This window comes from Zavarzinella formosa DSM 19928 (assembly GCF_000255705.1).
Taxonomy (GTDB): Bacteria; Planctomycetota; Planctomycetia; order Gemmatales; family Gemmataceae; genus Zavarzinella; species Zavarzinella formosa.
Genome location: NZ_JH636440.1, coordinates 212,464 through 268,490, shown reverse-complemented (window position 1 = coordinate 268,490; position 56,027 = coordinate 212,464). Strand labels below are relative to the sequence as shown.

The 56,027-nt window shown below is 58.8% G+C and carries 55 protein-coding genes and 2 riboswitches; of the genes, 21 read left to right on the top strand and 34 right to left on the bottom strand.

What is annotated here, in order from left to right:
- Positions 1-136: 136 nt before the first annotated feature.
- On the top strand, positions 137-1,567 hold the full coding sequence (locus BGIM_RS0111830) for an MBOAT family O-acyltransferase (protein WP_020469987.1): 1,431 nt from the start codon (positions 137-139) through the stop codon (positions 1,565-1,567).
- A 30-nt stretch (positions 1,568-1,597) separates the two neighbouring features.
- Here the strand turns inward: BGIM_RS0111830 and BGIM_RS0111825 are convergent, their stop codons facing one another.
- The 4 genes from BGIM_RS0111825 to BGIM_RS0111810 form a co-directional block, all read right to left on the bottom strand.
- Positions 1,598-2,569, bottom strand: a complete 972-nt coding sequence (locus BGIM_RS0111825; protein ID WP_029629965.1) for a DUF1464 family protein — start codon at positions 2,567-2,569, stop codon at positions 1,598-1,600.
- A gap of 10 nt (positions 2,570-2,579) precedes the next feature.
- On the bottom strand, positions 2,580-3,410 hold the full coding sequence (locus BGIM_RS0111820) for a DUF3472 domain-containing protein (RefSeq protein ID WP_238537609.1): 831 nt from the start codon (positions 3,408-3,410) through the stop codon (positions 2,580-2,582).
- A 64-nt stretch (positions 3,411-3,474) separates the two neighbouring features.
- A complete protein-coding gene (locus BGIM_RS49995) occupies positions 3,475-4,458 on the bottom strand; it encodes an RpnC/YadD family protein (RefSeq protein ID WP_020469984.1) in 984 nt (327 codons plus the stop codon).
- Entirely contained in the window at positions 4,458-5,375 is a 918-nt protein-coding gene (locus BGIM_RS0111810) for a dihydroorotate dehydrogenase (RefSeq protein ID WP_020469983.1), read from the bottom strand. Before BGIM_RS0111810 ends, BGIM_RS49995 begins: the two co-directional genes overlap by 1 nt.
- A 1,401-nt stretch (positions 5,376-6,776) precedes the next feature.
- On the opposite strand from BGIM_RS0111810, the gene BGIM_RS0111795 reads away from it, so the two are divergent.
- On the top strand, positions 6,777-7,589 hold the full coding sequence (locus BGIM_RS0111795; RefSeq protein WP_020469980.1) for a formylglycine-generating enzyme family protein: 813 nt from the start codon (positions 6,777-6,779) through the stop codon (positions 7,587-7,589).
- 55 nt (positions 7,590-7,644) lie between these two features.
- Here BGIM_RS0111795 and BGIM_RS57345 read toward each other — a convergent pair whose 3' ends face one another.
- The 10 genes from BGIM_RS57345 to BGIM_RS0111740 form a co-directional block, all read right to left on the bottom strand.
- Positions 7,645-8,490, bottom strand: coding sequence for a class I SAM-dependent methyltransferase (locus tag BGIM_RS57345; protein ID WP_052639777.1), 846 nt, complete (start codon positions 8,488-8,490; stop codon positions 7,645-7,647).
- Between the two features lie 2 nt (positions 8,491-8,492).
- Positions 8,493-9,479, bottom strand: a complete 987-nt coding sequence (locus tag BGIM_RS0111785; RefSeq protein ID WP_157368904.1) for a polysaccharide deacetylase family protein — start codon at positions 9,477-9,479, stop codon at positions 8,493-8,495.
- A 96-nt stretch (positions 9,480-9,575) separates the two neighbouring features.
- Entirely contained in the window at positions 9,576-10,784 is a 1,209-nt protein-coding gene (locus BGIM_RS0111780; RefSeq protein WP_020469977.1) for a molybdopterin-dependent oxidoreductase, read from the bottom strand.
- A gap of 109 nt (positions 10,785-10,893) precedes the next feature.
- On the bottom strand, positions 10,894-12,069 hold the full coding sequence (locus BGIM_RS57340) for a HupE/UreJ family protein (RefSeq protein WP_157368902.1): 1,176 nt from the start codon (positions 12,067-12,069) through the stop codon (positions 10,894-10,896).
- Positions 12,070-12,114: 45 nt separating this feature from the next.
- Complete coding sequence (locus tag BGIM_RS49975) at positions 12,115-13,233, bottom strand: DUF3500 domain-containing protein (RefSeq protein WP_157368900.1); 1,119 nt, start codon at positions 13,231-13,233, stop codon at positions 12,115-12,117.
- Between the two features lie 174 nt (positions 13,234-13,407).
- A complete protein-coding gene (locus BGIM_RS0111760) occupies positions 13,408-15,486 on the bottom strand; it encodes a M56 family metallopeptidase (RefSeq protein ID WP_020469974.1) in 2,079 nt (692 codons plus the stop codon).
- Positions 15,483-15,866, bottom strand: coding sequence for a BlaI/MecI/CopY family transcriptional regulator (locus tag BGIM_RS0111755; RefSeq protein ID WP_020469973.1), 384 nt, complete (start codon positions 15,864-15,866; stop codon positions 15,483-15,485). Before BGIM_RS0111755 ends, BGIM_RS0111760 begins: the two co-directional genes overlap by 4 nt.
- 125 nt (positions 15,867-15,991) lie before the next feature.
- A complete protein-coding gene (locus BGIM_RS0111750; protein WP_020469972.1) occupies positions 15,992-16,666 on the bottom strand; it encodes a Dph6-related ATP pyrophosphatase in 675 nt (224 codons plus the stop codon).
- On the bottom strand, positions 16,663-17,598 hold the full coding sequence (locus BGIM_RS0111745) for a cobalamin-binding protein (protein ID WP_020469971.1): 936 nt from the start codon (positions 17,596-17,598) through the stop codon (positions 16,663-16,665). Before BGIM_RS0111745 ends, BGIM_RS0111750 begins: the two co-directional genes overlap by 4 nt.
- Positions 17,599-17,616: 18 nt before the next feature.
- Complete coding sequence (locus BGIM_RS0111740) at positions 17,617-18,168, bottom strand: DUF6580 family putative transport protein (RefSeq protein ID WP_020469970.1); 552 nt, start codon at positions 18,166-18,168, stop codon at positions 17,617-17,619.
- A 123-nt stretch (positions 18,169-18,291) separates the two neighbouring features.
- Positions 18,292-18,494: riboswitch (cobalamin riboswitch) on the bottom strand.
- Between the two features lie 102 nt (positions 18,495-18,596).
- On the opposite strand from BGIM_RS0111740, the gene BGIM_RS0111735 reads away from it, so the two are divergent.
- A complete protein-coding gene (locus BGIM_RS0111735; RefSeq protein ID WP_020469969.1) occupies positions 18,597-18,986 on the top strand; it encodes a DUF5678 domain-containing protein in 390 nt (129 codons plus the stop codon).
- A gap of 140 nt (positions 18,987-19,126) precedes the next feature.
- On the opposite strand, the gene BGIM_RS0111730 is transcribed toward BGIM_RS0111735, so the two are convergent.
- The 7 genes from BGIM_RS0111730 to BGIM_RS49960 form a co-directional block, all read right to left on the bottom strand.
- Positions 19,127-19,576, bottom strand: a complete 450-nt coding sequence (locus BGIM_RS0111730; RefSeq protein ID WP_020469968.1) for a DUF488 domain-containing protein — start codon at positions 19,574-19,576, stop codon at positions 19,127-19,129.
- Positions 19,573-20,193, bottom strand: a complete 621-nt coding sequence (locus BGIM_RS59805; RefSeq protein ID WP_020469967.1) for a DUF488 domain-containing protein — start codon at positions 20,191-20,193, stop codon at positions 19,573-19,575. The genes BGIM_RS0111730 and BGIM_RS59805 overlap by 4 nt, the downstream gene beginning before the upstream one ends.
- Positions 20,193-20,915, bottom strand: a complete 723-nt coding sequence (locus tag BGIM_RS0111720) for a dual OB domain-containing protein (RefSeq protein WP_029629961.1) — start codon at positions 20,913-20,915, stop codon at positions 20,193-20,195. The genes BGIM_RS59805 and BGIM_RS0111720 overlap by 1 nt, the downstream gene beginning before the upstream one ends.
- Before the next feature lie 211 nt (positions 20,916-21,126).
- Complete coding sequence (locus BGIM_RS49965; RefSeq protein WP_020469965.1) at positions 21,127-21,849, bottom strand: DUF1349 domain-containing protein; 723 nt, start codon at positions 21,847-21,849, stop codon at positions 21,127-21,129.
- Positions 21,850-21,922: 73 nt separating this feature from the next.
- Complete coding sequence (locus BGIM_RS0111710) at positions 21,923-22,240, bottom strand: hypothetical protein (protein WP_020469964.1); 318 nt, start codon at positions 22,238-22,240, stop codon at positions 21,923-21,925.
- Between the two features lie 85 nt (positions 22,241-22,325).
- A complete protein-coding gene (locus BGIM_RS0111705; protein WP_020469963.1) occupies positions 22,326-23,864 on the bottom strand; it encodes a YifB family Mg chelatase-like AAA ATPase in 1,539 nt (512 codons plus the stop codon).
- Positions 23,865-23,972: 108 nt separating this feature from the next.
- The gene (locus tag BGIM_RS49960; protein WP_020469962.1) at positions 23,973-24,365 is read right to left on the bottom strand and encodes an SET domain-containing protein-lysine N-methyltransferase; all 393 of its coding nucleotides are present in this window, start codon (positions 24,363-24,365) and stop codon (positions 23,973-23,975) included.
- 254 nt (positions 24,366-24,619) lie between these two features.
- Between BGIM_RS49960 and ispD the strand changes: the two genes are divergently transcribed.
- Both ispD and BGIM_RS0111690 read left to right on the top strand, forming a co-directional pair.
- Positions 24,620-25,360 carry a 2-C-methyl-D-erythritol 4-phosphate cytidylyltransferase gene (ispD, locus tag BGIM_RS0111695; RefSeq protein WP_020469961.1) on the top strand — a complete coding sequence of 247 codons (741 nt, stop codon included), beginning with the start codon at positions 24,620-24,622 and terminating at the stop codon, positions 25,358-25,360.
- A 186-nt stretch (positions 25,361-25,546) separates the two neighbouring features.
- Positions 25,547-26,296 (top strand): metallophosphoesterase family protein, encoded by a 750-nt coding sequence (locus tag BGIM_RS0111690; RefSeq protein ID WP_020469960.1) that lies wholly within the window; start codon positions 25,547-25,549, stop codon positions 26,294-26,296.
- A 131-nt stretch (positions 26,297-26,427) separates the two neighbouring features.
- Here the strand turns inward: BGIM_RS0111690 and BGIM_RS0111685 are convergent, their stop codons facing one another.
- The 3 genes from BGIM_RS0111685 to BGIM_RS61280 are packed head-to-tail and all read right to left on the bottom strand — an operon-like array spanning position 26,428 to position 28,508.
- A complete protein-coding gene (locus tag BGIM_RS0111685) occupies positions 26,428-27,021 on the bottom strand; it encodes a TMEM175 family protein (protein ID WP_020469959.1) in 594 nt (197 codons plus the stop codon).
- Positions 27,022-27,576, bottom strand: a complete 555-nt coding sequence (locus BGIM_RS0111680) for a hypothetical protein (RefSeq protein WP_020469958.1) — start codon at positions 27,574-27,576, stop codon at positions 27,022-27,024.
- Entirely contained in the window at positions 27,573-28,508 is a 936-nt protein-coding gene (locus BGIM_RS61280) for an HNH endonuclease (RefSeq protein WP_020469957.1), read from the bottom strand. Before BGIM_RS61280 ends, BGIM_RS0111680 begins: the two co-directional genes overlap by 4 nt.
- Positions 28,509-28,782: 274 nt before the next feature.
- Between BGIM_RS61280 and BGIM_RS49955 the strand changes: the two genes are divergently transcribed.
- The 11 genes from BGIM_RS49955 to BGIM_RS0111615 all read left to right on the top strand — a co-directional run bounded on the left by BGIM_RS49955 (position 28,783) and on the right by BGIM_RS0111615 (position 39,503).
- Positions 28,783-30,093 (top strand): FG-GAP repeat domain-containing protein, encoded by a 1,311-nt coding sequence (locus BGIM_RS49955; protein ID WP_020469956.1) that lies wholly within the window; start codon positions 28,783-28,785, stop codon positions 30,091-30,093.
- Positions 30,090-31,442 (top strand): tetratricopeptide repeat protein, encoded by a 1,353-nt coding sequence (locus BGIM_RS0111665; protein WP_020469955.1) that lies wholly within the window; start codon positions 30,090-30,092, stop codon positions 31,440-31,442. Before BGIM_RS49955 ends, BGIM_RS0111665 begins: the two co-directional genes overlap by 4 nt.
- Before the next feature lie 114 nt (positions 31,443-31,556).
- On the top strand, positions 31,557-31,721 hold the full coding sequence (locus BGIM_RS62775) for a hypothetical protein (RefSeq protein WP_157368897.1): 165 nt from the start codon (positions 31,557-31,559) through the stop codon (positions 31,719-31,721).
- A 290-nt stretch (positions 31,722-32,011) separates the two neighbouring features.
- The gene (locus BGIM_RS0111655; protein WP_020469953.1) at positions 32,012-32,311 is read left to right on the top strand and encodes a hypothetical protein; all 300 of its coding nucleotides are present in this window, start codon (positions 32,012-32,014) and stop codon (positions 32,309-32,311) included.
- Positions 32,298-33,059, top strand: a complete 762-nt coding sequence (locus BGIM_RS0111650) for a coiled-coil domain-containing protein (RefSeq protein WP_020469952.1) — start codon at positions 32,298-32,300, stop codon at positions 33,057-33,059. Before BGIM_RS0111655 ends, BGIM_RS0111650 begins: the two co-directional genes overlap by 14 nt.
- Before the next feature lie 406 nt (positions 33,060-33,465).
- The gene (locus tag BGIM_RS57330; RefSeq protein ID WP_020469951.1) at positions 33,466-34,776 is read left to right on the top strand and encodes a hypothetical protein; all 1,311 of its coding nucleotides are present in this window, start codon (positions 33,466-33,468) and stop codon (positions 34,774-34,776) included.
- Between the two features lie 160 nt (positions 34,777-34,936).
- On the top strand, positions 34,937-36,481 hold the full coding sequence (gene glgA, locus BGIM_RS0111635) for a glycogen synthase GlgA (RefSeq protein ID WP_020469950.1): 1,545 nt from the start codon (positions 34,937-34,939) through the stop codon (positions 36,479-36,481).
- 2 nt (positions 36,482-36,483) lie between these two features.
- Positions 36,484-37,419: a galactose-1-phosphate uridylyltransferase gene (locus tag BGIM_RS0111630; RefSeq protein ID WP_020469949.1), complete on the top strand. Its 936-nt coding sequence runs from the start codon at positions 36,484-36,486 to the stop codon at positions 37,417-37,419.
- A gap of 42 nt (positions 37,420-37,461) precedes the next feature.
- The gene (locus tag BGIM_RS0111625; RefSeq protein ID WP_157368895.1) at positions 37,462-37,854 is read left to right on the top strand and encodes a hypothetical protein; all 393 of its coding nucleotides are present in this window, start codon (positions 37,462-37,464) and stop codon (positions 37,852-37,854) included.
- Positions 37,855-38,026: 172 nt separating this feature from the next.
- Positions 38,027-38,578, top strand: coding sequence for a hypothetical protein (locus tag BGIM_RS0111620; protein WP_020469947.1), 552 nt, complete (start codon positions 38,027-38,029; stop codon positions 38,576-38,578).
- A gap of 169 nt (positions 38,579-38,747) precedes the next feature.
- The gene (locus BGIM_RS0111615) at positions 38,748-39,503 is read left to right on the top strand and encodes a formylglycine-generating enzyme family protein (RefSeq protein ID WP_020469946.1); all 756 of its coding nucleotides are present in this window, start codon (positions 38,748-38,750) and stop codon (positions 39,501-39,503) included.
- Positions 39,504-39,679: 176 nt separating this feature from the next.
- Here the strand turns inward: BGIM_RS0111615 and BGIM_RS0111610 are convergent, their stop codons facing one another.
- From BGIM_RS0111610 to BGIM_RS0111595, 4 genes are all read right to left on the bottom strand, one after another.
- Positions 39,680-42,814: an AAA family ATPase gene (locus tag BGIM_RS0111610; protein WP_020469945.1), complete on the bottom strand. Its 3,135-nt coding sequence runs from the start codon at positions 42,812-42,814 to the stop codon at positions 39,680-39,682.
- A gap of 124 nt (positions 42,815-42,938) precedes the next feature.
- Complete coding sequence (locus BGIM_RS0111605; RefSeq protein WP_020469944.1) at positions 42,939-44,171, bottom strand: metallophosphoesterase family protein; 1,233 nt, start codon at positions 44,169-44,171, stop codon at positions 42,939-42,941.
- 202 nt (positions 44,172-44,373) lie between these two features.
- Positions 44,374-45,936, bottom strand: a complete 1,563-nt coding sequence (locus BGIM_RS0111600) for an N-acyl-D-amino-acid deacylase family protein (protein ID WP_020469943.1) — start codon at positions 45,934-45,936, stop codon at positions 44,374-44,376.
- An 18-nt stretch (positions 45,937-45,954) separates the two neighbouring features.
- Positions 45,955-46,248, bottom strand: a complete 294-nt coding sequence (locus BGIM_RS0111595) for an SWIM zinc finger family protein (protein ID WP_020469942.1) — start codon at positions 46,246-46,248, stop codon at positions 45,955-45,957.
- A 110-nt stretch (positions 46,249-46,358) separates the two neighbouring features.
- Here BGIM_RS0111595 and panD point away from each other — a divergent pair, with 110 nt between their 5' ends.
- Entirely contained in the window at positions 46,359-46,730 is a 372-nt protein-coding gene (gene panD, locus BGIM_RS0111590) for an aspartate 1-decarboxylase (protein WP_020469941.1), read from the top strand.
- 95 nt (positions 46,731-46,825) lie between these two features.
- Here panD and BGIM_RS0111585 read toward each other — a convergent pair whose 3' ends face one another.
- Positions 46,826-47,149, bottom strand: coding sequence for a hypothetical protein (locus tag BGIM_RS0111585; protein WP_157368894.1), 324 nt, complete (start codon positions 47,147-47,149; stop codon positions 46,826-46,828).
- A 117-nt stretch (positions 47,150-47,266) separates the two neighbouring features.
- A riboswitch (cobalamin riboswitch) is annotated at positions 47,267-47,470 on the top strand.
- A gap of 117 nt (positions 47,471-47,587) precedes the next feature.
- Between BGIM_RS0111585 and BGIM_RS62770 the strand changes: the two genes are divergently transcribed.
- Positions 47,588-48,391, top strand: a complete 804-nt coding sequence (locus BGIM_RS62770) for a DUF1559 family PulG-like putative transporter (protein ID WP_020469939.1) — start codon at positions 47,588-47,590, stop codon at positions 48,389-48,391.
- A 30-nt stretch (positions 48,392-48,421) separates the two neighbouring features.
- Here the strand turns inward: BGIM_RS62770 and BGIM_RS0111575 are convergent, their stop codons facing one another.
- The 4 genes from BGIM_RS0111575 to BGIM_RS0111560 form a co-directional block, all read right to left on the bottom strand.
- On the bottom strand, positions 48,422-49,231 hold the full coding sequence (locus BGIM_RS0111575) for an inositol monophosphatase family protein (RefSeq protein WP_020469938.1): 810 nt from the start codon (positions 49,229-49,231) through the stop codon (positions 48,422-48,424).
- A 192-nt stretch (positions 49,232-49,423) separates the two neighbouring features.
- Complete coding sequence (tpx, locus tag BGIM_RS0111570) at positions 49,424-49,945, bottom strand: thiol peroxidase (RefSeq protein WP_029629956.1); 522 nt, start codon at positions 49,943-49,945, stop codon at positions 49,424-49,426.
- A gap of 314 nt (positions 49,946-50,259) precedes the next feature.
- Positions 50,260-51,135, bottom strand: a complete 876-nt coding sequence (locus tag BGIM_RS0111565) for a deoxyribonuclease IV (RefSeq protein WP_020469936.1) — start codon at positions 51,133-51,135, stop codon at positions 50,260-50,262.
- Positions 51,136-51,138: 3 nt separating this feature from the next.
- The gene (locus BGIM_RS0111560) at positions 51,139-52,050 is read right to left on the bottom strand and encodes an acyloxyacyl hydrolase (RefSeq protein ID WP_029629955.1); all 912 of its coding nucleotides are present in this window, start codon (positions 52,048-52,050) and stop codon (positions 51,139-51,141) included.
- A gap of 104 nt (positions 52,051-52,154) precedes the next feature.
- On the opposite strand from BGIM_RS0111560, the gene dusB reads away from it, so the two are divergent.
- From dusB to BGIM_RS0111545, 3 genes are all read left to right on the top strand, one after another.
- Positions 52,155-53,267 (top strand): tRNA dihydrouridine synthase DusB, encoded by a 1,113-nt coding sequence (dusB, locus tag BGIM_RS0111555; RefSeq protein ID WP_020469935.1) that lies wholly within the window; start codon positions 52,155-52,157, stop codon positions 53,265-53,267.
- Positions 53,268-53,419: 152 nt separating this feature from the next.
- On the top strand, positions 53,420-53,932 hold the full coding sequence (locus BGIM_RS0111550; RefSeq protein WP_020469934.1) for a hypothetical protein: 513 nt from the start codon (positions 53,420-53,422) through the stop codon (positions 53,930-53,932).
- A gap of 49 nt (positions 53,933-53,981) precedes the next feature.
- The gene (locus BGIM_RS0111545) at positions 53,982-54,479 is read left to right on the top strand and encodes a hypothetical protein (RefSeq protein WP_020469933.1); all 498 of its coding nucleotides are present in this window, start codon (positions 53,982-53,984) and stop codon (positions 54,477-54,479) included.
- Positions 54,480-54,608: 129 nt separating this feature from the next.
- Here the strand turns inward: BGIM_RS0111545 and BGIM_RS0111540 are convergent.
- Positions 54,609-56,027 (bottom strand): WD40 repeat domain-containing protein (locus tag BGIM_RS0111540; protein WP_193788970.1); only part of this gene is annotated, 1,419 nt, incomplete at its 5' end.

Sequence of the window (56,027 nt, the reverse complement as noted above, 5' to 3'; positions counted from 1 at the left end):
CGGGAGCTTATCGGCATCCCCCACGTTGAATAACGGAATGGCCCTGATCGCCCCCGCCGGGTTCCCCGCTTGCCCTTGACCAAGTTTCGCATTTGCCGCACAATCGCCGGTTTCCGGGAGGTCATGGGCGACGGCGATGCTGTTTCACACGCAGGCGTATCTGATATTCTTCCTGATTGTCTGGGCCGTTTATTGGTTCAGTCCGTGGAAGGGGGGGCGGGTGTACTGGTTGCTCGGCGCCAGCATCTACTTCTACGCCACCTGGAACAAGTGGCTGGCCCTCCTCGTCTTTGGCACGGCCACCATTGATTATCTGCTGGCCCTCGGCATCGAGCGGGCCGGTTCTCGGCGGCGCGGGCGGGCGTTGGTGGGGGTGAGTCTGGCCGTCAATCTCGGGGTGCTGTGTTACTTCAAATACCGGGGGTTCTTCCTCGATTCTCTGCGGGAAGGGCTGGCGGCCGTCGGCGTCACCACGTCCATCCCGCATCTGGAAATGCTCGTTCCCTTCGGCATCTCGTTTTACACGTTCGAGGCCATCAGCTACACCATCGACGTGTACGCCGGCCGGGTCCGGGCCGAGCGGAACCTGCCGAATTTTTTGCTGTTTATTTTGTTCTTCCCCCACTTGGTCGCCGGGCCGATCGTGCGGGCGAAAGACTTTTTGACGCAAGTGAAACGGCCGAAACGGTGGAGTTGGCCGCGGGCGTTTGTCGGGCTGCAACTCATCGTGCTGGGGCTGTTCAAGAAGCTGGCCATCGCCGATTGCATGGCCATTTACAGCGACCCGGTTTTCGACCCGAAACAGAACATCGACGCGCTAAGCAGCGGGTCGGTCTGGCTCGGGGTGATCGCGTTTGCCATCCGCATTTACTGCGACTTCTCCGGCTATTCGGACATGGCCCTAGGCTCGGCCCACCTGCTCGGGTACAAGCTCACGGTCAATTTTCGCATGCCGTATCTGTCGGCGAATGTCTCCGAGTTCTGGCGCCGCTGGCATATCTCGCTGTCCTCGTGGCTGCGCGATTATCTGTTCATCCCGCTCGGCGGCAGTCGCGGCACTCGCTGGCAAACCGCCCGCAATTTGCTCATCACCATGACGCTCGGCGGGCTGTGGCACGGGGCCTGTTTCTCGTTCATCATCTGGGGATTGTTGCACGGAATCTTCCTGATCGTCCACCGGGTCTTCCGCGATTGGATATCGGACAAGCCCCGGCTGGACGCCTTGTTGCGCACATCGGCCGGGTATTTCGTCCGCATGGGGCTGACGCTCTTTTGCGTGTTGATTTCGTGGGTGTTCTTTCAAGACTCGCTCAGCCGGGCGATGCTGGTGCTTCGCAAGATGTTTGTCCCGGTGGCGGGAAGCGCCCTGCCGCTTGAGCCGTTGCGGCTCTGGGTGACGGTGGGCCTGTTGGTGATCGCCCATATGGCGACGGCGTGGGGTTTGTGGAAACGGGCCGTCGGCCGAATGCCCCCGGTCATCATCGGCACGGCCTGTTCTGTAGCGTTTATCCTGGCCCAAATGCTGGCGCCGGAAACGTCGAAGCCGTTTGTGTATTTTCAGTTTTAAGCAGGAGTTTCAAGTTACAAGTTTCAAGTTTCAAGTTGGGCGATATCGAAGCCAGTCCAGCACACTGCCGGTGGCGTGGCGAAGTTGAAGACGTTCCATCAGCGGGGAATCGGTCGCCAGTCCCTCGGCGATGATCGCGGCGCCCTGGGCAGCGGTTTTTACCCACGCGCCCGGCAGAGAGGGGAGCGGGATGATCGCGGGAAACTCCGGGAAGAGTTTTCGCAGGCGTGGAAGCATCGCCGGGTCGTCGGCCCGTTTGCCGGAAACCACAACCGTCTCGAACGGGGTCACGGCATAAAGCCCCATCAGCGATTGGCGAAGGGATTCATCCTCCGCGATGGTGGAATTGGTGTCCCGCACGCCACCGGTGAAGAGGTCTTGTTTGCGCAGCGGAGAGAGCCAGTAGGCGGCCTCGCCGTCCCAGGCTCCGCCGCTTTGACCGCCGATGGGTCCGGCGCTGCCGCCGATGCCGTGGATGATCTGGCCGTCATGCACCACGATCAGGGCGGTGAAGGCCGAACCGAGTTCCAGCAGCAGAAAACGGCCGCTGCCACCGATTTGCCGGATGGCCAGCGAGGCGACGGCGAGTTTGTCGGCGGTTCCCAGATCGATGCGGTTGAACTTGCGATGATCCGGCACCGTGGGAAGGTGGATGACGCCGGGGAGAAAGACGACCGGCAACGCGGAATCGCGGAAGGCCCGCAACATCGCCGAGAACCCAAGGACGCCTTGCGACGTGCCCCGTTCATCCGGCCGCACCAGTGTCATTTGGTTGAGATGGTCGTCGGTGAGATCGGCGTTCCGGACCAACGGGACGCCGTAGCCGGATGGCCCCGCGATCAGGTCGAACGGGCCGCGTTCCCGCAACCAATCGACGGGGGCCGAGGGGCTGGCCCGGAGTTCGGCGGGCGAAAAGCGAATTTGTTCCGCGACTTGGCCGTCGTCGAGGACCAGCATATCCAGGCTGCTCGTCCCCGGATCACACCCCGCGACGCGTGCCATGAATCGGCCCTTACTTCGGCATCGCCGGCGGTTCCTTGCCGGCCGGGCGCTCCATCGTCTTGCCGAGCGGCGTGTCCTTGTTTTCCAAGTCGCCGCCGGTGCCGAGGAAGAAGACATTGTCCTTCACCCCGGCGTTGATGTTCAACACCGGGTTGGCGTCGGCCGTGAATTTGGCCTTGGCCAGCGACACCCATTTGCCGTCTTTATCCTTGATCCAGCCGTTGTTAAACCGGGCCATCCGTTCGTGCGTCGTCGAGATTTTGTTTCGCTTGAAGTCTTCCACAAAAGAGTAATAACCCTGAAGGAGGGCTCCCTTCGTGATGGTCGAAAACGTGACGAGGTGAATCCACTCCTTCTTCTCCGGGTTGAAGAAGTAGCCCGCGTAGGCCGTGCGGGTGTCGCTCTCCTTGGTCGCCCGGACGAGGAACTTGTAGGTTTCGCCCACCTTCCAGTCGTAGTCGTAGAAGGATTGCCCGCCGGTCCCCTCGCCGCCGAATCGCTTCACCCGGACGGCGTCATCCTTGTGGAGCATCTTCACCCGGTCTTCGTCCTTCACCGTGGCGGGGTCGTTCCCGGCCGTCGGGTCCCACACGGAGAAGATGACGACTTTTTTTTCCTTGCCCTGTTCTTGGATGCCGAAGTATCCCTTCGACCAGCCGCAGACCATGAAGTACGTCCCCTCGGCCGACTTGTCGACGGTGACTTCGTTATAAAACTCCGTCCCCGCCGGGGCCGGGTAGCCGAGGTGAACCGACCGGCAGGCGATGCCCTTCAGCTTTTCGTCGGTCAGCCCGAACGGGGCGATGATGGCGGTGATGACCAGGGGAAGCAGAAACTTCACGATAAAACTACCTTTGGTTGATGGAAACAAAGAAACGAGCGGGGCGGGAAAATCCAACCATCTCTCAAGACGGAACGGCAACGATGGCCCGGAGTTCGTCAAGGGTGGCTCCGTCCAGCACGGCGGAGGTCACTTTTTCCAAGACGGAGGCGTCGGCATTGGCCAATTCATTCTCGGTGAATTGCTTTCCGGCTTCCCCGAACGTCTTTGTCAGAAGCATAGAAACCAATCGCAGGGATTCCTGCCGTCCTTCCTGCAAGCCCTGTTGCAAGCCTTGCTGCAAGCCCGCTTGCATTCCCCTTTCCATGGCATTGCGTTCATATCGGGAGATCAATGGCACTGTTCTCTCCTTTTCCAAAACTGCAATATTGGTTTCGAGCCGTCTCTCCAACTCTTCCGGCAATTCCAAGAGCCAGTCGATCAGGTTGACGAGTTGCCGGCATTCCTCACGCTCGTAACCCTTATCATACAGCAGCCGGATAAGCCGCCATTTCCAATCATAGCGTTCGTCGTCGTGCTTGTCGGTGAGCAGGCATTGCAAATGAGCGAGAACCACCAAGCCGATGGGGTTGTCCATCGCCTCCAGTTCCGCGAGACGGTCCCGCCAGTCCCAGAGTTTCACTGTCTGGAAGTCGTAGAACAGTCGGGTGGTGGCCATTTGCCATCGGTAGCCGGTTGGCCGCCAGTCCGGCGAGGAGTCCCCGAGGATGGCGATGGCCACCGGGGATTGGCCGTGGAGATCCCTTATCCGGTAGTGGTATGTCAGCATTCGCTCGGGGAGGGAATTGTCCGGTTGGTTTTGCACCTCAATGTGGATGTACAACCACAGGTCGCCCGGCATGTCCCGGCGTTTGACACGGTAGAGCCGGTCGGCGACCTTCCTGCCTTTTTCCGCTTCACGGATGATCTTCTGAAGTTCCGTCTCCAAGTTCTCGGGCGGGACGGACCAGTCGATCAGGGCGTGGACCTCCGGGCAAAAATACTCCAGAAACCGCGACAGGAAAATGTCGAGGGCTTCCTTCCAAGCCGTATCCAGCTCTCGGGCCATCAGGCTTGCCTCTTCAGGGTGCCCACGATCTCCCGCACGGAACCGGCCCCGAGGCTGGCAACGGCCGCCGGCAGCCCGTCGACGATGCGAACGCTGGCGGTCGGGTCGTAGAAGTTGGCGGTGCCGATCTGGATGGCCGAGGCCCCGGTGACGAGGAACTCCATCACGTCGTCCAGGGTGGCGATGCCGCCGACCGCGATGATCGGCAGGATGTTCGCCTTGGCAACCTGCCAGACGATCCGCAACACCAGCGGCTTGATGGCCGGGCCGCTCAGGCCGCCGGTGATGTTCCCCAAGACGGGCTTTTGCCGCCGCCAGTCGACGGCCATGCCGAGGAAGGTGTTCGCCAGCGACACGGCATCGGCCCCGCCATCGGCCGCCGCCTTGGCGATGGGGACGATGTTGGCAATGTTCGGCGTCAACTTGGCAATCAGCGGATGCGGGCATACCGCCCGGCAGCGGTCAACGATTCGTTTGGTGATCGCGGGGTCGGTGGCGAAGTCGGTCCCGCCGCTGACATTCGGGCAGGAAAGATTTAATTCAACGCCTGCCATGCCTTTTGCTTGTCCCATCTTCTGAGCGAGTTCGACAAAGTCGTCCTCTGTCTTGCCGGCCACATTGCCGATGATGGCCGTCGGCAGACTCGTGAGATAGGGAAGATGGTGTTCGAGGAAGTGATCGATGCCGTCGTTGTCGAGGCCGATGGCGTTCAGCAGACCGCTTGGGGTTTCGACCGTTCTGGGAGGCAGATTACCGGGGCGGGAAGCGGAGGTTACAGTCTTGGGAACGATGCCTCCCAATTGCTGAAAATCTACCAGATCGGCCATTTCCCGGGCGTATCCAAACGTGCCGGAAGCGACCAACACCGGGTTGCGAAAGTCCAGTCGGCCCAATCGGACCTTGAGATCAATATCCATATGGCCAAATTACGGCCAACAGACTTATTCAGCAACCGAGCCGGATGAAGAATGCCGACCAACATGAGCGACATGCCGCGAAATCGCACAGGCTCATGTCGCGTTTCGCAACATGGCATGGCAGAACAGGTCGATGGCGGCACACATGCCCTTCAGCCATGTCCTCATTTTTGATTGCAGGCTCGGAAAACCACGGCTTTTTTGAGAGCCGGACATTGCGGCAAAAGATTTTGTTTGACATGGCACACCTGTTGCTTCCTAATACTGGCGTGATTCGGATGCGAGTCCCGGATCACAAGGTTGGTCAAAAAAACCAATCTTACTCCCTCCAAACAGGGCACGAGAGCTGATCGGTTGCGAGTCCCGATCAGACCAACTCTCGTGCCCTCATCTCTTTTAAACAACCTTGTTTTCACCAATCAACGCCATGTTTCGCCGTGAGCGAACAAGAAATAACGTCGGCCAATATTAACAAAAAAGCGATCAATCTCTTTGCGGTGACTGAACGCCTTTTGCATTGTCTCTTGGCGTAATTTGTTCTTTTTGGCGTAATATGCGCGAAAGGTTTGGGTTATACCCAATCGCCTTGATCACTGACGAGAGGTTAAAGTCCCGAAGGCTCCCCTCCAACTCCCCCCTTGGCAAGCATTGGTTTCTACGCCTCAAGTTAGTTCTTTGGAATGCTTGGCGAACAAGGGAAGTGCTTTTTCAGCAGGGCGTTGGGACTGTCAGGGCCGTCGCGTGGCAGCCAAGCGACCGATTGTTGCAACACCCAGAGGCCCACGAGGAGGGCCGGGATGGTCACCGGGCAGGAGGCTTTGGTCTGGCGCCCGATAGGGCCATCAGCAGTTTTTTGAACGACTCCGAGGCCTCGTCGATGCGGCGTTCCAGCGCCTGCACCTCCGTCAGGGCCGCCGGGCCTTCTTTTCGGCCGATTCACCGGCTCTTGCCCATCGACAAAACCAGCCAGATGAATCACGGCGTCGCATGGGGCCAGCAAATTCCGAAGTCTCTGTGAGATGGTCGGGTAGTCCAACCACACACAACTCGAATTCTTCCTCGAAAACGACTTCGTGACCGTGCGTTCTGGCCCGGTCGGCCATCAACTCCCGGCAACTTTTGAGATCGCGAGTCGTCGAGTTGACAAACACCCTCGGCATCCGGCAGGCATCCGAAATACGGCCGTTCGGAGTCCGGGAACGGCCAGCCATCATCATCGTGAGGCCCGGCGGTTTGGTCAATCGGCGATTGAAGAGAGCGACGAAGCGCTTTGATTCACGCCTGTTGACGAGCCGGGCGGGGCGCGGGGAATGGTTGAAGTTTGCGATGGCCTTGGGCATGCGAATCAGCGACAATTCCCAATGAAATTCGAACACAACATTCTTGACGATGGAGTCGCCGATGAGCCGATTGTTGTTGCTCTTGTTGTTCCCCGCCGTCGCCATCGCCGAGCCGAAAGCCGGTGAGGAACGCGAGTTTGAAATTGCCAAGGGCGTGAAGATGAAGTTTTGCTGGATACCGGCCGGCAAGGCGACACTGGGATCGCCCGAGGACGAAGCAGGCCGGCACTTTTTGGAGAAGGAACACGTGCTGGAGACCAAGGGATTCTGGCTCGGAAAATACGAGGTCACCCAAGGGGAGTGGAATGGCTTGATGGGCGAACCAAAGCCGCCCGTCAAGCCGCCCGAACCCAAGGATGCCCCTCCGAAAATCGAGCTTCCTTCCAAGATCGCCGTGGGACCGGCGTTGCCGATAGACGAAATCAGTTGGAAGGACTGCCAGAAATTCATCGAAAAATGCGGAGTGAAGGGCATGAAGGTTCGGCTGCCGAACGAAGACGAATGGGAATATGCCTGTCGGGGAGGGAAGGGCAACAAGAATGCGTTTTATTGGGGCGGCGAGTTGAACGGGGACAAGGCGAACTGCAACGCGGAACACCCATACGGCACGAAGACAAAAGGGATGTCCCCGGGCAAGGTTATGCCGGTGGGAAGTTTTGAAAAGATCGCTCCGCACCCTTGGGGCCTTTGCGACATGCACGGGAACGTGTCTGAATGGTGCGACAATTTTTACGACGAAAAAAGTCAAACCCGGTCGATGCGAGGCGGGCATTATTTTAACGATCCCGAGCTATGCCGGGCCGCCTGCCGCAATGCACTCGAGCCGGCGAGGAGATTTTGGGGAAGTGGCTTTCGGCTTGCGCTGATTCCGTGACTGGCATGGCACGAAGAACCTGTCCGGCCCGCATGTCGATCAATGCGATTTGGTATCAGTTGGCCTTCCGGTACATCCCAATGTAACCAGTGGCAAGAAAGTTCGCGCCGGGGACGCGGGCCAATCCCTCGAAGGGGCGGTTCACCAAGTGGCACAGACGCGGGGCCACCAGCGTGGCCGGGCGGCAGGCGGGCTGCACGTTGTAATGCCGCGCATCGGCCTTCTCCATTCCGGCGGCCTCGCAGGCTTGGTCCAGTTCGCCGGGGGTGAGATACAGTCGGCGAAATTCTTCCTGTTGTTCCAGCTTAAGGTTTTTCCGGTACGGCCGGAATTGGATGGCCTTTCGCAACGGGTACAAACCCGCAAGAACCAATCGGCCCCAGTTCCGGCGCTTGGGGATTGTCAGCAAAGCCACACCCCCCGGCCGGAGCATTCGGCTAACCCCGCGCAAGGTTTGCGTGAGTTGGTCTCGTGTCAGATATTCCAACACGCCCATCGCGATGATCGTGTCGAAACTGGCGTCCGCAAAGTCCGGGGTGGTCGCCAGCCCGACTTGCAGGTCAGCGTTGCCGCCGATCACCAAGTCGCCGATGTTCGCGCGGGCGGCGTCGATCATTTGCGGGGAGAAGTCGGTCCCGGTGTAATGGCCCCCCATCGCCACCAGACTGCGGGCAATCGGGGCGGTGCCGCAACCCAGATCAAGCACGTCGCCGGGGCCGGTGCCGACCGTCCGCAGCAGTTCGATCACCCGACGGGCGCGGATGAGGAACGACCACGTTTCGACCGTGACCTTGGGAGAGGAGTTGTCGTACAGGCTTGCCCAAACTCCCTGTTCCGCCAGACGACTGAAATGGGTATGGACGTGTTCAGCCGGGCGAGTGGGGGTGGCGGTCGCGTTCATATTCACCATCCGATCATGTTCAGTTGAAACTGGGAAAAGCCCTCGTCCGCGCCCACGTTGACGCGGCGAAGTTCAAACAAGTCCGCATTGGCGCCGTTCAAACCGGGCACGGTCGCCAGCCCGCAGCGGTAGCCGGTCTCGGCCAGCAACCGCTTCGTGTCATCTGTAAAATCGCCCCGCGTGCCGTTCGGGTAGGCGAACAAGTCGGCGCTCCCGAGCCGGTCCCGCAGGATGTCCCGCGAGCGGGTTAACTCTTCGCGTTGCGCCTCGGGCGAACATCTCGACAAAATCGGGTGCGTGTGCGTGTGGGAGCCGAAGCTTATCAGGCCGCCACGCGACAGATGGCCGATCTCATCCCAACCCATCGTCGCCAGCGGCGAATCCGGCGACACTTCGGGGCAGCCGCCCAACTGCCGGAACAATTCCCGGAGGTGTTCTTCCTTCCGGTCGTTGTCAATCTGCTTCAACCGCTTGCAAATCGCCCGGTGGGCGGATGATCGGCGTTCCGGCGTCGTCAACGGCCAGTCTGTTCCCTCGAAGGTGACAGAAGAGACCGGGGTATTCGCAATCGTTTGAAAAAGCCGGTCGGTCCACGGGGGCTGATGCGTCCCGACGAGGCCGGTCACCACGAAGACCGTGGAGTGAATCTGATGGCGTTCCATGATCGGATACGCCGTCGTGGCGACATTGCGGAAACCGTCGTCGAATGTCACGACGGCCGTGTGTTCCGGCAAAGGCCGGTGAGCCGTGAGACGATCCACCACCTCCGTCAACGGGAGGACGGCATATTCATCCGCAAGGAACCGCATCTGCTGTTCAAAAGAACCGGCGTCGAGCTGACACCAGTTGAAGAACGGCAACGGCTCGCGCGTGACGCCGTGATACATCACCACGGCCACGGAAGCCCGCGTCCGGCGGGCCATCCGGCGATGGCCCAGGAGCCGATGGGAGACGGAACGTCCCTTTCGTAACAGGTGATTGAACATCATGCGGCGCAGCCGAAAAGTCTCCCGATGTTGGGTGGTGGAATGGGAATAACCGATTTGCAAAGTTTGGGCAAGACGAGTTGAAGAGGGATGCCCGTCTCAGGCCACCGTGAACAACTTGCATGGAATCATGTTCTTGCCCGACTGTTGGTTGGGGCGAGGCTCTGGCTGGGCGAAACCGTTTTTGTCCACGGTTCGCACCCGCAATTCGTATTTGCCCGGTTTCAACCCGGTCAGCGTCAGCGTCCAGTGGGCGACGCTGAACCGCAGGGGCCATTCCCTCGGCTTGCCCTCCTTGGTGAAGCCCCACACATCCTTTGGCGAAACGCCTTCCGGCAGGCCACCCCAGTCGGCCGGCAACGGGTCGATGGCGCCGGGCTTCCACTCGGCCTTGGCCCAAGCCGGATCACCCTCGGCCAGTTTGCCCCCCGTGCGGGTGTCGGGGCGAAGCCAATATTCGACCCGCTCCAGCCCCGGCCAGCCAACCATCGCGGTCCCGCGCACAATGACCGGCTTGTCGGCCGAAAATGTCTGTTCCTTCGAGTCATCGAGATGGGCGGACGTTTTCAGATACGATTCGGGGTCGTTGTTCTTCTCGGCATAGGTATCGTTGGCTTCGTGGTTGTTGGTCAGGATGATTTTGTGAATCCACTTGATCGACTTGAACCCGTGCGCCCACGGCACCACCATCCGCACCGGGCCGCCGCGTTCCAGCGAGATCGGCGACCCGTTCAACTTGTATGCCAGAAACGGTGGCAGCTCCCCCGGCGGCGTGTCGAGAACCTGGCTCATCGCCAGCGACGACTTGAAGATTTGCTCCGGCTTGTCGTTGTGGAAGCCCCAATAGAACAGCCGCCGGGTGTTGGCGAGTTTGCCGCAAAGCTTCAACACATCGCGGAGGGGAACGCCCTTCCACAATCCCTGCCCGAGCGGCCGGGGAATATTGTTGCACTGCATCGCCTTCAAGAACCGGACGCCGTGTGTCTCGCCGAGCTTGAGCAAGGCGGGCAAGTCAAGGGTGACCGGCTTGTCGATGGTCGCCTTGTCCTCGGCGACGATTTCCAGTTTCCATGTTTCCGGGGTAAGCCGGGCCTTGGCCAGAGCCTCTCCCTTCAACGTGTGCGGCACCGGACTTCCCCGGCTGACATCCGTGAAGTCTTTGCCCGGCGTCAAAAACGGCCTGGCCGGAACTTCACCGGCCGCCGCGCGGGGAATCTCATCCCCCCGAATCCGCTCGACGGCCGCCCCGGCCACCAATCCGGCCACGCCCAAACGAATCGCCTCCCGACGGTCGAGCGGATCGGCCATGTGATGTCTCCCGGAAGTTGAAGCAAGCGGCGAGGATCGGGGCGACCCGATTCTAACCTCCGGTCGGAGCCGAGTCATTTGCGAATCGGAAAATGATGCCGTCCAAAGTTCAGGACTGGCCCGCCAAGGCCATGCAAAGGAAGTACACGCCCGCCACCAAAATCCCGGTGGAGCCATAGCGTTGAATCGCCATTGAACGACTCGCTTGCGGGGTAACTTCTCGCTGTGAGCGACGTATCGCCGCCAGAAGAACGAACAATGGCAACAGCACCGTCAGGTGTCCCGTCTCGACGCCGACGCTGAAACCGAAGATGGCCGAAAGAACCGTCTCTCGCGGCATCTGGTGCATGAGATCAAGCAGGCCGCCGGCAAAACCCAAGCCGTGGAACAGGCCGAAGAAGAAAGCCGCCGCCAGCCGGCCTCGCCCTTGGGAATAACCCAGGATGTTTTGCACCGCCACGAAAACGATGCTGGCGGCGATCAGAGGCTCGACAACCCGTTCGGGCAAGTGAACGAGGTCGAGGGCCGCCAGCGTCAGGGTGAGGGAGTGCGCGAGCGTAAAGGCGGTCACCACCTTCACCAATTCCCAAAAAGTGGCCGCCGCGAGCGCCAGGGCGGCGACGAACAACAAATGATCGTATCCGGTGAGGATGTGGTGAACGCCGTGGATGAAGTAAGATTTCATCACCGCCAAGCCGCCCGTCTCGCCCGCCCATTGATTGGATTCGGCCGGTGATGACCCGGCATCATCCAAGGCAAAATCGAGTTGATAGGACGACTGGTTGAGGTTCCGATTCTGGTCGATGATGCGGACGCCCGGATCGCGCGGCATCAGGCAATTCACAAGGTAGACGGCAATGGCACTGTGATGGCGGTTCTCAAGAGCCAGTCGATGAGCGGAGGCGCCGGGCGGCATGTCCGCCTCGAATTCGATGACAATGTCCCCCCGCCCCTTGATCACCTCTTCAACCGTCGGGAACGACAAAGAGATCGGTCGAAGTGTCAGCGGGTTACCGTCCATCGTCGTCGCCAAATCAAGACGGACCCGCTCGGCATAGGCATGTTGCTCGGCTTCCGAAATCATCTGATCGCCATCGGTGTCGATGCCGGCCAGTACTTTCTTCGCCACCTCGGCGCCGGCGACCATGCGGATTTCCAAAACGACGCGGTCGCGTTTCACGGCAACGGTCGTGGCTTGCAGATATTCATCCAGTTGGTGTGCGTAAGCGGGCGACGCGAGCCAAGGAAGAATGACGAGAAGCAGAATGGCAATCCGGATATTCATTTCGTCAACGCCCACCGTCTTATCGCGTCGCGGCACATTGTGCTGTCATGGCTTGATCGAACCCGCCCCGTATTCATCTTCAGGGTTGCGATAGACCGTGTGTATGTGGTCGTTACCACCTTGCGGAGCGTATTCGATGATCGCGTTTGGCCCCTGCACCCGGAAGTAGGCGGCCTTGCCTTGATCGACCGGCCCGCTCCAGGCGAAATAGGTCTCGCCAATCTTCTCCTTGATGGCCGTCATCCGGGCGGCGGCCGTGTCGGCCTCGACGATGTTGACCCATGTCCCGATCACTTCCAAGAGCAACGCCTGCTGCTCGGCGGTTAGCGCGGAGCCTTTGATCCCTTTCGCCTCAATCGTCTTGCCGTCTCGTCCCGGCCCGAGCAGCAATTCCCCGGTCGGGCGTTCCCCGATGACGGCTTGCGGCCGCTGCTTCTCGTCCAGGGCGGCCACCAGTTTGAAGGCAGTGTCCTGCTCTTTGCCGAGCGGTCGCACATCCATTTCGCCGCGTTTGAACAATCCCGGTTGCGCCCCGGTGTGGGTCGGGGTCAGCACAAATTTCTTGCCGACAATGGTGACGTTGACCCCGAGATGATGGCCGCCGAACTGAACCATCCACGGCTTGGTTTCCGACGGGACGCCGAAGATCGCCAAGAAATACAGATCGGTACCGAACATCGGCCCCTTGGGAGCGGCTTTCCCGCCTTTGTCCTTGCCGCCGTCTTTGCCACCCCTCTCGGTCAATTTCTGATCGCCATCCATGATGTCGATCACTTTTTGGTATCCCTCTTTGCTGAGGACGGCCGCAACCACGGCCATCGCCTTGGCCCGCTGCTCCTTGGAGAGGTCGCCGAGCTTGATGCCGTTGCGCTGAACGATGGTCACCGGCAAGTTCGACCAAGTGGATTTCTTCGTGCTGTCGAACTCGAACACCGCTTTCTCGCGGAGTTTCGGGTCCAGCCCGTCGAGGAACGAATTGGCGGCATCCACCGCCCGGCGGGCGGGGTTGACGGCCTTCCCGGCCGGGTCGTCGGCGACAGCCACTGATTCCGGCCGGGATGATTGGAGGGCGTAGAGAGCCACGCCGAGGAAGGTGGCGCCAATGATCAAGGCCAACGTCTTGCGACGCGAGTGAGAAGGGGTTTCTTGAACGGTCTCGCTCATCGGGTTGTCTCCTGACGGTGATGACTTCAAAATTGCCGCAAACGGCGCGTTGACGTGCAATCCCATCATAAGGAGGCCCAAGTGAGAAATCACTGAACAACCGGCGCCGGCCATGAAATTGTCAATCTTCATCGCCAGCAAGGGCAGGCGCCGGAAGTTGGGGCAAGCGAGTGTTTACTTCGATTGCCCGATCAGTTGAAGCAGTTCCCGGACACCTTCTTTGGCCGTGAGCGAGATGGTCGTCACGCGATCGTTGGGGCGTTCGACGCTTGATTGTTGGAAGCTCAGGCGGCCCATCACCACGGACATTTGGCGGTCCAGCGGGTCTTCCTCTTTCTTGTCTTTCGATTTTGCCAGGTCGTCCTTAAACAACGCCGACATCACATCCGTGAGTTTGCGGTAGTCTTCGTCCGTCGCCTTGGAGGCGATGCGAATTTGCATTTCCATCGGGTCGCCCCATTGAAAGCCAAGCGTCATGGGGCCGGTGATTTTTCCGGCGATTCTGCCGAGGATCGCTAGCAATTCCTTTTCGCGGGCCTCGCTGGTGTCCGGCGTCGGCTCCATCAGTTTGGCCAGTTGTTGGCCGGAGGCCGTCATCACGAACATGGCACTGTTCAAATTCCGGCCCTGATTGAGTGATTTCCAATCCTCCGCCCAAGCCGGGGCCGGCCGGGGTACCTTCTTCGCGTCGATGAGCTTCTTGATGTTCTCCTCGGATTCCAACACCAGCGTCCGGTCGTCCGGCATGTACAGCCAGAGCGGCTTGTTGCCATCAGACAATCCGGGAACGGTCAGGGTGGCCTCGAAGTAATCAGCGCCGACACGGGAATGGACCTTGAAAGACTTTGAAAACGCCTCGACAAGTTTTCGCCAGTCGTAAGCCTTTTTCATCCGAATAAAGCTGAGCGAATTCATGATCGAGCGGTTGGGCCGGGGCTTGCTTTTGTCGTAAACGAACGAGACTTGGCCGCCGAGTTGCTCCACGTCCCCGATCTCGAAGACCAGTGATTTGTCCTTCCCGGACAACAGGCTTCCCGCCAGTGTGTTCAACATGGCGATCTGACTCTTGAGGCCCGGCGATTGGGCCAGGTCGGCGACATTGACGGCGTACACGCCGACATGATCCGGGCTTCCCCCGACAGTCAGATAGGTGTGATCAAGGGTGGCCGGTGATTTCTCGGCGAACTTCACCGGCGTGATCGGATCGGCAAAGAGGGGTTGTTTGCCCCCTTGCACGCTCAGGCCTGCGACACTGAGCAGACCGACGCCCAACAGGGCGGGCCATCGTCGGGTCGATTGTCGGCGATCATCCATGACACGCAACATCGCAATTCTCCGAAACAAGGTTTTGGGACGCCCTAACAGCGTTGGCAACATGCCAACGGGCCGGGCATCGGCTTTCAACGCCAGCGAGGCCAGACACCGCCAATACGACTCCCGGCCGGCCAGATGATTTGCCGCGAAGGCATCGGCCGCCAATTCCTGACACAACTCCTGCCGCCGCCCCAGCCAGCGGAGCAGCGGATGGTAGCCGTGAACGGCAAGGGTCAGCCGGACCAGCCAGCGGGTCAGAAAATCCCGGCGAACAATGTGGGCCATTTCGTGCAGCAAGGCCGCCCGCAACTCATCCGGGGTCCACATTCGCCACCGGGGGGACAACAACACGCACGGGCGCCGGATGCCCGCCGTGGCCGCGCTGTCAATCGCGGCGGATTCCCGCAGCGACACCGGAACTCTTGCTCCGATCTGCTCGCGGATCTCCCGTAACAGGCTCAGCGGAAGCTCATCCTCAATCGGCCGGCTGTCGGCGATGATTCGCCGCAGTTCCCGGCTCTCCCGCACAAGCCGGATCAGGCCGAGCGTTGCCAGCCCCGCAAAGCCCCACGCCAGCCACGCGCCCAATCGAAAGGAAGGTTCTTCGATGGCCGGCGCCCGGACGGCCAGCTTGCGCAAGATCCGGCTGATATCAATCCCCGCAGGCGCCGGGTTTTCAACGGGAGCGGCTTCGTCTTCATCAATCAACTCATTCACATTTCTCGATGCGAACGCAGGCGAAGACGGCGCCTCCCCGACCGGCCACGCCGGCCAGGGCAGCAAGGCCAGAATCGTCAGCCCCCATGTGGCGGCGACGGTCCACATCAACACACTGCAGGCCACGCCCGGCGAGCGTCGAAAAGACAGGAGCAACCCGCCGAGCAACGGGAAGGTCAATTGAATCGCCAGCACAAGGATGGCTTGGCCGAGGTCGTTCATTGGCCGGGCTCCTTTAACAGCGATTCCAGCAATTCCCGCTCCTTGGCCGTCAGCTTTCGGCCGTCGAGCAAGCGGACAAACAGCGCCTCCCGTGATCCGCCAAAGACCCGCGTGACCAAGTCCGTGAGCAGCCGCCCCGAGACATCTTCATGGCTGCGGGCCGCGACATAGCGAAAGGGGCGTTCGTCATTCACTTGCTTCAAAAACCCCTTGTCCTCCAGCGTGCGGACCAGGTTGGCGACGGTGGGATACGTGAGATCCCGCCCGGTTTCGGCAAGCAAATCCCGAGCCTCTTGGGCGGTCAGTTCTTGCCTCGCCCAGAAGACGTGCATGACTTCCAGTTCCCGCTCGGTCAGGTCTTTGGTGGCTGGTCGTGGCATTCGTCCCTCCCCTCCCTGTGTTTTGAATAACCAAATTTGATTAGCCAAATATGCCAAAGTGGCCGGATTCGGTCAAGAGAAGTTTGTGATCAAAACAAACGAGCGAAGAAGATGACCCGGCAAGATTATTTGGAGGAACAAACATCCGCAAACCAGAATCCGTCGCGTTCCACTGTCTCGCCCGTGCGGACCGGGATCGGATGTCGGAACATGGGGCCGGTGTGGCAGAAGGTGTGGAACTCGCCGTTTTCGCCGCAGGGGTCGACGCCGGGGGGAAGGTCGGCCAGCAAGGATTCTTCGAACTCGCGGCCGACGAAGCGGGGATCGAGCTGTCTGGGATCGACACACACAATCGTTGCCCGCAGGCCGCTGGCGATCATCGTGCGGGCCAGTGTGGACGTGTCGCGGGGTGTGCCCCAGACGGGAAAGATCGGCGTGAGGCCGGTCCCGGCGAGTTGGCGTTCACGGTAAGCCCGGATTTCCGTCAGGTGCAAGTCGCCGAACACCATCGCTTCGATGCCTTCGGCCACCGCCCGCGCAACAACGGCCCGCATTCGTTGTTCGTAAACCTCGTTGGAACAGGGCCACGGCAGCGGCACCGCCCACAACGGCGCCCCGAGTGCGGCGGCCTGCGCCTCGACCAACTCCATGCGGACGCCGTGCATTGCCACCCGGTTGAAGGCTTCGTTGAAGGTCGTCACCAAGCCGACAATTTCAAATTCCGCTTGCTGGCGAATCAGATGCGCGGCCCAGGCGCAATCCTTGCCGGAACTCCAAGAAAGCAAGGCTTTCGGCTTCATGCCCCGGCCCCCGTTTCCAGCGGCGTCAGTCGGCGGCCCGGTGCCAGCCCCGGCGGCAGCGGGTGGATATCCGGGTGCAGGAGATGGGCGAGGATTTCCAGGCTTTCCACCAGTCGCGGGCCGGGCCGGCTGAAATAGGCGTTGCCATCGACGACGAACACCCGGCCTTCGCGCACACAAGCGAGCGAGTCGAAACCGGGGAGGTTTCGCAAGATCGGCAGGTCTTGAAGCGTTCGTTCCGTGGAAAATCCGCAACAGGCGACGACCAACACCTCGGGGTTGTAAGCGGTAATATCATTCCACTCAATCGTGCGGGAGGCTTGCCCTTCCAGACCGATGCCTTCGACGCCACCGGCCAACCGCACCAGTTCCGGCGACCAGTGGCCCGAGCAAAACGGCGGGTCGATCCATTCGAGCAGAACCATCCTCGGCCGATGCGTGACGGCCCGTGTGCGCTCCGTCACCACATCGACGCGGGCTTGCAACGCGGCGATCACCTCATCGGCTTTGCGCTCGATGCCGACCGCCCGGCCCACTAGCCGGATGCAGTCGAACACCTCGGCCAGCCGCATCGGCTCCAGGTTGACCACCTTCGGCCGGCCGGGGAGCGAACAAGCGGCTGCGTTGACTTCCTCCTCGGCGACGGCGCACACATCGCACAGGGCTTGTGTCACCAGCAAGTCCGGCCGGAGTCGTTCCAACACCGGCATGTCGAGGGAGTACAACGCCTTGCGGGTCTTCAATCGTTCGCGGACCAGCGCGTCAATCTCCCGGCTGGCGGCATCATGCGGAATCAGCGTTCGCGTCACCTTCGGCAACCCGGCGACGAACGGCGGATAATCGCATTCATGGGTGACGCCGACAAGCTGTTCGCCCAGTCCGAGTTCGCAGACAATCTCGGTGGCGCTGGGCAACAGGGAAACGATTCGCATGGACGGGAACTCCGGATATCAGACGGCCGCCGGTTGGGGGATCGGCTCGCGAAGCGCCGGGAAGCCGCGTTCGAGCAGCGCCCAGCCGCCGAACAGGATCGCGACGAACAGCCCGTCGCCCAGCAGCGTGAACTTGAAATACGGAATCGCCGCGACATAACAGGCGATCAATCCTTCCAGCGTGTGCGGGTCGAACACCCACCAACTGCCGAGGTTGGTGATGATGAAAAATTGAACCGACCCGATCAGGGTGACGGCGGCCGTCGAAAGGACCGACCGGCGCGACCGCAGCCAGCGCCCGAGCAGGACATTCACGGCGAAACTGGCGTAAACCACGGGAATCAGGACGTGCAGGCCGATGAAGAGATCGCCGATGAACAACGCCCCCATTGGCAGCAGAAACGCCAGTCGCCGGTCGGCGAAACAGGCGCCGCCAAAAAGGGCCAGCGCCCCGACCGGCGTGAAGTTCCACGGGTGGGGGATGACGCGGAGGAGAACGGTGGCGATCACCGTCAGCGTCAGGAAACAGAGTCGCCACCCCGGAGAGGGGATCGGCCGGTCGGCTGGCATGTCAAGCGCTCCTGTTCGCCGGTTCGGGCGAACGGGCGCCGCGAAGCATCAGGGGCCGACGGACAGCGTCTCCGCACGCGCGAAAACCAACAAGCCTGCCTGTCGGCGGCCTGGGTTCGAGGCGCCGTCAACACTCGGCAGGCAGGTCTTCTGGCTCACGGTTCCAAACAAGCCCCCGGCCGCCTTCCCGCGACTCTCGCCGCAGTGGCCCATCAACCCGGAGACTCTGACCGAACACAGCAGCGGCCCTGCGCCGGATTCCCACCGGCTTCCCTTTTCAGCGTTGACGCAAGAAGTGTCCACGCACCTGCGGAGTGACTGTAACCTAGGGTCGGCCACGAGGAACGGCCAGCCGGGTTTGAACGGGGTTGGGAATGGGGTATTATGACAACATGGTCAGACGATTGTGAAATCAGGAAGGTGAAGTGATGAGTGCCGCCACCGATCCCGTGTTTGAAGTGCATCTGCCCGATGAGCTACTGCCCAAACCCGGCGTGATAAGCATTCCGAGCATCCGTATTCCCGGAACATCACCCGTGATTGAGGTGAGGCAGCCCGAACCGCCACCGATCAAAACGGAGAACTCGATGCCCGAACTATCCCGGATCAAATTCGAGCGGGAGCAGCAAGCATTCCTCCGCTTGCTGCCGCAATTATTGGAATCATACCAAGGGCAATACGTCGCGATCCACGATGAACAGGTTGTGGACAACGGCCCTGTTCGGCTCGATGTGGCCTATCGTGTTCAACAACGACTCGGCAAAGGGGATATCTACGTTGGGTTTGTGAGCGAGAAGCCGGATGTTCAATTAGAGTGAGATAAGCAAAAAAAATGTCATTCGACAGATCGCACTCCGGTGATCTGTTAAGTATATCTCAAAATTAATTGCCTGCTCTGCTCGTTGTTTTTGGAATATATTTTTGCTAGTCAACAACAATGAATCTGGCTGAAAATATGTCAGACAATATGGACTACTTCTACATTTCCCCATTTTTCGGCTAGATATTCCGCAACTAGCCTACGGTGGCAATGATGGGGCTTGTCCTCGCTGCACAACAGGCAGGCACCATCGAATAATTCTTTTCTTGTCGATTCTTCGATTTGGCGTCTTTTCATAAGATCAAGAAATTTTGGTTCGTATACCGCCCAGTCACCTTTTTCCCTTTTATAAGCAGTAAGAATGTCTTGAGTGGGCGCAAGATCGGGGAGATGAATATACTCAATGTCCGCGATGGATTTCAGAAAAAATTCAAGATCGTCCTTTTTTGCGAAGCCAGCGAGTTGAGAGCTATTATTGAGCCTGACGTCAAGGACACGGGACACGCCTGCATTCTTGAGTTTTGTGAAAAATCGCTCGGCTGATTTTTTGGTAAATCCAATGGTAAACAGTTTGATAGATTCGGTCATATGGAGTCCTCCACGGAGTCTTCAGGTTGCAATGAAAACGCAATCCGTTCCCCTTGGATGTCGTAGGCGTTCTCGATCAGCTCATCACGGGACCGGAAAAGATCTTCGGCTTGCATACCGCAAAGTTGCAACAATCGGGTTTCGGCATCTTCTTGGAATTCTAACTCGTCTTCTCCCAAGATATGAATGACAGGGCCAGCATCATTTCGAAGGTGGCGTGTTACAAGAATGGTGCGGTGACAGGCAAGAGGATCTTTCTCAGCGCAGAGAAGTGCCACTCGAAAAGATTTAATTCCTCGGCGAATTCTATCCAATCCTTGTTTGAACATTGGAAGTTTTGCAATCAGGTCGTATCTGGCTTTTCCATTCACATAACATTCGGGCTCAGTCCTCCTCGCACCTAATTCCAGCCCCAGAAACACGTAATGAATTTGTGCTGTTCGCAGCGACTTGGCGAGATTATTTTGATTAAAATGAGGGCTGAACCGACTATAGGGCCTGGATCTTACATCTGCAATAGCAGTGATATTTTGTGACTGAATCAGCGACAGGAACTTCTCCGACGAATATGTGGAGTGTCCTATTGTAAACAATCGAGCTTCGCCCGAAATTTTCATCACTCCTGTTCCTCGAATATAGTCGCCACAACTTTGTAGTGATAATTGTCGAGATTTCCCGCCAAACTCAAGCAAATTAGCAGATTGTTTGAGCAAGGAAGGCGAGCCTCCAATGTGGGCTGCCCAAGGCCGGGAATTTGATCTCTATACCTTTCACCGATTACAGGGTCGGTAAGACCCAAGTCATATGTGACGCCCTTGTAATCAAATCGACACCGCCGCTTTCGTTTTGTTATTCCATTCCACTGATCTGACCAGAACCGAAGCAGGAAGTTTTGTGGACGGATAATATACAGCGATTGATCTGGAGGATTTTCCTTGAGATACTCGTGAAACACACGGTCGGGCTGCATCTTCGGCTGGAGCCAGAGATTTTCTGGCGATTCTATGAGCAAATTTAGGGATGATAATTTGTATTCAGAATTAACGTTTTTCCACCGGTCAGTATTGGATATTCTCCAGTTCTCGGGCTGACAGGGATCTATAGATTTATCGATCAAAGGAACATCGACAAAATCCATGACCTTAATTTGATTTCCATTGTCGCAAATGCGCTCATTTGGCCAAAGTTCTCCCTCGCCGTGAGTACTAATAGGTCGTAGCCAAGAACCGAATTTGTACGTGTTTTCGTCAACAGACAAGATCTCACGGCCAGCGATACACCGGCCGCTTCCTTTCTTTGCTGAATTGGCTAAAACTAACATCCGTCTGTAAATGGCCATTTGGGGCGTCCGTGAATTGTCAGTGGTCGAATGAATTGGGAATGCAACTTATATTAAGGCCTTTTTAAACTAAAATTTACGATTTTCTAATTTCTTTGCAACCTTAGCAAAAGATCGATTCTAAAATATTGCTTTAATTATACGAATTATCGGTTTTGACGCAAGAGAACTTTTAGGTCTTGTTTAAGGAAAGCGGCCATCCCGAAAATCCTCACTTCTTCACCCCTTTCACCACCTTCAAATCAAAAAACTCAAAGGCGGCGTCTCGTTCGGGGGCTTCTTTGTTGCCGCCGTTTTTGGCGATGAGGCCGACTCGTTTGGGGTGGCCGTCGCCCCAGGTGGATTCGCCTCCAGGGGTCCATTTGTCGCCGTCGGGGCTCCAGTCGAAGGCGTATTTGTTGCCGCGTTTGGTCAGGCGCAGCCAGTATTTTTTCAGGCCGGAGTCGTTGGCCTGCGGGATGATGTGCGTCGGCTCGCCGGCGGTTTCGACCACCGCGATGAAGCGCTGGCCCGATCCCTTGGCCCAGTCGAATTCGTAGTTCCATTTCAGATAGTTATCGTCGTCGGTGTAAACAATCAGGCCGGCTTGTTGATAACTGGTGTCCGGTTCAAAGCCGTTGACGCAGGTGGTGGTGACCCAATCGGCCTCCTTGGCGAACGGAATCTCAATCAAGTGGATGTTCTTTGCCTGCGTTCCCTCGCTGACGGCATCTTCCTTTTCCTTGCCGTGGATGCTGCCTCGCTGTGTGGTGATGACCAGCGAACCGGGAACCTTCTTCAGCGACACATGCGTCGGGTCGGGCCGGATGACTTTCCAGTCCAGCGTCAGTTTGCCGTCGAAATCATCATGCACCGGGGCCAGCCCCTTGGGGGCCGGGGCGGCGATGGTGACGGCGCATAACACGCCGACGAACAACAGGCTTAGCGGTTTCATCAGAATCACTCCGGGAGAGGCCGCGTTCGGCGGCGGATCAGAAACACAATCACCTCACCCACAACCGCCGCCTTCAGAGGGCTCCGCCATGAAACCGCCCGAAATGGCTGGCGAGTTGGAACGACATCAGCGAGAAGCCGAGCGCCAGGGGAATGACATGGCCCCATCGCCGTAATTCAAACCGGCCGACGCGGACGATCAACAGATACGCCACCGCCAGATTTCCCAGCCCCCAGAGAGTGTTCACGACGGCCGACGACAACCCCTCCCCCGGCGGCGAGGCAAACGGACTTTGAAACGGGCTTCCTGAAACACCCGCCACCAAATGGGGAATCGTGTTCGCAAGGAAAGCCCCGCCGATGAAATAAGCAACCACGTGATACCAGCGCATCAACCACTCCCAAGACAGGCAAACAGAGGGTGAAACCATTGTCAGCGGGCATCGCATCCAACGCCGAAGCGAAGAAACCGGACGTTTACTTCACCCATAACCGCCGGTCAAGACTGCGATAGCCAATCGCCTCGCCGACGTGTTCGGCTTGGATTTTCTCGCTTCCCGCCAGGTCGGCGATGGTACGGGCGACGCGCAAAATGCGGTCGTGAGCGCGGGCGGAGAGGCCGAGTTCTTCCATCGCGGTTTTCAGCAACTCCCGGCCATCGGCCTCCAGCGGGCAGAACTGGCGAATCTGTTTCGCCCCCATCCGGCTGTTGACCATCGAGCGGCTTTTGAAGCGGCCGGCTTGGGCCTCGCGGGCTTGGTTGACGCTATCTCGCATCACCTTGCTGGAAGTGCCGTCGGCGTTGGCCGAAAGTTCGTTGAACGGCACCGCCGGGACTTCGATGTGCAGGTCGATCCGATCCAACATCGGACCACTGATGCGCCCCATATATTTTTCCACCGCCATCGGGGCGCATTTGCAAACGTGTTTGGCATCACCCATGTAACCACAAGGACAAGGATTCATGGCGGCGATCAACACAAACCGGGCGGGAAATGTCACCGTATGCAAGGCCCGCGAGATGGTGACGGAACCTTCCTCCAGCGGTTGCCGCATCACTTCCAAGGCCCGGCGGTTAAACTCGGGCAACTCATCAAGGAACAAAATCCCGTGATTCGCCAAAGAGATTTCCCCCGGTTGGGGGATGCTGCCTCCACCCACCATCCCGGCATCGCTGATCGTGTGGTGGGGTGAGCGAAAGGGCCGGGTGGCCAGCAGGGATTCGCCGGGTTTGAGGTAGCCGAGCGAACTGTAGATGCGGGTGGTCTCCAGCGATTCCTCGGGCGTCAACGGCGGCAAGATCGTGGCCATGCGCCGGGCGAGCATGGTTTTGCCGCTGCCGGGGGAGCCGATCATAATCACGTTGTGCGAACCGGCGGCGGCGACGATCAATGCCCGTTTGGCGTATTCCTGCCCGCGAACATCGGCGAAGTCCACTTCGTAAGTGTTCAGTTGGGAGGCCAGTTCCTCCGTGGAGACCGTCACCGGGTCGCGGGTAAGTTGCCCGGATAACAGGCTGACGGCTTCGCCGAGCGTTTCGACGCCGAAGACTTCAAGTTCGGAAACGACAGCCGCTTCGCGGGTGTTCGCCCGTGGTAGCAGGAGCTTCTTCAACCCCTGATCGCGGGCCGCCATCGCCACCGACAACGCCCCCTTGATCGGCCGCACGCCGCCATCAAGGGCCAGTTCGCCGACGATGGCCCATTCCGAGAGTTCGTCCGGCCGGACGCGAAGCTGGCCGGTGCCGGCGAGCATGCCGAGGGCGATGGGAAGGTCAAAGGCCCCGGCGTCTTTGCGGAGGTCGGCGGGCGCCAGATTGATGATGGTCCGGCCCGTCGGCAGGGCGAACCGCAGATTGGCCATCGCCCGCTCGATGCGGTGGACGCTCTCGCGCACCGCCAACTCCGGCAGGCCGACAAGGATGGTCTTCGGCATCCCCGGAGCGGCGTCCACCTCCACCTCGACGGGCAACGCATCAATGCCGAGGAGCGTGTACGACCGAAGCTGGGCAAGCATGAGGGGAAACCGGGTGCGAGGAACGGCGGTCAGACAAGGGCCGATTATCCTCCGCCCGGCGCGCAGAAGCAAGAATGACCGCCGCTTTTCCCGAAAACGAAGGGGCGGTCACTCCGGGGTGGCGAAGTCGTAGTCTTCCTTGCCCCAGTCGTAGTTGATGAAAATTTGCTCCCCCTCGGCGATGTCGCGGGCGGCCTTGAACACGATGTCCTTGGTTTTCTTTCTCGCCTTGAAGGTCGCGTTCCATTCGGGGGAATGGTTGTAAAGAGAGCCAAATCCGAAGGCGATGGCCACGATTTCTTCGCCTTTGCCGTCCCAGTAAAAGACGTAGCGGGCGAGGGCATGGTCGCGGGTGGCTTCCTCGATTTTTTCATTCACGGTCAGCACGGGGCAGACCTCGATCACTTCTCCCTTGCGGAAAGGCCGCCCGGCGAAGACCCCCCGCCCCATCGTGCGGGTGTTTCGGACATAAAGGGCCGCGGACGGATGCTGAATGCTCATGTCAACCGGAAAGGGTGAAAGGATGCAAACCCGGCCGGCCAGACATTGAAGCCAATGGCAAGGCCGGTCGGGAATGTCATGCCAGAGTCTTAAGAGAGGGTGGTCTGGTCAAGGATAGTTTGTAGACGATAAGATCGTCGCCGCCGAGAGGATTTTTTCGGGATTTCCCGACGAGGCCGACTCCGAAAAGCCTGTTGGCGGCCGCGCAATCATCATGTAGGACATTCGGACGCTGTTTTTGGAAGGGGTTCCGCATGGCATCTGTGGCCGTCATTTTGCCCGCCGCCGGGAAGTCGTCCCGGTTCGGGGGGCGAGAGAAGAAGCCGTTCACTTCGCTGGACGGCCGGGCGGTCTGGCTCCGCACGGCCGAGTTGTTTGTCAACCGGCCGGATGTCAAACAGGTGTTGCTGGTCATCTCCCCGGAGGACCGGGAGATGGTGGTCAGCCGCTTCGGGGCGACGCTGATGTTCATGGACATCACCCTCGTCGATGGGGGGGCCGAGCGGTTTGAGTCGGTCGCCAACGCGCTGGCGAAACTTCGGCCGGGGATTGATCTGGTCGCCGTCCATGATGCCGTGCGACCCTGCACGCCGCCAGCGGTCATTGATGCGGTGTTTGCGATGGCTGAGCAAGAAGGGGCCGCATTGCCGGGGGTGGCCGTGGCGGACACCCTCAAACGGGTTGATGACACAATGGCCGTGCGGGAGACCGTCCCCCGACAGGGGCTTTGGCAGGCGCAGACGCCACAAGTGTTTCGCCGAAGCTGGCTGGAGGACGCCTACGCCCGACGAAGTTCGCTCGGGGCCGCCATCACGGACGATGCCCAACTGGTGGAAGCCGCCGGACATCCGGTGCGAATGGTGGCGGGTTCGCCGTTTAATTTGAAGATCACGACGGCCGACGATTTGAGGCTGGCCGAGATGTTCCTGAACAAACGGGAAGCCGAAACGGCGAAGAAACCGAGCCGGCCGTTCGACGATGACCGGTTTGAATAGGCCGGGAACGGCGGCACAACCTGTCCGGGAATCCGGGCATCGGGCGCCAATATCCGACCGGACACTTGACAGCGCTTCTCTTTAAGCGGTAGATTGTGACAATGGGGTGAAGCGTATCCGCATTGGGTTGCTCGAACCCGGCGGTCAAAGTCCATCCCCAACCGCACTTTCCCAGGATGTCCCGGCGTGAAGGCGATCATCAGCGATATTCACGGTAATCTTGAAGCCCTCCGCGCGGTGATGGACGACATCAGCAAGCAGAACGTGGACGAGGGAATCTATTGCCTCGGGGATGTGATCGGGTACGGCCCCAATCCCCGCGAGTGCATCGACCTCGTCATGGATTGCAAACTCGTCCTTCTCGGCAACCACGACCAAGGAGCGCTGTTCGACCCGGACGGGTTCAACCCGGCGGCCGAGCGGGCGATCATGTGGACCCGCGACCAGCTCGAACAACCCACGGAAGCCCGGCAAATCCGCGAAAAGCGCTGGGAATTCCTCGCCGACCGGCCGCGATCCTTCAAGGAAAACGGCAACCTGTACGTTCACGGCTCGGCCCGCAACCCGCTCAACGAATATGTCTTCCCCGAGGACATCTACAACCAGCGGAAGATGGAAAAGATCTTCACGCTGGTGGACCGTTATTGTTTCCAAGGCCACACCCACGTGCCGGGCGTCTTCACCGAGGGCTTGCAGTTCCTGACGCCCGATGACGTGTCGATGGCCTACAAGCTCGACGGCAAAAAGACGCTTTGCAATGTCGGCTCCGTCGGCCAGCCCCGCGACCTCGATCCCCGCGCGTGCTACGTCCTTTACGACGGCGAAACGATCCGCTACCGCCGGGTGGCTTACGATTTCGACGTGACCGTCCGAAAAATCTACGAAATCCCCGATTTGGATAATTTCCTCGGCGACCGCCTCCGCGAAGGCCGGTAGGCCAGGAAGCGAAGACGAACCGCAAAGACGCAAAGGTCACACCAAGATTCACAAAGAAAGCCACTGAAGAAATCTCTCTTCTGGCTTCTGTGTGAATCTTGGTGTGACCTTTGCGTCTTTGTGGTTAATGCTTACTCTTCACCCGGCTGATGATGGGTCAGCGCCTTGCCGATGCGGGGGTCGGGGATGAGCCACATCACCGCCACCAGACAATAAGGGATGCAGGCCAGCCACGGGTTCCAAAAAGCCATCGCGATTCCGATGATGTAAAACACCACGGAAATTTTCCCCTTGATGTCATTCCCGATGGCGGCCGCCAGCACGGAATCTTCCCCGTGGTGGCCGATCAGCGCCCGAACCAAAATGAAGTAAGCCATCCCGGACATCAGCAGCACCCCGCCATAGACAGCCACCGGCCAGGTGGAAAAGTGGCTCTCCCCCATCCAGTTGGTGGCGAACGACACCAGCGACAGCCAGAACAGCAGGTGCAGGTTCGCCCACAGGACGGCCCCGTTGACCTGTTTGACCGCTTGAAACAAATGGTGGTGATTATTCCAATAAATTCCGACGTGAACAAAGCTGAGGATATAGGCCAGAAACGTCGGCAGCATCGGAATCAACGCCGTTGAGTCCTCCCCCTTGGGGGCCTTGAGTTCCAGCACCATGATGGTGATGCAAATGGCGATCACGCCATCGCTGAAGGCTTCCAGCCGTCCCTTGGTCATTCACGAATCTCCGGTTGTTTTCGCCGATCGGGAGAGGGGCACCACATGGATGAACACGGATGAAAAGGGAATTTCCAATGTCCGGCCATCGCTCAGAAACACTCGGTGAAAATACAGGCTCCCGTGCGGAGAGGCGAGATCAATTTCGTCATAAAGCCAATGCACGCGATGTTTTGAGAAGGGCCATTGGCTTGGGGAAGGCGACTTGCGAACGCGATCCCAGAGTTGATAAATCAACACGACAACGTCACCCTGGTGATTGACGGACAATATCTCCATCGCCGGTGAAAACCGGAAAGGGCTGAGAAACTCCTTCGCCTGCTCATCCGCAAGCAACCCTGCATCATGCAGGCAGAGATCGGCCAGTTTGCCAGCCTCCGGCGGCAGTTGGCTTCGGATTTTATCCAGTGTCTCGCCATATTCCCGGATGGCCGATTCCCAATCCTCATCTGCCTTGTTGCTCACAGAAGGATCTGGCGAGTTGAATCGCAAGTAGAGTTCTGGGGTAAAGAATCGCATGGTGAGATTGAACTGTTGAAGAGAGGTTTTAATCAAGATGGGCTCAAATCTGGCGATTGTTTGGTTTTCAGAAATCCGCGGACTTCCTCTATGCTGTATGCCGGAGTTCTCTGATGCAGAACGGCATGACAATTTGGACACACAGGTCGTAAGTCTTCAACAGGATCAACCTCGTACTCGGCGCCAATCTCTGACAATGGCCTCAAGTGATGCACATGGATAAATCCTTCGGCCACCTTGCCATACACCGCTCCAAACGAGAAATCGCAAATAACGCAAGCCGTGCCATATCGAGCAATGCAAAGTCGCCGGGCAATAGGGTTGCGTTCGTAGGCATTGATCGTGATCTGATACTTGGCGCCTTCTGGAAGCGGTCGATTGAAATCTATTTCGTCAGCGAGCAGACTAGCTCGTTGGCTTGTCAGTTCGTCAATGAAATAGCCAGGCCGTGGAAGCGAAATTCCAAGCACCCTTTCGATATATTCCAAAGCGGCTGGCGAAAAACTTTTCCTGAAAGGCGACACCCGCTTGAATGATGCGGCCGCTTGGATGTAAGCATCATGAGCGTGGCGAATGGTTGGGGAAAGCGAAGCAATTTTGTCCGATCTTACGAAGCAGACCCCCGAATGTACCGGCACCGCCCGATAGACGGGTTGGTTTGAAAAACTGAATTCAATTTCTTTGTCTAGAACTGCCTCCAACGGCAAACTTAGCAGAAAACGTACTCCTTCTGAGGAAAGGGTCAATGTTTCAACTTGCCCGACATTCAGTCTCAAACTGTCAGGATTCATCGTGACTTCCCAGCACGATTCTCCGGCATTGTGCGCCGCTTGGATTGAGGCCGCCAAATTTCTGGCAATGGCCTGTGAGACATCGGGTTCCGGCCAGAGTGATTGAAAAATCGTTGCCGCGCTTCGTTCATCGTGTCGATCAATCGCCGGGTTGAAGGTATTCACCGAAGATGCCACGTCCGTTCCTCGCTTGTTGCCACTCGAGGCAGTTGATGGGTCGCAAGTTGACGTGGATTTTCCCCTGAGTTCTTCCTTAATCAAGCGATTTTTGTGAGACAACCAGAAAAATTAACTCGAACTCGCATTTGCAAGCTCGATGGCATTGTCATTTCTTGCCAGGCATCTGCATTACGCAGACTGCTTTCCGTGAGCATACGCTCTCAAAATTCCCCGGCCCGTCGAATGTTTCCAAGCCATATACCATCCCTGCCCCCTCCGGAGGTGCGTGTCGATGGCGTTTTCCCGGCTCACGGCTGTTCTTGCGGGGGTGGCCGTTCTCCTGCCTGTTGGCTTTTATGCCGTCCTCGGACGGATCAAGCCCGGCCGGGAAGTGTCGCCGCCGGTCATTCCGGCGACGGTCTCGTTTGAGCCGTCGACGTTGCCGTTTCAGAAAAGCAGCCTTGGCAAAGCCCCCGTCGGCCGGCCGCTCATCACCAATGTGCAAATCTTTGACCTGGACCGGGATGGCAAGCCGGATGTGCTGGTCTGCGATGCGGTCCTGCAACGGGTCATCTGGCATCGTCAGACGGCGCCGGGAGTCTTCGAGGAACACATTCTCGGAGACACGGACATTTCCTCCCCCTGCCATGTGGAAGTGACCGACCTGAACGGGGACGGCCACCTAGATATCGTCGTCGCCGGACTGGGGAGTGTTTTTCCCACCGATGAAGCCGTTGGTTCGGTGGTGTGGCTGGAGAGCGACGGCAAACAAAATTTCAAAACCCATGTGCTGATGACCGGGCTGCGCCGGGTGGCCGACGTGCGGGCCGGCGACCTGAACGGGGACGGCAAGCCGGATCTGGTCGTCGCGGAGTTTGGCTATTTGCAGGGGAGCATTCGCTGGCTCGAAAACAAAGGCAACGGCCAGTTCCGGGATCATGAGCTTTGGGCCGTGCCGGGGTGCATCCATTGCCCGATTCTGGACCTCAACGGGGATGGCAAGCCGGATATCGTCGCCCTCGTTTCACAAGACGACGAGGAAGTGGTGGTGTTTGAAAACAAGGGGAATGGCGAATTCAAACGCCGATCTCTCTATCGGCCGGATAACTTCGATCTGGGGAGTTCCGGCCTGTTTGTGGCCGACCTCGACCAGGACGGCAAGCCGGATTTGTTGCTCACCACCGGGGACAATCTGGAGATTTACTACCCGGCCCCGCAGCCGTGGCATGGGTGTGTCTGGCTTCGCAACCGCGGGGATGGCACGTTCGAGCCGAAACAGATCGGCCATTTGCCGGGAACCTATGCCGCCGGGGTCGGCGATTTGGATGGCGACGGGGATTTGGATGTGGTTCTGGTCGGCATGTTCAACGACTGGCACAACCCGGCGGCCGCGAGCGTCGTGTGGCTGGAGAACGACGGCAAGCAGAACTTCACCACCCGGCAAATCGACACCCGGCCAAGTCATCTGGCCACGGTGGCGGTCGGCGACTTGAACGGCGACGGCCGGGCCGACATCGTCGCCGGGAGTTTGCATCTGCAAGGCCCGTTTAATCGCTTGGGCCGCGTCACCCTCTGGCTCAGTCAACCGGAGGGGAAGCGATGAACCTTCGCCGAATTCTGCTGGCCGTCATCGTGCTGGAACTGGCGATTGGCGGTTTCAAACTCTGGTCGCGGCATCAGGCACCGAAAGGGGTGGCCGTCAACGGTGAGATGGTCAATCCCGTGACGGCCGCCGATCTGACGGAAATGGCCGAAAAGGCCCGAACGCCCGAGGAATGGCGAACACTTGGCGAATCGCTCATGGCCGCCGGGTATTACGCCGAATCCGAAATGGCCCATCGCACGGCCTGCGATATGGCCCCCGCCAACCCGACGTATCGCTTCCAGTGGGCCTTTGCCTTGGAACGCCTGGCCCTGTTGAACGAGGCGAACGAACAATATCGTCAGGCGATCTCGCTGAAATACGCGAAGCCGGATGCGGCCCGGTATTACATCGGCCGGAACTTCCTACGCATGGAAAAAGTCCCCGAAGCGGTGGGTGCTTACGAAGAAGGGCGGGGACTTCCCGCCTGCCAATATGAACTCGCCCGCCTCGCTAACCGGGCCGGTGATCTCGCGAAAGCGAACGAACTGCTCGATGGTTTGCTGAGGACACACGGCCAGTTCATCGAGCCGAATTTGTTGCGTTATCGCATGGCCGCCGACCGGGGGGACAAGCGGGAGATGTTCCGGTGGGCGGATCGCGTGCGTCATGCCAAGGGGCGGTTGCCCAACCCGTTTGAAGATGATTTCACCCGAGTCACCGACCGGACCATTGTTCTTGGCGACACCGCGCGTTGGAAGACGGCCGCGAAGTTGATGCAGGAAGAAAAGACGGAGGAGGCCGAGCGGTTGATCCGGCAAACGCTGGAACTCGAATGGCAGTTCGACGGCGCCGACCTGTTGGCCGAACTGGAACAGAAAAAGGGCAACCATGCCGAGGCCATTCGGATTTTGGAAGATGCCCTCGCCCGCAACGGGCCATCGGGCCAATTGCTTGGCCGCTTGGGGTACACATGGATGATTGCCGGGCAACCGGCGAAAGCGATGCCATATTGGAAGCGGGCGCTGCCGATGTTTCCCCCCTCCGACCGGGACGTTCTCGCCCAGGCGGCGGCCGAAACCGCCGTTTCCTTTGGCGACCGGGAAACCGCCCGGATGTTCGAGACGGAGGTCATCTTCGCCACCGGGTTGAAGCGGCTGACCGACAGCCGGTTCCGCGAGGCAGCCGCTTCCTTTGAGGAGGTGGCGAAACGGGAACCCGCCAATGCGGAGGCATGGTTTCAATTGGGGGAGGCCCGTCGTCTGGGTGGCAATATCGCCGGGGCCATCGCTGCTTATCAGAAGTGTTTGGAGACATCCCCCGGTCACGGCCGGGCGGCCGACACGCTTGAATATCTAGACGGCAAATGAATCGCCTGGTTGTGCCGATTGTCCGGATTCCCCTTCCCCTCCGAGTTCCCGGTTCCGGGGCCACCCCTTCACTTGGTAGTGTGGAATCAAATGCCCGGTTTCGGAGGCCGTTTTATGCCGCGAATGGTTGCCCTTGTGCAAATCGCCGATCTGGACGGAGATGGCCGACGAGATGTGCTGGTTTGCGATGCGGTTCTGCCACGGATCATCTGGCATCGTCAGACGGCTCCCAGAGTCTTCGAGGAACACATTCTCGGTGGTTTCACCTTCTTCGGGTGAAACGGAATCGAACGCGGCACTGGTCAGTTTGCCGGTGGTGCGGCAGGCAGCTGAAGAGGGAAAAATCTTGGAAAAAATTTTGACAAGCGGTTTCAGGTCGGTTACCCTGCCGCCGTAGGCTCGCATAACCAAGTTGGCCGCAACCACCCAAGAACAGACGGAAGCAATTCTGTCCGCCTCTGCGCCCTTGCTCGACCTGCCATCAGGGACGCCTCATGAATCCTGTCGGAGAAACCCACCGGAATTCGGTCGAAGAAACTCACCGGTATCGGTCGCGACTTTGCATTTTCATGTCTGCGTTCTCCCTTGTTTGCGCCATCATTTCGTTCATCGTTGTTTTGACCGTTAGCGAACCCAACAGACAGATCTCAGCCCTGTTCTGCCTGATTTTCTTCCTCTCTCTCTTTTTTCCATACTTCGGCTACTTGTCGAAACTCCAAACGTGCAAAGTGGCAAACCACGCCAGCTTCGCCGGATACAGGCGGTGCATCGGCACGATGCCCACCGTGGGTAACTTGCAAATTCTATTAGAGAGGCTGCTCGGTATTCGCGGCCAGCCGAACCACGGGGGAAAAAATGACGACGAATGATCTGCCGGAAAACGGGCGTTCCAAGACGGTGACCGGCCTGTTCGATGCCGCCAGCGTGATCTCTGTCATTTTGTTGATCGGATTCGCTTACGCCTCCTGGACGATCCTTCGCAACCTTGCCGATCAGGGTGCGAAGGTGGATGAGATTGGCAAGAAGTTTGAAAAGCTCGATTCGCGTGTGAAAGACACCGGGGAACAATACGAGACCTTGGCGGCGGAAACCAAGAAGAAAACAGATGAAATCCAAAAGCAACTTGAAGTGTCAAAGATCCTTGGGGAACAGCTCAAAACTTTGGAAAAGAAAATAGACGACATGACTAGTCGGTTGTCTGAAGCCAATTCCTATTTGCTGGAATCGAAGGGATTCTGGGAGATTCTGGGGGATTCCAAGGAAAAACCCGTGGACGGTCTGAAGCAGAAAATCATACTAAAACACGATTCTAAAGTTCAAATCTGGTTGCGGGCATATCCAATACTAAGCAAGCATCGGTGCATATTTGTCTTTGCCGTTCGTGACAACAACTCCAATAAAATCGAGCCTCTGCTGAAGATTGAGGTAACTGAGAACTCTCCACCCATCGATCTGTTGAAACTGGTCAATGTGTCGGCTGGAGAACATGTTTTCGAGGTAACCGTGAAGGGTAATGAGAGTAATTTTTCGTCTGGAACACTCACCCTCGGCAAGGAAACGATCGGAAATCGAGCCAGCTTATCGCTCACCATCATTCCAATCAATCCAACCGACTGAATGCCGACACCTCTCCAATCTTCATGACAGCGGCTTTTTGCAGACCATCAAACGCACCGCCCCGGACATGTGCGCGTCTGGATCGAACACGATTCGTCAATCCATCTCAAGGCGGTCACCGCGTCCGACGATCCCGTCGAGTTGAACGCGGCAGACATCCTCTCATGCTCCGTTCCCCAACCGTCTGACTGGCAATATCGCCGGGGCGAAGGCCGCTTATCAGAAGTGTTTGGAGGCATCACCCGGTCACGGCCGGGCGGCCGACACGCTTGAATATCTAAACGGCAAATGAGTCGTCTGATTGTTCCGATTGTCCGGATTTCACTTCATCCTTGAGTTCCCAGTTCCGGGGCCACCCCTTCACTTGGTGGTGTAGAATCGAATGCCCGGTTTCGGAGGCCGTTTTATGCCGCGAATGGTTGCCCTCGTTGTTGCGCTCGTCGGATCGTCCGCGTGGGGGGCCGATGCGGTTCGCCTCATGGAGTCCGCGCCCGTCGGGGCCGAGTATCGCGTCATCACGGAATTCACCTTCACCGGGGAATTGACGCTTCCCTTGGAGAAGGGGAAGCCACCGGAACGGGTGAAAATGTCCGGCCGGAGCGCCATCGATTATGCCGAGCGGATTTTGAAGGTCGATCCCAAGGAGGCCGACCACAAGTCGTTGCGTGTTTATGAGAAATTCGACTTTCGCAAAACCACCGGCGACCGCACCGACCAGGGAATCCTGCGAGACCCGGTTCGCCGGTTGGTGATGATGAAACGGGGGCACGCCAAGGTTCCCTTTTCCCCGGATGGCCCGCTCAAGTGGGGCGAAATCGAGATGCTGCGGACCGACTTCGTGGTTCCCGCCCTCGCCGGTTTGTTGTCCGACAAGGATGTGAACGAGGGGGACACTTGGACCGCCAGCGAAACGGCCGTGCGGGAACTGACGGACATCGACAAAGTGGACAGCGGCAAGCTGGAATGCAAACTGGAAAAGGTGGAAACCGTCGGCCCCCGGCGGGTGGCGCATGTTTCGTTTTCCGGCACGCTATCCGGGGTGAACGAAGACGGGCCGATGCGGCAAAAGCTTTCTGGCAAACTGATTGTGGACGTGGCGGCCAAGCGTATCAGCTACCTAAAGATTGACGGAACACAGGATCTGCTTGATGAAAAGGGAATGCAGGCCGGACAGATCCGGGGTACGTTCCAGATGACACGGTCCGGCGTGACGGGGCATCCGGCCCTCGCCGAGGAATCCATCGCCAAGCTGGAACTCTCCCCCACGGAAGAAAACACCCTTCTGTTGGTGGACGGCGACCCGAAGGGCATCAAGTTCATCCACCCCCGCCGCTGGCATGTCGGCCGGGCGACGGGCCGCCAGATCACGATGGACGAAACTGGCGGGGCCGGGCTGTTGATGACCATCGAACTCCCCCGGAATCTTCCGACAACAAACGATTATTTGCGGGAAGCCCTGAAAGAGTTACAGACCCGCGGCGGTAAACTAGTGAACCGCACCAGCGCCAAAAGTCTTGCGGATGGTGTTGATGTCTTCACATTTGACGTGGAGGCCGGCAAGGAACAATTCACGATGGCTTATTTCGTGATTCGGCAACCGTTCGGCGGGGCAACCATCGCCGCCCGGATTCCCGAGGCCGAGAAAGCCGCGAGGATGAAAGAGGTTGAGGCGATTGTGCGGTCCTTCACGGTCACGCAACGCCCCGACGGCAAATGAACGGGGCAAGCAATTGCCCCGGATCGTCGATAACCTCTCCATTGTCGACAGTGTGGTGACGGCCGGAGGCCGCCCCCCTGGCTCGCTGATTCCAACGGATGTCCTAAGACATATCCCTTGGTAGCGTGCCAATTATCGCCCGATGGAGCGTCCCACGCGCATGGCGGAACTTCCTTCGATTCTGATCGCCTCGTCCGAGGTCATCGGGTTTGCCAAGACCGGCGGCCTCGCCGATGTTTGTGGCTACCTGCCGCTGGCTTTGCGCCGTCGCGGGCACCCCGTGGCGGTCATCATGCCGCTGTATCGTTCCGTTCGTCTCGGCCGGGTTCCCATTTACCCGACGGAGCACGTTCTCACGGTCACCCTCGGCAAGACCATCTGCCCGACGCGCCTGTGGCGGGGGACGATCCCCAACAGCGACGTGCCGATCTTCTTCATCGAACACTCGGACTTTTTTGAACGCGACGACCCGGTTCGCGGCACCAGCATTTACCAACGCTCCACCGTGGACGGCCGCAAGGTCGATTACGCGGACAACTGCGCCCGCTTCGCGTTCTTCAACCGGGCGGCGATGGAAGCCATCCCGTATATGCCGACGCCGGTGGACGTGTTGCATTGCAACGACTGGCAAACCGGCCTGATGCCCGTCCACCTGCGGGACACGTACCGGGCGAGAGCCGAATACCGCCGGATTCGCAGCCTGTTCACCATCCACAACATCGCCTATCAGGGGGCGTACCCGCACGAACTGTTCCACCTCACCGGGCTGGACTTCCGGCTGTACAACCCCCACCAGCTTGAGTTTTACGGGCAGTTCAATTACCTCAAGGGGGGGATTGTCTTTTCCGACTGGGTGAACACGGTCAGCCCGACGTATGCGAACGAAATCCGCACCCCCACCTTCGGGTGCGGCATGGAGGGGCTTCTCGGCGAACGCCGGGATCGCCTCAGCGGCATCGTCAACGGCGTGGACTACGCCTCTTGGGACGCCTCCACGGACCCGCATCTGGCGAAGAATTACACGATTGACTCCGTGGACGCGGGCAAAGCCTCTTGCAAGGCCGACCTGCAACACCACTTCGATTTGCCGCTGGAACCCCGCGTGCCGCTGATCGGCATGATCGCCCGGTTGGTGGAGCAAAAGGGCGTGGATTTGGTGGCCAAGGCCGCCGACGACATGCTGAAACTCCCCGTGCAACTGGTGATCCTCGGGGATGGCGACCCGACCTATATCTCGAAGCTCTACGCCATCCGCGACCGTTATCCGAAACAGGTGGGGTTGTACATCGGCTTCGACGAAACGCTGGCCCACAAGATCGAAGCCGGTTCGGATCTTTATTTGATGCCGAGCCTGTTCGAGCCGTCCGGGCTGAACCAACTCTACAGCTTACGCTACGGCACGCCCCCCATCGTGCGAACGACCGGCGGCCTCGCGGACACCATCGTGGACACCACCGAGGAATCGCTCCTCACCGGCGAACCGACCGGCTTCCGCTTCCAGGCGTACACCCCGCAAGCCCTCGCCGGGACGGTGCGGTGGGCGACGCATCTTTACCACGACCGGCCGTCCGTTTTCCAACGGATCATCCGCAACGGGATGCTGGCCGACTGGTCGTGGGACCGGGCGGCCGTCGAGTATGAGAAGATTTATCGCCGCCTGATGATCGAACGCGAAGGCTACCGATTCGCCGCCGAGAGCGCCTGACGATGGCCCAGCCCGTTCCCGAATGGCGAACTGATCCCGTCACCGGGCGACGGGTGTTGCTGTCACCAATTCGAGCAGAACGTCCCTTTCATGCCTCCGGTCATTGCCCCTTCTGCGAGCACCACGAAGACGAAACCACGCTGGAAACGCTGGCCGTCCGCGATCCGGGTTCCAAGCCAAACGGCCCCGGCTGGCAGGTTCGTGTGGTTCCGAATCGCTACGCCGCCGTGCGGCCCGACGCGGCCCCTCACACTCCCGGCTTGGAAGCCGCGCCCGGCGTGGCCGAGGTGTTCATCGAGGGGCCGCATCACGAGACGCATCTGCACCGGCACTCCGCAAAGATGATGCGCCACATTGTCCGCACCTGGCGGGATCGCCTGAACCACTGGCGGGAAGATGGCCGGTTTGCCTTCGCCCAAGTCTTCAAAAACCAAGGCCCGACCGCCGGGGCATCCCTGAGCCATTGCCATTCGCAATTGATTGCCGTGACGGAAGTGCCCAAGGGAATCCGCGACGAGGTGAGCCACATTGTCGGCTTCGACTGGAACGGCTGGCTCGCCTCCGAACAAACCGGCCCCCGCTGGATTCGTCAAACCGACACGCTGGCCGAACTGGCCCCGATGGCCCCGCGTTTCCCCGGCGAGACATGGATCGTCCCCCGCCAACCATCGGCCTGCTTTGAACATATCAGCAATGACTTATGCGATGAGGTTGCCGAGACGCTGCACGACTTGCTCAACCGAATAGACCGCCATTTCAAAAGCCCCGACTTGAACGTGATGGTCCGCTCGGCCCCATTCGCCGGGGATTCGCCTAATTACCGTTGGCGGCTGGAAGTATTGCCCCGGCTGGTCACACCCGCCGGGTGGGAGCATTCGACGGGCGTGTTGATTAACCCCATGCTGCCGGAAACGGCGGCCGAGTGGTTGCGGCGGTAAGGCTTCCGGCCAAACGCATGATTCCCGTGGCGATAAATCAATGTGATCTCGATGCAATCAAAGCATTCAACGATGCCTTTCAATTTCCCATATGATTGTGTGGCATTGGGATTTTCGATTGTTGTGCTGGCAGGATTTTCGATTGTCGCGTTATGGTTTTTTGTCTTGAGAACTCCAATTGATTCTCAGTTGACTGAGGATCAAAAGCTTGTTCTTGCAAAAATTCAAAATGGTGAAGTCAAAGAGTTGGAAGATTTGGATCACTTGCCCATCCGGCCGGGGCGGGTGCTGACCGCCGTGGAAATTTCATCCCCCAGATCTGGCTCGGCATTTTATTTGTACTACTCAATGCCCGGTGAATTAAACAAGAAACTGGTGATCGTTGTCAATCGCCAATTTTATTTGTTGGATTACTCGATTTTTGACAAAGATTAGAACGCATCAATTGACCACAATGTCTTGTTGTTTGCGCAAAAAAATCGACACCCTTGAATAGGATCATATTTTTGCGCGATATCAGTAAAAGAATTTGAAATCATCAACCTCCGGAAACTGCATTCTGTAAAATTTACTCGGACGATCCCGCCATGCAAACAGAGACGAACAGATGAATTCTCAATTCTCGGGGCTGGATGATTCGATCAGCGACCGTCGCGAGAGGGAACGCGGATTTGCCCGTTCCCGGCGACAGCATTTCATGCGGGCCGTCATCTCCGTTGCCATCCTCATTCCGGCAATATCTGGCGGCGCTTGTGTTGCGGAAAGCATCTTTGGCGACGGGTTCCGTTTTTGGCCGAGGTTTGCCGGGGCATTGGCGTGCGCAAGCGTGACAAGTTTGATTTTGATGGTCATCGTCCTCCGTATCGCGACGGTTGAAAGCTATTTCCGCCTGACTTTTTTCGCCACTTTGCTTCGTCCGTTGTTTTCTGATCGTCGGATTGGCTGGACCCTATGGATCACATGCGTTGTCGGGGCGATGGCGACCGGGCCATTGGGGGCCTATGAGGGCGTGATGGGCGACTTGCCCAAATCGCCGGAGATATACTTCGGCGGGTTGTTCGGTGGTTTTGGAGCATTAATCGCGATGGGGTTGTTTGCCGTGATTCAGACTGCCAAGAAGAAGCCTGCCGTGCCGCTTGCGGAAGCGGTCGAAGATTAATCGCATCAGGGTTGATGGCGAAGAAGACATGCCTATGGCAAGAGCCACCAATCCGATGAATTCTCCGGCATCGTTTTCAAAACGAGCGTTCTCATCGGTTTTTTCTACGTAGATAAGTTCGCTTAAATCAATCTCTTTTGTCCGCAATCAAACTCCGTCGAGCTATCACATGTTTCGCTCTCTGATTTTGCTCCTGCTATTGCCTTCAGTCGTTTTGGCCGAACCCAAGCCCGGAGAGGAACGGGATTTTGAGATATTCAAGGGCGTAAAAATGCGGTTTTGTTGGATACCGGCCGGGAAGGCGATGTTGGGCTCCGTTCCCGATGGGAAAAAACTAGTCGACGACGAGAAAGAGCATGAGTTTTCAACGAAGGGGTATTGGCTTGCGAAGTATGAAGTGACACAAGCCGAGTACGAAGGGGTGATTGGAAGCAATCCGAGCAAGGATATCGGGGAACGGTTGCCGGTGGAGAACGTGAGTTGGGAAGACTGCCAATCGTTCATCAAGAAATGTTCGGTGTCGGGACTGGCCGTGAAGTTGCCGCACGAAGACCAATGGGAATATGCGTGCCGGGGTGGAAAGGGAAACAAGCAAGCGTACTACTGGGGAGATGTTTTGAGCGAAGAAAAAGCGAACTGTTGGAGCTATCCCAAAGGGAAAACTCGTGTGATAAAAAATGAAGCAAAGACTACCATTGTGGGAAGCTACGAAAAAACTGCGAAACACCCGTGGGGATTATGCGATATGAGCGGGAATGTTGCAGAGTGGTGTGATAACTTTTATAAAGTTGGAAGCGAAAACAGGGCGATGCGCGGCGGCAGTTTGGTTAACGATCACGATTACTGCCGGTCAGGAGTTCGTTTTGCGTTCTCCCCGACATTACGAATGAGTTTCTTTGGGTTCCGTGTCGCCTTGATACCATAATTTCGCCGATCAAATCTTTGGCATTTCATTGCGGCTGAATAGTTGGATGCAATTTTTGGAGTTTAAGCGGGTATCGATTGTGGTGATTGTTGAGACACCGTGCCCAACCACTTGCCCGGTCTAACGGACCGGGCTGGATCAACCGGTCCGTTAGACCGGAAAACCTTGCCGACCGCTTACTGTTGAAACCTTGTCACCCGTGCCGATCCCTCGGCCAATTCAAATTTATATCCGTCCGGGAAGGCCTCGGAGAATTCTTCTTGGTGGGACACCAGCAGAATACACTCCAGATGGCCACGGAGGTTTTGCAGTTCTTGAATCATCACCTGCCGGCCGTTGCGGTCCAGACAGCCGAAGCCCTCGTCGATGATGACGCTCTCAATGGGCCGGTGTTGTTTGCTGGCGTATTGGCCGATGGCGAGGGCCAGACTCACGGCGATGCGGAAGCGCTGGCTGCCGCTCAGGAAGGTCACGTTGATCGGGGCGCCGCCGGTCTGGCGGTTGAAGGCTTCCATGTCGAGGGCGGTGTCGGCGCCGGTGCCGTCCTTGCCGGGGGCCAGTTTCAAGAAGAGTTGCCCGCCGGAAAGCCGGTCCAAGATCGAGTTGGCGTGCTGGACGATTTGCTTCTCGGCCGTCCGCATCAGGTGCAGTTGCAGACGGTCCTTGCCGAGCAATTCGGCGAGGAGTTTCGTCACCTTGAGTTCTTGATCTTTGCCCTTGAGGTTCTCGCCCAATAGTTTCCGTTGGTCGCGATGCCGTTCCAAAATCGCCCGATGTTCGCGGGCTTCCTGGAGGTCGGCGGCCTTCTCCTTCGACGTGGCTTTCGCGGCGGCCAAGTCCTTTTTCACATCATCGGGGCTGCGGCGGGCTTCCTCGGGGATGGCCCCGGCTTGGGCGGTCACGTCTTCGATTTCTCGCTTGAGATTATCCCGCTCGGCCCGGACGCGGGCGAGTTCGTCGTAACGGGCTTCCACACGGTCGGCGACCAGTTGATCCATCTCCCCTTTCCAGCGGCTTTGTTCGGCAAAACCGGCTTGTTTGGCCGCATTTCGCCATGCCTCAGGGATCTGGTTCACGGCCCGGTCGATGGCGTCCTGATAGCCGATGCGGGCGGTTTCTTCGCTGGTGCGGGCGGTCTTGATGTCGGCGAGCTTCGCCTGATTGGCGGCCGTGTCCTTGTTGAATTTCTCAATTTCAACTTCCACCTTTTTCACATCCGTTTTCCCACCGGCGATGACGGATTGGGCGGCCTGTTCCTCGGCCTTCAGGGTGGCTTCCCGTTGACGGAGCTTGCCCGGATCGCCGGGGGGAAGCGTTTCCCTCACTTGGGCGATTTGTTGTTTTGCGGACTCGGTTTCGCCGTGCAGTTTGTCCAGCCGGGCGAGGGTGGCGCGGGTTTGGCTTAGTTGGTTCTTCACTCCATCCACCTCGCTGGCCTCCCGCTTCAGGCTCTTGAGGTCGGCGTCGGTCGGCCATACGGTCGCGGCCCAATCGTCCGCCGGGGCGGGGGCGATCAATTTGCGTTGGGCCTCGGGCATGGCCCCGTAGGCGGAATGACATTCCCCGCCGTGTTGCTCGATGGCTTTCTCTTGCGCCTTGAGTTCTGCTGTCTGCTCTTTGAGCTTTTCACGCAGTTTCGTCAATTCTTCCTGCAGCGCGGCGAACGAAGTCTTCAACTCCTGCTCGGCGTTCTTGGCCTCCGTCTGGGCGGCGGTCGCCTCGCGGAAGGTTTTCACGGCCGCTTTGAGTTCGGCTTGACGCTTGTCTTGTTCTGATTTGAAATGCGCTGGCGTGAGTGTCTGGCCGCAGGCCCGGCAGAGCTTGGCGCCGTCGATCTTGGCAAACTCGTCAGCGGCCGCCTTCGCGTCTTCCTGCCGGGTGCGGGCAGTGGTGGCTTGTTCGTCGGCCTTCGTTTTGGCCTCGGTGGCCTCGTCAAATTTCTGCTTGATTTCGTCGTAATTTTTGCGGGTCTTTTGCCCCTTTTCGGTGGTCGCTTTGTTGGCGGCCGCCAGTTCGTCCCGGCGGGTAATGGCTTCCCGCAATTGCGTTCGTTGCCGGGCGAATTGCTCCACCAGCGGAATGCCCATCGCCAGTTGTTGCAGGGCCTCGGCTTTCGCCTCCAGTTGGTCGGCCTGCGCCTGCGTGACCTTCGGCAGCTTGCCGATGTCTTTTTGAAGTTCCTCCAACCGGACGGTGAGTTGTTCGTAAACCCGCACTTGGGCGAGATGCCCGGTGAGGGTTCGCAGTTCGGCGCCGATGGCGGTCAGCCGGGTTTCGTTGTCCGCGATGCTCTTTTGCAGGTTGTCCCGCTTCTTACGGGCAAGGTCCGCGTCCCGTTGCAGTTGGGTGTGCTTGTCGTCGGCCTTGGTCTTGTCGAGTTCCAGTTGGGCGGTCTTGGCGTGCGATTCCTCCATGTTGCGTTGCTTTGCCTGAATGGTCATCACCGGGGGAATCACCTCCTTGAGTTCCCGCAGGCGGTGATACGCTTTTTCGATTTTGTCCGCGTCCCCCAAGGTCAATTGGAACTTCTTCCAGCGGCTTTCCAATTCGCCCTGACGCTTGCGAAGTTCGGTCCATTGCGTGGCCCGGACTTCCAAGTTTCGCAGTTGCTCGATGACGGCCTCGGCCTGTTTGCAAATCTCCTCGGCCTCGTCGATGCGGTTGGCGGCGGCGGCCCATTCCAGATCGGTCACTTCGGGCACGCCCTGCAACTGCCCGGCGGTGGCCTCCTGCTCGGCCTTGGCCTTCTTGCGAAGGTCGTCGGCCTGGGCGTGCAGCTTCACAAAGCGGTCCATGTCCACGATGCCGGACAGCACCTTCACCCGTTCGGATGGGGTGGCTTCCAGCAGCTTTTCCGCATGCCCCTGCCGCAGCAAGACGCTGGACGTGAAAATCTCGTAATTCAGGCCGACGTGATCGTCGATCCATTTCTTGAAGCCGGTCGCCCCGTTGGTGTCCGGAATGGCGGCCCATTTGGATGTTTCCGACTGCCACACGCTGATTTGCTGCGTTCCCTTGCCACTGCCTTTGTTATCCCGGCGGTAGGTGCGACGAATCTGATAGAGGGCTTTTTGAAGCTCGAAATCGAATTCCACGGTCAACGTGGTGGAATCTTTGTTGATGAGGTCGATGGCGTTGGAGGAGCCGCCGCGATGACTGTTGAAGAGCGCATAAGTGACGGCGTCGAAGATCGACGATTTGCCGCTGCCGTTGAGACCGGCCAGCATCCACAGGCTTGACCCGTCAAAACGGATTTCCTGTTCTTCCTTGTAACACAGGAAGCCGCCGAGCCGCACTCGCTTCGGGATCATGAGATTCCCTCCCGGTAAAGCCGACTGCCAAAGAAGCGGATATGCCGCCGGTCTTCGGCCTCGTAGGTCAGGCTTTCTAGCCTGACTGGTCTGTCAGGCTAGAAAGCCTGACCTACATTCAAACTCACTCAACTTTGAAAAGTTTGTCCAGTCGCCAGAGGATTTCTTCGCGTTCCTCGTCCGAATGATTTTGCAATTCACGCCGCACATAATCGCGGACCGTTTCCTCGAAGCTCGCCCCCCGCGGGGTGTTTTCCTCGGTGGCCAGCCGGTCCGTCAACTCGCCGGTTTCCCGCCAGTTGCGGGCGTACCAGCGGGGGAACATCTTGTCCAACTCGATCAGGATTTCCTCCAGCGAGTCCACGCCGGCGGTGTATCGGATGTCGAGATTCACCAAGTCGTCGCACGGCTCCGGGTAGCGTTCCCGCAATACCTCCATGTTGGCCGTCGGGTGGTCTAGCACGATGCTCACGACCGGCGTCGAGGGCAACGGCACCAGTTGCGGCAATCCCGCCAAGCCGGTTTCGTTGATCTCCAGCAGCGTCACGCTCTTATGGTCCCCGGATTCGCCGAGGTCCATTTTCTCGATGCTGCCGGAATACCGGAGGTTCTCCCGGCCGCCGAGGGTTTGTTCCTTGTGGACATGCCCGAGGGCGACATAGGCGAACTCATCCGGCAAATCCTCGGGCCGGAAGACCACATCATCCGACTCGGCGATGCGGAACAATGTCGGCCCGACCGTGGCCCCGTGGACGTTGATGTGCGCCCCGAGAACCGTCGGCAACCGGCGGTCAAACCGCTCGTGCCGCTGGATTCTACGCAGCTCCTCAAGGAAGGCGTCCATGAGGCGGGCGTTTTTCTCGTCCGGCCCGGCATATTTCGGGGCCGGGTCGTCCCGAAAATACCGGCTGGGGGTCGGGTACGGCATGAGGATAAATTGCACATGGTACCCGCCGTGCCGGTCGGCCAGTTTTAACAGCGTCGGCTCGGTGGCCAAATGCAACCGGCCGCCGGGAACGACATCCCCCATGTGACCGACCGACGGACTGGCCAGGTTCATCGCGTTGCCGAGCGTCCGGCAAAAATTCTCGTTGTCGTGATTCCCCGTGAGGGTGAGGATGGTGCCGCCTTCTCTCAAAAAGCCGCCAAACACCTGCTGCCAGTGTTCGATGGTCTCCCGCAGATTGTCCGGCCGGGCCAGTTCGCTGAACAAATCCCCCGCAACCAGCAGGACATCAACGGAATGATTGTCACAAATCATCCCGACCCGCTCAACCGCCCGGCGCAAGTCCTCCGTCCGGTCAATCCGCCCCAGACGGTCCCCCAAGTGCCAGTCGGCCGTGTGCAAAATGCGCATATGAGAAGGATACTCACGGAATGAGAGAAGGAGTGCAATGTCAGTAGGAAGGAAGAAAAGAGAGAAAACCCGTGAAGCCGCGACGCGGAGTCTTCGGAGCGGAGCGCGGACTTCCGGTGTCAAACGATTGAGCCAATGGTCGGTGATTTCACGCAGGAAGTCCGCGCTCCGCTCCGAAGACTCCGCGTCGCGGCTTCACGGTTCATTTGGGTGCGTGTCGCAATGCCTTGCCCCCGAACACTTCTTTCACTTCGCCGCCGTCGATCACCATCTTCCCGTTGACGAACAGATACTTCACCCCCTCGGCGTATTGGTGCGGCTTGTCATAAGTGGCGGTGTCTTTGAAGGTCTTGGGGTCGAAGACCACCACGTCGGCGAAGTAGCCGGGTTTGAGGTAGCCGCGTTCGGGCAGGTGAAGAATATCGGCCGGGAGGCCGCTGGAACTGCGGATGGCTTGCTCCAGGGGGAGAAGACCATCGGCGAGGCAGTAGCGGCCGATCTTGCGAGGGAAGGTGCCGTAGCTGCGCGGATGCGGCACGGTGGCCCCCGGCAGGTGGACGCTGCCGTCGCTGGCGGTCGCCACGAACGGCTGCTTCATGTACACCCGCACGTCCTCCTCGGACATGCCGAAATTCACCACGCCCGCCCCGCCGTTCTTTTCGATTTCGATCACGATGTCCGTGCTGGATTTCTTCTCGGCCTCGGCGATCTCCTTCAGGTTTTTGCCCTGCCATTTCGGGTTGGGGCCGTAGCGGGCGATTTGGATTGTCTTGCCGCCGTCGCGGGATTTCATCGCGGCATCAACCGCTTTGCGAATCTGTTCCCCTTTCTCCGGGTCGCCCAGACGGTCCTTGTATTCCTTGGAGGTGCCATCGCGGAAACGGCTGGGAATCACCGTCGCCGAGAGGGAGGTGCTGGAGGCGATATACGGGTATTGGTCGGCCGTCACTTCCTGACCATCGGCGATGGCCTTCTTGATGAGGGAAACGGCATCCCCGGAGCGGCCCCAGGTGCCTTTGCCGCTGGCCTTGATGTGCGAGATATGCACGGGCAGTTTGGCTTCCCGGCCGATGCGCAAGGCTTCGCCGATGGCGTTGAGCAAGCCGCTTCCCTCGTCGCGGATGTGGCTCGTGTACATGCCCTTGTGTTTAGCCGCGACTTTGGCGAGGGCGATCAGTTCGGTCGTCTCCGAGTAGGTGCCGGGTGTGTAGATGAGGCCGGTGGAGAGGCCCCAGACGCCGTCCTTCATCGCCTGATCGACGAGTTGTTCCATCTTGGCCAGTTCCTCGGCCGTCGGCGCCCGGTTGGAGTTCCCCATCGCCACGCTTCGGATGGAATTATGCGTGGCCAGATGGGCGACGTTGGTGCCGATGCCGTTCTTGTCCAACTTGTCGTAAAAGTCCTTCGCGTTCACCGGGCCGGACCCGCAATTGCCGGTCACCACGGTCGTCACGCCTTGCGTGAGATAGTTCTTGTTCAATTTGCCGGTGGATTGGGCGATGGTCGGTGCGCCGGTGTCGCAATGGGTGTGCAGGTCGATGAAGCCGGGGGCGACCACGAGGCTCTTGCCGTCGATCTCGCGGGGCTTGCCGACGACCTCCACTTTGCCAATGGCGACGATGCGCTCCCCGGCGATGGCGATGTCCCCGATGACGCCCGGTTTGCCGGAACCGTCATACAGGGTGGCTCCGCGAATCACGACATCCATCGCGGGCGGCGGCTCCGCGCCAAACAACCCGAGCATCAGCACAATGGTGTTCAACATCTGTTTGTTCCCAAGCGTTCACATTCGATGTTTGCGGATCAACGCGGCCAGACCGAGAATATGCCGACAGCGACCATACCGGAGGAAGCCGAGACATTCGCACGATTGATCGGCCCCCCGGCCGACGCGAACGTGCATCAGGTCGCCAAAACCCAGTTTGTGGACGGCAAAACCCCGCCCGCCGATCTGGCAGGGGATTTCCTTCGCCACATAAAACGCGGTTCGGCGTTCCGCGACGATGCGGAAGACAAACACCCCCCGGTCGTCGGCGGGGCGAATCAGGGCAATCGTGCGGATCGGCAGGTCGGCCATCCGCGGATTATCCCCGACGCGGGCTCGACCGGCAAGGCGTGCCTGACGGCCCTTCCGGCCCTAAGATAACCGATACGAGGATGGAAGGCACCAGCGTAAGGCGGGGATTCATGCAACGGGTGATGTTCAAGTCCAAGATTCACCGGGCAACCGTGACCGAGGCCGACCTGCATTATGAGGGCAGCCTGACCATCGACGAAGCGCTGATGGAAGCCGCGGACATCCTGCCATACGAACAAATCCACGTCTGGGACGTGACCAACGGCGCCCGGCTGGTGACCTATGCTTTGGCCGGCGTCCGCGGTTCCGGCTCTATCTGCGTCAACGGCGCCGGCGCCCATCTCGTGAAACCCGGTGACTTGGTGATCGTGGCTACCTACACGACCATGACGACCAAAAAGGCCCGCAAATACGAGCCGACGGTGATCTTGGTTGACGAGAAGAACAAGATCCGACACGCGGGAATCGGCGAAGTGGAATAGGGGTTATGTGTTGGCGTGTTGGCGAACAGTGTTAACGGACGCCGTTCGCCAACACGCCAATTTGGGTGCTGTCTAAACTCATTTGGGCCAAATCATCATTCAGGCCACATGGCCCACTTCAACCCTCCGGGAATCGACTTGGAGCGTTTGAAACGGGCCATGAAAAGCCCTCCCAAAAAGCTCAGGATTACTCCAAAATCATCAGGCGACATGTCGATTTGCCGGGCGTTTTGAAAAATTGTGTTCAGTTGGCCCACGGGTTTTGACCAGCCGGGTGGGTGTCCAACTGCCCAAAAATGGTCGTCGAAGGGATGTTTTTCACCGTTCTTGGTCACTTTTGGGGCACATTTTGACCAGTTTAAAAATCGGAAAACACCAAGTCCTGTAGCCTCATGGATAATGGGAAAAGATCGATTCATTTGAGTTTTTGAGCGCAAAAGGAGGGTGCGTTCTCATGAGTAGCGTGTGAGGCGGCCACCCGTTCGTTTTAATGCCTTCCTCATTTACAAGTTGACAATCCCTTGTTCATTCGTACCTAAATGAGTCACTCGACAGGTTTTCCCGTCCGACACCGGAGGGGAGACGAAGAGGGAAGACGGTGAGAATCCGTCGCGGGGCCGCCGCCGTAACCGGTCAGACCCCCGGACATCCACAGCCACTGCCATCAGGCGGGAAGGCGTCCGGGATCAGGGTCGTGACGAACCGGAAGCCGGAAGACCTGCCTGCCGAGCATCGTTCGCAGCCCCGGCACCGGGCAGGCGACTGGCACACGTTATTTTGCGAGCATTGTGTTCGCAAAGCCGGTCTGTCTGTTCTCCGGAGCGCTATCTGCCCGGCAACCGGCAGACGGAGAATCAATGTCCTCAGTTTTCACGGGCCGATCCCGCGCCCGGCGTCAGGCCTTTACCCTCATCGAATTGCTGGTGGTCATCGCGATCATCGCCATCCTCATCGGCTTGCTTCTGCCGGCCGTCCAGAAGATCCGCTTGGCCGCCAACCGGATGAAAGGGCAAAACAACTTAAAACAGCTCGCCCTGGCCACCCACAACTACGAGTCTTCCTTCCAGATTTTGCCGGTGACATCCGTCTACAAGTCCGGCAGTCCGACGTACACGACGCAGTTCTGGTATGGCTTGGTGACGTACAGCAGCACGACTTATCAAGTGGTGGGGACCGACCCATTGCAGGGCATTCTGACCAGCTATTACGAGAACAATGTCAAGGTGGCGAAATGCCCGATGGTCGACAGCTATAAGATCACCGCGACGGTGGGCGGATTGTCGCAAGGCTATGCGTACAACCGCCATGTTGCCGGGAAGCAAATCTCCTGGCTTCCCACCAGTCAGGTGTTCATGTTCACGGAACAGGTGCAATTGAATCCGGACGGGACGCTGCAAGAAGTGTATGACAGTTTCGGCTCGCCTTATGAGGTTAATCCTTATGGCGGCACCCAAGCCTACACGGCTTACGGCGTGAATGCCACGCATTTCCGCTTTGCCGGGGTGGCGAACGTGGCGTTTGTGGACGGGCACGTTGAATCTCGCCGCCCGGTCGATGTCCCGTCGATCAGTCCGTTCCCGCAGGCGGTGTGGGACGCGAACAAGACCAAAGTGGGCCTTGGATTCCTCTCGGACACCAACTATTCCTACACGGGGCAGTAAGGCAGACTGGTTTGGAAAGCGAAAGCCTCGTCAAACCTTGTCCGGGTTGGCGGCAAGGCTTTCGATCAGTTGTTGGTGAATGGCCGGATTGGCGCCCACCAAGTCTTGTTGGAACGGATCACATTTTTCGCCGCTCACCCGAGTGACGATGCCGCCCGCTTCGCGGATCAGCACCACGCCGGCGGCCACGTCCCAGGCGTAATTGTCAAACGCCCAGTACGCATCGAAGCGCCCGCAGGAGACGTAGGCCATGTTGAGGGCCGTCGATCCGGTACGCCGCAACGCCTGGGCTTGATAGGTGAATTTCTTCCACCAGAACAAATTGCGTTCCTGCTTGTCCGGGTCCGGCGGGAAGCCGGTGGACATCATCGCGTTGGCCAGCAAATGCGTTTCGCTGACGCGGATCGGCTGGCCGTTGAGCGTCGCCCCCAGTCCCTTCGCGGAGCTGAACATCTCGTTCATCCGCGGATCGTAAATCACCCCGACAACCAGTTCCCCGGCCACCATCAGCCCAATGGACACGCAATAGGCCGGCACATCATGCACATAGTTGGCCGTGCCGTCGAGCGGATCAACGATCCACGTCGGCGGGGCATCCGCACTTGGCCCGCGACCCTCTTTGGCACCGGGGTCTTCCTCGCCGAGAAAGTCATGATCCGGAAATTGTTCTTTCAAAAAGGCTTGGATGGCCTTCTGGGAGGCAAGATCGGCCTCCGTGACCAGATCAGCCCGCCCCTTCTCGCGCACGGAGAACTTGCTCCGCCAGTGTTCGAGGATACCCGCCCCGAGCTTCGCGGCTTCCTCTGCCCCGTGACGCCATTGGGCCAACTGACTGGACATGGGATTTTTCTCTTGGGAAAATGGGGTGGGATATTTAAAGGCAACCTCACCCCCCGGCCCCCTCTCCTAAAAGAGAGTGGGAGCAAGAGGGCGAAAGCCTTCATCAATAACGTCCGGTCTTCGTTGGCCGGTTTGGTTCCCCCTCTCTGTCAGGAGAGGGGGTTAGGGGGTGAGGTTGCCTTTGGCCTTCCCTTAAACCGCCGCTTTCAGCGCCGCCAAGGCCGCGTCGTAATTCGGTTCGCTGGTCACTTCGCTGACATATTCCACATAGGTCAGGGTGCCGGTCTTGTCGGCCACGAACACGGAGCGGGCCAGCAGGGGGACGGCCAGACCTTCGAGCAGCACGCCGAAATTGTTCCCGAAGGAATGATCGTGCGTGTCCGACAGCGATTTCATGCTTTCGATCTTGGAATCGGAGCAGAAACGCTTTTGGGCGAACGGCGTGTCCAGGCTGACGGTGTAGGTGGCGACCGAATCACCAAGGGCGGAGACGGCGTCCGAGAATTTCTTGGTTTGGATGCTGCACACCGGCGTGTCGATCGACGGCACCACGCTGAACAACCGGGCCTTGGCCGGGGTGTCCTTCAGCGAAACGGTGCTGGCGGCCGTGTCGGCGGTGGTGAAATCCGGAACCTTGTCGCCGGGCTTGAGGGCCGGGCCAACGAGGGTCATCGGGTTGCCCTTGAACGTGACGGCGGCGGGACGCTTGGACATTTTCGGAAACTCCTGTTGATGGAAGAGACAGGAGGGGATTTTACAACTCGGCGTGGAAGTGGTCAGCGGTTGTCCGAGAAGACTAACCACAAAGACGCAAAGATCACACAAAGTTTCACAAAGAAGGCGGAAACGAGAAAAGAATGAAAAGGAAAAACCTTCAAGAAAACGAAGTTCGATTGAGACCACTCGATGATCCTCCGTGGAACTTTGTGATTACTCTTTTCTTCTTCTTTTCTTTTCCTTTGCTTCTTCTTGCTTCCTGATGTGTTGTCTTCTTTGTGAAACTTTGTGTGATCTTTGCGTCTTTGTGGTTAGTCTTTTCTTCCTTCCAATCCCTCTCGCAATCGTCGAAGAACCCCCAGATTCACCGGGTCCATCTGTTCGTCGTCGGCGTTGGTTTTGGGTGTTTCGAGTATCATCGGGAGTTTGGCGAAGCGCGGGTCGGTCACGATCAGCCGGAACGGTTCTTCCCCCAAGTGGCCTTGCCCGAGGTGTTCGTGGCGGTCCACCCGGCTGCCTTGCGGCTTTTTGCTGTCGTTGAGATGGAAGAGTTTGAGCCGGTTGAGGCCGATGAGATTGTCGAACTCGGTCATTGTCCGTTGGTAGTCGGCCTCCGGGGCGAGGGGGTAGCCGGCGGCGAAGACGTGGCAGGTGTCGAAGCAGACGCCGAGGCGTTTGGATTCTTCGACGCCGTCGAAGATCGTGGCCAGATGCTCGAAGCGATGGCCGAGGGAACTTCCCTGTCCGGCCGTCAGTTCCACGAGAATCTTCACCTTGAAATCCGGCGTTTGCCGGTGCGCTTCGTCGATTCCTTGAATGACTCGCTTGAGACCGGCCTCTTCTCCGCTGCCGACATGCGCGCCGGGGTGCATGACGAGATAAGCCAGCCCGAGTTGTTCGGCCCGGCGCAGTTCATCGACGAAGGCCGTCACGGATTTTTGCCAGAGGACATCATCGGGCGAGGCCAGATTGATGAGGTAGGAATCGTGCGAGGTGACGAACTTCAAGCCGTGGCTTTTGGTCAGCCGGCGAAACTCGGCGGCATCCTCCGGGGAGACGGCCTTGCCGGTCCATTGGTTGTTGTTCTTGGTGAAGAGTTGCACCGTCTCGCAGGCGAGTTCCCCGGCGGCCCGCAACGCATTGCAGATCCCGCCGGCCGATGACAAATGGGCGCCGAACAGTGGCATCGTTTACCGCCCGCCGGAGCGGAAGAAGTACGTCAGCCCGACTTGGATGCCGAGCGTATGCACCCCGGCGCCGCGATCAGCCAGGCCGAGGTTTGAGATGGAGGAATACCCGCCTTCAATGTCGAGAAATAGGTTTTCATGAACCAGACAATGCACCCCGGCCCCGGCGAACAACCGGGCGTTGAACTGCTGGCCGATGGCGTTTTGTGATTTGTCTTTGGAGGCATCCGTTACGGCGAAGCCCCCGCCGATTTGGAGGTAAGGAATCAACGAGGCATTCGGCTGAACGAAGTTGTATCGGCCGATCAGTGCCGGGCTGACAAGGTAGTTCCCGTACCCGCTGCTGATACGCCCGGCCGTGATATCGCCCAAAACTTCCATGTTGCCACGCCAAAAAGCGTCCGTGTCTTGCGGCGCATTGAGCATAAAGCCGGCGCGATAGGTGATAGCCTGATATTCAAAGCGGGGAACTTTTGGCCCGAAGCCCGACCGGGTGGTGTAATCCCCGGCGAGAATCTGCACCGTGGAAAAGTCCGGTGAAAACAGCTCGTTCCCGCACCATACGTTGAAATTGCAACCGGACGTGGAATACGTCGCGGGAGGCGGTTCGGGATGCCACGGGGGCATGAACAGGGGAATGCTCTCATCAGGCGCGACGGCCATCGGATTTCCCGTGAGAACACTCGGCCCCGGCCCGGAGGTGGCGGGCGGCAACACGCTTTGAACCGGCGGGATCACACTGGGAACCGGCGGCAGCGGCGGCTCCTTCGGCGTCGTGATCGGCGAAGTGTCGCCGACCGGCAGGATGGTCAGCGTGGGACCGTCCGGGACCGGCAGCGGGATCGGTTCTCGCCCGGCGGCCAGACGGCCGGCCATGGCGACGATCAGTAATACGCCCGCCCCGCGAACCCGCATGCGAATCTCCGCCGAATGTCCCGATTCGTTGGCGACATACCACGGGCAAACAGGGGAAGCAAGGGCAACGTGAACATCCCCCGACCGGCACCTATCATATCCCAATGATTGCCACGCAACCCGTCCCCGAAATTCCCTCCCCGCCGGTCATGCTTGGTTGGGACAAGCCGTTCCAAATTGGCAACGTCCCGCTGGCCTCCCGGTTCACGATGGCGCCGCTGGCCGGATACACGAACCTGCCGTTTCGCCTCTCGGTGCGTGATGTCGGCGGTATCGGCCTCTGCACGACGGATCTCATCAATTGCCGCGCGATCCTGATGGGTTCCAAGAAGACGATGGAACTCCTCGCCACCTCCCCGGAGGATCGGCCGCTCGGCATCCAGATTTACGGCGGCACCGTCGAAGAATTGGTCGAAGGGGCCAAATGGGTGGAGAATTACGGGGCCACCATCATCGACATCAACATGGGTTGCCCCGTGCGCAAGGTCGTGAAGGGTGGCGGCGGCTCCGCGATGATGTGCGACACCACCGGCGCGACGATCAACCTCGTTCGCCGGGTGGTGGAGGCCGTCAAGGTTCCCGTCACTGTGAAGATGCGGCTCGGCTGGGATTCGGACCAGTTAACGGCCCCGTTCTTCGCTCGCGAATTTGAAAAAGTAGGCGTGGCCGCCCTCACCATTCACGGCCGCACACGGGCGCAAGGCTTCAGCGGCACGGTGGATCTCGACGGCATCCGGGCGGTGGTGGAAGCCGTCGAAAAAATCCCCGTGCTGGGCAACGGCGATGTGCGAACCCTGCGGGACGCCGACCGTATGTTGCGGGGCACTGGCTGTTCGGGCATCGCCATCGGCCGCGGGGCGCTGGCCAACCCGTGGATTTTCCGGCAACTGACCAACTGGATCAACACCGGCCGCCCCGGCCCGCGCGGCACCTATGTCGAACGGGTGGAATTCATGCGAACGCACTTTCGCCGCATGGTGGAATGGCGCGGCGACCACATGGCCTCCGTGCAATTCCGCAAAAACGCCGCGTGGTACTGCAAGGCCCTCCGCACCGGCAAGGCCGTCCAGCAAATCCTGGTGATGCTCGACAGCCAAAAGACCCTCAACACCGTCGCCGACCAACTCCTCGAAAAAGGCCCTCCCCCCGGCTGGCAGGAACTGGACGCCACGGACATGAACATTCATGTGCCGAGCGGGCAGGTGTCTTATTGGTGAGGTCGGATGTAGTTACGAATACTGAGTAAAATTTTCGGAAGGCCGAACTTCACGACAGGCCAATTGTCTCTATTTCTCATCCAAGCCGTCGATCAGAAAGAAGATCTGTCACGAGCAACGGCTAGCCTCGCAACAATTCCCCTGAGAATGAGATGCTCGATAACTTTGAAGAATTTGAACAGAAAAATCCGCTCGTCCGCTTTTCATGGTATCTCAATGGTCGAATTTTTGTTCTGAACCAACTCAGTTCTGAGATCATCGAAAATTTGAACAAAGCTTGGCCAGGAAAAGGCCTGTGCGTTGAATTCCTTCAGAAAGCAGAATCACAACTCTGGTTTTGGACTTTGGGAGCTTACGAGATGATCCGAACAATGGATCAAGCCAAGACGTGCTTCTCTTGCCGCCTCCATCCTCAGTTGCTTGCAGTAAAAAATCGCCTCTCTACTGCACGAATGCCGGCTGCAAAAATGGAAGTGCGAAGCAAAAAAACACCCATCGCCTCAGATCGTTCGCCATGTGACTTCGATAATCAAAACCGTGATTTACTCATCGGTGATCCAGAAAATCCAGTGTCTGGACGAGATGTCCTCAAAGAGTTTTCTCAATTCATCTCATCTATCAGACTCGAAGATATCTTGAAACGGCATGAGGATTCGTATTGCTAAAATCGCAACGGACAGCTTCGTTAGGAATGTCAGTGACAGAGGACGACCAATGGCATGGCGGGTGGTCGAACGGAAACTCGGCCGGGCCGGAGGCGAAAAGCAACGCACCGCCCGGCAACGGGAGTGGGATCGCCAGTATGGCGAAGACACTTGGATGGTTGGTTATGTCATCGACGGGGAATTCGTTCTCCAAGACGACGCGCTCGAATCGGTGTATTACCGCAGCTACGAAGCCCACTTCCGCAATCACCCGGACGATTTGCAAGAACTGATTTCACTGGCCAAAGTCCTCCGCAACCCACACGCCGAGGCGACCACCGGGGTTGATCTCCAACTTCCGGCGATCACTCGATATCTGCTCGAACACGGTTTGGAATTGCAAGGCCGTGAAGTGGTGGATATCGGCACCTGGCAGGGGGAGCGATCTCATGCCATCAGCGTCCGGCTCAGTCCGCTTCACATCCGATGCGTTCTCGATTCGAAACTCACTTTGGAAGAATGGTGGCAGTCCAAAAAATGCCTGGCGGTGTGGGCTGAGCACGAATAATCAGGAATGTCCCGGCGAATTGCTTGCGTTGGGCGTGGAGCGGTTGGTTTCCGCACAGGGAGCCAAAAAAGGGGCGGCACAGTCATTTGCCCGGTTAAGAAGTGCCTGCCCCCTTTATCGGTTCGCCGGTCAGCGATTATTCGGCGCGGGCGGCGGGCCGTTCGTAAGGCCGGTTGGGGTGAACGTCGTCCAGCCGGGCAGGGCCGCCCCGCCGTCTGCCGTCTTAGCGGCGGCCAGAGGCAGCGGCACGAAGCCGGCGTGTTGGATGGCCAAGTCCCACACACCGCGGGTCATCATTGCCTTCATCTTGTCCGTCGTTCGCGGAACCACCGCTTCTTCCGGGATGGAGCCGAAAAGGGTCTTCCTGACGGGCATGGCCCACACCACGGTGTCGCCGACTCGCAGGTCCGTGGCCGTGAACACCTCAATTTCCGGCACGGTCATCTTCTGGTCTTTCAACACGCTAAAATCGCGCATCTGGCCGGTGGCTTTTTCGGTGAGGGTGATGGTCAGCAGGAGGTCTGCGTCTTCGGCGCGGGCCGCGTACTCGAACTTGCGGGCCTTGAGCGTCTGTTGGACTCGCGCCAAGACCGGGGCCGCCGCCAAATCTGCGTGCGCGCCGGTTGCCGTCACCCGCACGGCGATTTTCGTGCCAGGCTTCAGTAAGTTGGCCGGTCCGGCCACGGCGGCGATGGACTTGGCTGCGGTGGCGTCCGGCACCACCGTGCCCACAAGGACGACCGGGCCGTCGACCGTTGCGGCCGTCGCCGCCCACGCCTGCCCGGCTGGCCAATGGACCGGGTATATCGCGTGGTCCGCGTAGCCATACTGCCACACGATGACCTTGCGCGTCAAATCGAACAGGTACTGGCTTGCCAGCAAGCACTCCGGCCCGGCGTAAGCGAACGGGGCCGGAATATGTCCGCCGTACTTGCCAAGGAAGGTCGCCGGGCCCAACGCCGCTTCGACGACCGCAATCCGCCGGCCGTCGGCACCCCACCGGACCAACTGCGGCCGCTCATCCTTACGGCTGTCCCGAGTCTGGAAGTATGCCGCCACTTCCCGCCCGTCGGGCCGCACGGCGATGACCATGTGAACCGTGGATTTGACGCCCGCCGGCTCCAAGTCCCCGACGACTTGGCCCGTCGCGGTGTCCACGGCCCGGATGACGCCCGATTGCATCCCCAACAAGTGGCGGCCGCCCGGCGACACGGTCCGTGCGTGGATGCCGTATAGCACGGTTCGGTACTTCAATGTCGCCGTCGTCGGCTCCCAACCGATCACGTCCCCGGTTGATGAAACCGTGACCAGAATCGGGCCGGCAAACGCGACGAACGTGATCACCGCACCCCCCGGTAACGCAGCCGACGAGGCCGGGGGCGGGCTGGCAGGCGGCCGCCAGCCGGCAACATGCTTCTGCGTTTTCAACGACCACACGTCGACGCGTCGGCGTTCGGCGCTGTCCAACGTCGCCACCAGTGTGCCGTCGGCGGACACGGCAACGGCCATCAGCCCGGCCGGCAGTTTGACTGTGGCCGTGACTTTCCC

What these genes read in the sequence shown, in the direction of transcription:
- tpx (WP_029629956.1), bottom strand. Translation starts at nt 49,945, where the DNA reads ATGTCCAAGCGTCCCGCCGCCGTCACGTTCAAGGGCAACCCGATGACC.
- BGIM_RS0111595 (WP_020469942.1), bottom strand. Translation starts at nt 46,248, where the DNA reads ATGGCCGACCTGCCGATCCGCACGATTGCCCTGATTCGCCCCGCCGAC.
- BGIM_RS0111710 (WP_020469964.1), bottom strand. Translation starts at nt 22,240, where the DNA reads ATGCGCTGGTATCACGTGGTTGCTTATTTCATCGGCGGGGCTTTCCTT.
- BGIM_RS0111735 (WP_020469969.1), top strand. Translation starts at nt 18,597, where the DNA reads ATGAGTGCCGCCACCGATCCCGTGTTTGAAGTGCATCTGCCCGATGAG.
- BGIM_RS62770 (WP_020469939.1), top strand. Translation starts at nt 47,588, where the DNA reads ATGTCCTCAGTTTTCACGGGCCGATCCCGCGCCCGGCGTCAGGCCTTT.
- BGIM_RS0111825 (WP_029629965.1), bottom strand. Translation starts at nt 2,569, where the DNA reads ATGGCACGCGTCGCGGGGTGTGATCCGGGGACGAGCAGCCTGGATATG.
- BGIM_RS0111550 (WP_020469934.1), top strand. Translation starts at nt 53,420, where the DNA reads ATGCTCGATAACTTTGAAGAATTTGAACAGAAAAATCCGCTCGTCCGC.
- BGIM_RS0111620 (WP_020469947.1), top strand. Translation starts at nt 38,027, where the DNA reads ATGAATTCTCAATTCTCGGGGCTGGATGATTCGATCAGCGACCGTCGC.
- BGIM_RS59805 (WP_020469967.1), bottom strand. Translation starts at nt 20,193, where the DNA reads ATGAAAATTTCGGGCGAAGCTCGATTGTTTACAATAGGACACTCCACA.
- BGIM_RS0111780 (WP_020469977.1), bottom strand. Translation starts at nt 10,784, where the DNA reads ATGGCCGATCCGCTCGACCGTCGGGAGGCGATTCGTTTGGGCGTGGCC.
- BGIM_RS0111745 (WP_020469971.1), bottom strand. Translation starts at nt 17,598, where the DNA reads ATGCGAATCGTTTCCCTGTTGCCCAGCGCCACCGAGATTGTCTGCGAA.
- BGIM_RS0111685 (WP_020469959.1), bottom strand. Translation starts at nt 27,021, where the DNA reads ATGACCAAGGGACGGCTGGAAGCCTTCAGCGATGGCGTGATCGCCATT.
- BGIM_RS0111630 (WP_020469949.1), top strand. Translation starts at nt 36,484, where the DNA reads ATGGCCCAGCCCGTTCCCGAATGGCGAACTGATCCCGTCACCGGGCGA.
- BGIM_RS0111785 (WP_157368904.1), bottom strand. Translation starts at nt 9,479, where the DNA reads ATGATGTTCAATCACCTGTTACGAAAGGGACGTTCCGTCTCCCATCGG.
- BGIM_RS49955 (WP_020469956.1), top strand. Translation starts at nt 28,783, where the DNA reads ATGGCGTTTTCCCGGCTCACGGCTGTTCTTGCGGGGGTGGCCGTTCTC.
- BGIM_RS0111605 (WP_020469944.1), bottom strand. Translation starts at nt 44,171, where the DNA reads ATGCGCATTTTGCACACGGCCGACTGGCACTTGGGGGACCGTCTGGGG.
- BGIM_RS0111655 (WP_020469953.1), top strand. Translation starts at nt 32,012, where the DNA reads ATGTCTGCGTTCTCCCTTGTTTGCGCCATCATTTCGTTCATCGTTGTT.
- BGIM_RS0111705 (WP_020469963.1), bottom strand. Translation starts at nt 23,864, where the DNA reads ATGCTTGCCCAGCTTCGGTCGTACACGCTCCTCGGCATTGATGCGTTG.
- BGIM_RS49965 (WP_020469965.1), bottom strand. Translation starts at nt 21,849, where the DNA reads ATGAAACCGCTAAGCCTGTTGTTCGTCGGCGTGTTATGCGCCGTCACC.
- BGIM_RS0111730 (WP_020469968.1), bottom strand. Translation starts at nt 19,576, where the DNA reads ATGACCGAATCTATCAAACTGTTTACCATTGGATTTACCAAAAAATCA.
- BGIM_RS0111830 (WP_020469987.1), top strand. Translation starts at nt 137, where the DNA reads ATGCTGTTTCACACGCAGGCGTATCTGATATTCTTCCTGATTGTCTGG.
- BGIM_RS49995 (WP_020469984.1), bottom strand. Translation starts at nt 4,458, where the DNA reads ATGGCCCGAGAGCTGGATACGGCTTGGAAGGAAGCCCTCGACATTTTC.
- BGIM_RS57330 (WP_020469951.1), top strand. Translation starts at nt 33,466, where the DNA reads ATGCCGCGAATGGTTGCCCTCGTTGTTGCGCTCGTCGGATCGTCCGCG.
- BGIM_RS0111600 (WP_020469943.1), bottom strand. Translation starts at nt 45,936, where the DNA reads ATGTTGAACACCATTGTGCTGATGCTCGGGTTGTTTGGCGCGGAGCCG.
- BGIM_RS0111545 (WP_020469933.1), top strand. Translation starts at nt 53,982, where the DNA reads ATGGCATGGCGGGTGGTCGAACGGAAACTCGGCCGGGCCGGAGGCGAA.
- BGIM_RS0111565 (WP_020469936.1), bottom strand. Translation starts at nt 51,135, where the DNA reads ATGCCACTGTTCGGCGCCCATTTGTCATCGGCCGGCGGGATCTGCAAT.
- BGIM_RS0111610 (WP_020469945.1), bottom strand. Translation starts at nt 42,814, where the DNA reads ATGATCCCGAAGCGAGTGCGGCTCGGCGGCTTCCTGTGTTACAAGGAA.
- BGIM_RS0111615 (WP_020469946.1), top strand. Translation starts at nt 38,748, where the DNA reads ATGTTTCGCTCTCTGATTTTGCTCCTGCTATTGCCTTCAGTCGTTTTG.
- BGIM_RS0111740 (WP_020469970.1), bottom strand. Translation starts at nt 18,168, where the DNA reads ATGCCAGCCGACCGGCCGATCCCCTCTCCGGGGTGGCGACTCTGTTTC.
- BGIM_RS0111575 (WP_020469938.1), bottom strand. Translation starts at nt 49,231, where the DNA reads ATGTCCAGTCAGTTGGCCCAATGGCGTCACGGGGCAGAGGAAGCCGCG.
- BGIM_RS0111755 (WP_020469973.1), bottom strand. Translation starts at nt 15,866, where the DNA reads ATGCCACGACCAGCCACCAAAGACCTGACCGAGCGGGAACTGGAAGTC.
- BGIM_RS0111650 (WP_020469952.1), top strand. Translation starts at nt 32,298, where the DNA reads ATGACGACGAATGATCTGCCGGAAAACGGGCGTTCCAAGACGGTGACC.
- BGIM_RS0111720 (WP_029629961.1), bottom strand. Translation starts at nt 20,915, where the DNA reads ATGGCCATTTACAGACGGATGTTAGTTTTAGCCAATTCAGCAAAGAAA.
- BGIM_RS57345 (WP_052639777.1), bottom strand. Translation starts at nt 8,490, where the DNA reads ATGAACGCGACCGCCACCCCCACTCGCCCGGCTGAACACGTCCATACC.
- BGIM_RS0111810 (WP_020469983.1), bottom strand. Translation starts at nt 5,375, where the DNA reads ATGGATATTGATCTCAAGGTCCGATTGGGCCGACTGGACTTTCGCAAC.
- ispD (WP_020469961.1), top strand. Translation starts at nt 24,620, where the DNA reads ATGGCATCTGTGGCCGTCATTTTGCCCGCCGCCGGGAAGTCGTCCCGG.
- dusB (WP_020469935.1), top strand. Translation starts at nt 52,155, where the DNA reads ATGATTGCCACGCAACCCGTCCCCGAAATTCCCTCCCCGCCGGTCATG.
- BGIM_RS57340 (WP_157368902.1), bottom strand. Translation starts at nt 12,069, where the DNA reads ATGAATATCCGGATTGCCATTCTGCTTCTCGTCATTCTTCCTTGGCTC.
- BGIM_RS0111750 (WP_020469972.1), bottom strand. Translation starts at nt 16,666, where the DNA reads ATGAAGCCGAAAGCCTTGCTTTCTTGGAGTTCCGGCAAGGATTGCGCC.
- BGIM_RS49960 (WP_020469962.1), bottom strand. Translation starts at nt 24,365, where the DNA reads ATGAGCATTCAGCATCCGTCCGCGGCCCTTTATGTCCGAAACACCCGC.
- glgA (WP_020469950.1), top strand. Translation starts at nt 34,937, where the DNA reads ATGGCGGAACTTCCTTCGATTCTGATCGCCTCGTCCGAGGTCATCGGG.
- BGIM_RS0111560 (WP_029629955.1), bottom strand. Translation starts at nt 52,050, where the DNA reads ATGCGGGTTCGCGGGGCGGGCGTATTACTGATCGTCGCCATGGCCGGC.
- BGIM_RS0111665 (WP_020469955.1), top strand. Translation starts at nt 30,090, where the DNA reads ATGAACCTTCGCCGAATTCTGCTGGCCGTCATCGTGCTGGAACTGGCG.
- BGIM_RS49975 (WP_157368900.1), bottom strand. Translation starts at nt 13,233, where the DNA reads ATGAGCGAGACCGTTCAAGAAACCCCTTCTCACTCGCGTCGCAAGACG.
- BGIM_RS0111795 (WP_020469980.1), top strand. Translation starts at nt 6,777, where the DNA reads ATGAGCCGATTGTTGTTGCTCTTGTTGTTCCCCGCCGTCGCCATCGCC.
- BGIM_RS62775 (WP_157368897.1), top strand. Translation starts at nt 31,557, where the DNA reads ATGCCGCGAATGGTTGCCCTTGTGCAAATCGCCGATCTGGACGGAGAT.
- BGIM_RS0111760 (WP_020469974.1), bottom strand. Translation starts at nt 15,486, where the DNA reads ATGAACGACCTCGGCCAAGCCATCCTTGTGCTGGCGATTCAATTGACC.
- panD (WP_020469941.1), top strand. Translation starts at nt 46,359, where the DNA reads ATGCAACGGGTGATGTTCAAGTCCAAGATTCACCGGGCAACCGTGACC.
- BGIM_RS0111585 (WP_157368894.1), bottom strand. Translation starts at nt 47,149, where the DNA reads ATGAATCGATCTTTTCCCATTATCCATGAGGCTACAGGACTTGGTGTT.